The sequence below is a fragment of the Sorangium sp. So ce124 genome, from assembly GCF_051525235.1.
GTDB lineage: Bacteria > Myxococcota_A > Polyangia > Polyangiales > Polyangiaceae > Sorangium > Sorangium atrum.
This window is the reverse complement of the sequence record NZ_CP150312.1, coordinates 2,877,133-2,933,179: the sequence shown is the minus strand read 5'-3', so window position 1 is coordinate 2,933,179 and position 56,047 is coordinate 2,877,133. Positions and strand designations below refer to the sequence as shown.

Here is a 56,047-nt window from a genome sequence, read left to right as displayed (position 1 = left end):
GCCATCGTTCTGTCAAGCGCTTTCAATGCGAACACAGGCCTGCAAGATCCGGAGTTTCTCCGATCGCGGTGAGGGCAGCCTGATCCTGAGCGCGGCTCGCCGGACAGAGAACCTACACCGCCCGCCACCGGGTATTCCGCATTTTTTCCTCGGGCGCTCGCGCAGGCGGCGGAGCTGCGGATAGCGTGGAAGGATGAAGAACCATCTGCAATTTCCCCTGATGATCGCGATGTTCCTCGCCGCCTGCGACTCCACGTCGGGCTCCGGCGGCGACGGCGGCTCAGGGCTGGACGCGCCCTCGCCGCACGCCGGCGGCGGCGGCGGCGGGACGAGCCATGGCGGAGGGGGCGGCGGAACGAACGATGGCGGCGGGGGCGGCGGCGACACGTCGCCGTCCGGCACGCTGAGCGAGCGCTACCCGGACGACGAGGGGATCGCTGAGGACCCCGCCGTGCTCTTCCACGACGACTTCGAGCAGGGCTGGGGGCGCTGGGACGGGCCCACCGCCGACACGCGCTATCTGCACATCGAGGCCGACGCGGCGACCGCCCACGCCGGGCAGGGCTACCTGCGCTCGACCGTGACGACCGCCGATCTGGCGGAGGAGACGTACATCTCTTCGTCCACGTGGGTCACCCACGAGCGCGTCGACGAGATCTACTGGCGCTTCCACGTGCGCTTCCCCGAGCTCGCCCCGAACCCGCACCACTGGGTGCGCATGGCGGCTGGCACCGAGAGCTGGGACAGCAGCGGCCTCGCGAACACGGTGCCGCCCGGAGACGGGGGCTTCTGGTTCGACTTCGACACGAACACAGACGACGTCTTCAACTTCTACGTCTACTGGTACAAGATGCGCTCCGGTCGCTGCAACGACGGGACAGCGACGCCCGGCTGCGCGGGCGATCAAGGCACGACGTACCACTACGGAAACGGCTTCCAGCCGCCGGGGCAGGCGCCTTTCCCGCGGGACCGCTGGTTCTGCGTCGAGATGCACGCGCGCGCCAACACGATCGGCCAGAGCGACGGCGCGCTGGCGTTCTGGATCGACGGCGTGCCGATCGGCGACTACCGCCCCGGTTACCCCGACGGCACCTGGCTCCGCGACCAGTTCCACACGGGAGGGTGCGACTTCAGCGCGTGCACGCCCCCCGAGCCGTTCGGTGGCTTCGACTTCCGATCGAGCGATGACGTGCGCTTCAAGAGCTTCATGCTCGACGCCTATTACGAGCGCGACTCCAACGCTCGCCGGCGGGCGGAGATGGAAGAGCTCGGCATGACCGTCTCCGACGCACACACCATCCTGTACGACGACGTCGTCGTGGCGACCGAGCGCATCGGCTGCCGTCGCTGAAGCGCGCGCCTCGCGCCCTCCCCGTGGTACTCTCCCGCGCATGGGTACCGCGAACGCCCCCGCTCCCCGACGGCGCTCGGCCCTGCGCTGCGCCGCATGCGCGGCCCTCCTGCTGGCCGGGTGCGGCCCCGCGCCGACGCTGGCCGAGCCGCGCGCGCCGGAGCCGCCGCCCGCCGCCGAGACGATCTACATCGTCCTCCAGGATCCGCCCCCGGCGCCGGCGATGACGGCGGCCGACGGCTGGGTGCCGGACGAATTCCCCGGTGACAACCCGTTCGAGCGGACGCGGACCTGGATCGGCGATTACGACTGCCCGCAGGGCACGACCGAGATGACGTTCCGGATCCTGGAGGTCAAGGGCGACAGGATCAAGGCCGTGTTCGGCTTTCATCATGCCGAGTCCGGCGCCGCCGGCAAATACCTCATGAGCGGCCGCTACGACGCCGAGACGCGGACCGCATCGTTCTCGCCCGGCGCCTGGCTCGAGCGCCCGCCCAACTACGTCACCGTGGGCATGAAGGGTGACCTCGCGTTCGACGGCTCGCTCTTCGCCGGGCGCATCGAGCACCCCGACTGCGGCGCGTTCCGGCTCCGGCCGGCGGGGTAGCGCCGCCCTCGCGCTGCTCGTCGCCAGGCCGCGCCAAGGGACGAGCAGCGCCTCCATCATGATGGCAGTCGCGCGAGCGATGGGCGTGGCGCGACGCTCAGGGCGTGCTCGACGGGTCTGCCGGGTCGCTGCCCTCGTCTTCCTCGTCGCCGTCGCGGAATCCGTCGCCGTCGCGATCCAGCCCGATCCGCTCCCCCGAGCCAGGCGGCGCGCACGTGTACGTCAGCTCGCCCCGGTTGCGAGAGGCCCGGTGCCGCAGCGCCGCGTCGCGGATCGGCGCGTCGCAGATCCGGTCGCCGACGAACAGGCCCGCGCCGACGTAGAGGAACCCCGCCGTCTCGTGGTCGTCCGATCCCTTGACCACGAGATCGCACTCCCCTGCATCGGCCCGCGCGCGGAGCAGATCGATCCTCGGCCCGACCACGGCGGCATTGTTCCGGGTGAGCGTCACCTGCTGCCCGACGATCGGCGCCAGGTTGCTGTCGAACGCGAGCAGGAACTGCTCCACCTGGCGCCGCATCACGTCGCCCTCCGGCCCCGGCGGGAACCCGCCCGGGGTGAGCGGCGACTGGTTGAACCCCATGTCGGGGGTCGCCGAGCTCACGAAGCGGAAGAGCGTCGGGACGCCCCCTTCGTTGTTGAAGCCGAACCCGCGGACCTGGTCGCCCAGGAACGCGTCGCTGCCCGGGAAGAGATCGTTGTTCGCCATCCCGAACATGCCGACCTTCTGGTACAGATTGCGGAAGTGCGGCGACTTGAAGGCCTCGGTCTCCAGGTCGAACGTGTACCGGCCATCCCCCCCGAAGAAGCCCGGCGCATCGACGCCGAACTCCTCGTTCGCGTGGCGGTCGAGCACATGGCACGAGACACAGGTGCCCTCCTCGCTGAAATCGGACACGTTGTTGAAGAAGAAGCTGCGCCCGGCCTGCTGCGCCGGCGTGAGCGAGTTGTCCAGCGCCCGGATCGGGTTGGGCGGATACGTGACCTGCAGGATGAAATCGGCGAACGCCTGCATGTCGGCCTCGGGGATGAACTCGCTCCTCCCCACGAGATCCGTGAACCCGGCCTGGAACTCAAGGAACGCCGCCACCTCGTCGAACGTCCCGCTGTCCGGATGCGCGCTCGGCTCGTCGCGGCCCCCGGTGCGATCGCCGCGCCAGTGCATCGGCCCGTGGTTCGCCATGCCGCGGAGGCTCTGCGTCGTCATCGGCCCCTTCATCGGGTGGTGGGTGTCGGGTATCCCGAAGTCCAGCGGGTGTGACTCGAACGGCCCCGGGATGTCCAGGACCACCTCGTCCGGATTCCCGAGGTCCCACGCCAGGCTGTCGAAGTCACCGTAGACATGGCAGCTCGCGCACGACGAGTCGCCGTGGCTCGACGCGAACGACGCGTCGTAGAGGAACCGGCGGCCGGCGACCACGCTCGGCGGCTCCGGGTTGTGCATCGGCACGTGCGCGATCTCGGCCCTGGTCGTCGTGCTGAGGATCGAGATCGCGTTGTCGAACCGCGTGATCGTGTACAGGCGCCGCCGCGCCTCGTCGAGCAGGAGCCCCGTCGGGCCGCCGCCGGGCACCGGGATCTGCTTGGAGGTGCTCGGCGTGAAGGTGTTGTTCTCCAGGGCGGCGGTGCTGAACACCCCGATCTTGGACGACCCGATCGTCGCCACGTACAGCGTCTTGCCGTCGCCCGTGACGGCCATCTGCTGCGGGAGCGCGAGGCTCTTCTGGTTCTCGGCGTTCGGCACCGGGGCGCAGCAAGCATCGTAATCGATGTGTTTGTTGAGGTGCCTCGGCGTGACGCTGCCCGCCGGGCCGAGGACGGTGATCCTGCTCTCGTGCAGGTGGCCTCGTATCGTGTGGCCGGCGAAGATCCCGGGCCCCTCGAAGCGCTTCTCGTTCCCCGCCTCGGTGTTCGACACGTACACCTTCCCGCTGACCGGGTTGACCACCATGTTGTAGAGGATGGTGCCGACGCCGGTGTAGAACCCCGCCGCGCCGGGCAGCTGCCTCGGCGGGCTCGCGTTCGCGTCGATGACGAACACGTCCTTGTCGGGCAGCGAGAGCCGGACGGAGCTGTCCCAGACGCGGTTCAGCTCATCGACCCAGTGGACACCATTGAACTTGAGGATGAGCCCCGTCTCCGGGTGCGGGATCCCCTCCGCGTTGGTGGCCGGCCCCGGCACGCCCCCCGCCGCCTCTCCGCCGTTCGGGATCAGGCCCTCGTGGAGCGAGGTGGTGCGGTTCCCGGAGTGGAAGGCCGCCGCATACACCTTGCTGCCGTCCGGCGTCACCGCCAGCGCCCGCGGGGTATCGCTGAACAGCGTGACGATCGTGAGCGGCGTGCCGGCGAGCGTCGTGCCGAGGTGATTGGCGTCGAAGACCCATACGTCCGCCCGGCCCACGCCGGGGGTCGTGAGCTGGGGGTCGAACGGGATGTTCTGTCCGCGATGCGCCGTCGTGATGAACGCGCGGCGCTTTCCTGGGCCTGCGAACACGATGTCCCGCGGCTCGTCGCCCACGAGCAGCGTCCGCACGACCCGGCCCGAGCTCGCCCCCTGGGACAGCTCGACGACGCTCACGCTGTCCGACAGGTGGTTGACGACCCAGACCTCGGTATCGCTCCGCGCCGCCACCGCCACCGGCTCGAGGCCGACGGGGATGGAGGCGCGGTGCTCGATACCCTGATCCTTGACCCGATACACCTCGAGGTGGTTGTCGGGTGTGTTCACGGCGAATAGCAGCTTTCCGTCGGGCGAGAGCGCGAGCGGACGCACATGGCCGCTCTCGAAGAGGGTGAAAGACGACGCCGCCTCGGCGGATCGGCCGGCCGCGAGGCCCACGAGCAGCGCCGACGCCGCGACGAGACGGGAGAGGACGTCGCGCACGACAAAGTACGAGGCCATGAGTCACCTCCGATGAGTGGGGTTCTCCTCACATGATTTCGAATGGCAAGCAGACGATAAGTCGCGAAGGTTATTGAAAGGTAGTCGTGGCCGGCTCGCATTGCAATATCGCAATGGTTTTGCTTCAGCAATCGATCCCTTCGGCACACCTGCGCCGAGCAACCTACCGAGGGGCCGCGACGGTGCGAGGCAGTCCTGTCGGGCAGACGGCGTCGGCGCTCCTCGAGACAGCCCCGGGATCGCCGTGATCCGGTCGCCGGACATCGCGGCGCTGCGGCGGTTCATGGTAGGCTGCGCAACATGCAGGGGGGCCTCGCAGTCGGGCCGTCGTCTCGGCGCCGGGATCACGGCGCGCGGCGGGAGCCCGTCGCGCGCCCGTTCGACACGCGCCCTGCACGCCCCGGGAAGGAGCCCCGACCATGAAGACATCGGCTGTGCGACGCACCCTCGGCTGGCTCACGGTCACCGCGCTGTCCGTCCTCGCCTCGGCGTGCCAGCCGGATCCCTCGCCCGGCGATCGGGGCAAGGAGGCGCGGCCGCCGCTCCGCTTCAGCCACGGCTACTGGCTCGGGTACTTCCCGCTGTCGATCGCCGAGGAGAAGGGCTTCTTCGACCAGCAGGGCGTCGACGTGGATCTCGTCTTCAACCCGGATCTCTACGGCATGATCTCCGATTTCACGGCGGGCAAGGTCGACGGCTTGCCGTGGACCATGGAGGTCGTCGTGCGCATCCTCGCGAGGGAGCCCGATGCGCGGGTCGTCCTCTACTCCGGCCAGACGGCGGGCGCCGACGTCATCATGGCGCGGCCGGAGATCCAGACGATCTCCGATCTCAAGGGGAAGAAGATCGCGGCCAAGACCGGCGCCATGGGCGAGATGCTCGTCAGCGAGATGCTGGAGAGGAACGGGCTCGCCATCGACGACGTGACGCTGGTCAACGTGAGCGAGACGGACGTCGCTCCGTTCCTGGCGAACAATACGATCCAGGCCGGGCACACCTGGGAGCCCTATGTCACGCAGGCGGCGAAGTCCGGCGCCAAGGCGATCTTCTCGAGCAAGGAGACGCCCGGGCTGTTCGCCGACTTCACGCTCTTCCGCAGCACGGTGCTGCGCGACAGGCCCGACGATGTCCGCGCCTTCATCCGGGCCTGGTTCCAGGCCGTCGAGTTCTGGAAGGCCCACCCGCAGGAGGGCAACGAGATCATCGCGAAGGCGCTCAAGATCCCGGCCTCGGACATCAGCACGGACGGATACGAGCTCTTCTCGCTGGAGGAGGTCCGACGAAGGTTCGCCCCGAACAACGACCCCACGTCGCTGGCCCCCCTCGTCAACAAGCACATCGATTTCCTTGTCCAGGACGGGCAGCTGGGGCGCCGCCCGGATCTCGACAACATCTTCGATTCGTCGTTCCTGCCGCCCGCCACGAACCGGGAGTGATCGCCGCGGCCCGCGGAGCACCTGGACAGCATCGCCACGGAGGTTCGACGAACGCCATGAGTCGCGCAATGCAGCAGCAGGCCCCGCTCATCACCCTCCGCATGAAGCTGATCGTGGCGCTCTTGACGGTCGCGCTCGCGCCGCTCTCGATCCTCACGCTCCTGAACAAGCGGACCAACGAGACGGTGCTGACCGAGAGCGCCAACCAGGCGCTCGCCGCGGCCGCGTCGCAGGCCGCGACGAGCGTCGACGATTTCGTCGAGAGCAACCTGGACGCGGTCCGCGTCGAGGCCCGCCTGCCCGGCCTGACCAGCTACCTGAGCCTCGACGACGAGGACCGGCGGAGCGGGAGCGAGGCGCATGCGTTCGCGTCGAGGACGCTGCACGGGCTCATCCGGAAGGACACGATCAACATCCTCTCCTATGCGCTGCTCGACGAGCGCGGGCACAACGTCCTCGACACGGTGCAGACGCCCGCGGAGAGGGACGAATCCAGGAGGGACTACTTCGTCCGCGCGATGGAGACGGGCCTGCCCTACGCGTCGTCGGTCGTGTTCGCCGGCGAGGTGCCCCAGCTCGTCTTCAGCAGCCCAGTCCGCGACGCGCTGAACAAGAAGAAGACGATCGGCGTGCTCCGGTGCACCTACAACCTGTCCGCCGTCCAGCGGATCATCCTCTCCCAGACGCAGCTCCTGAAGGCGTCGGACGCGTTCGCGATCCTCCTCGACGAGCACCACGTCCGACTGGCGCACGGCCGCTCGCCGGAGCTCGTGTTCAAGTCGCTCGTGCCGCTGGCCCCGGACCTCGAAGGCCGGCTCAAGGCGGAGCGGCGGCTGCCGGACAAGCCGGCCGCGGAGCTGTCGACCGACGTGCAGGCCTTCGACGAGGGGCTGCGCCGGTTCGAGACCGAGCAGGACCCGACCTCGGCGGCGAGCCGCTTCCTGCGGGCCCGCATGGCCGCGAGGGACGCCCCCATGAGCGCGGTGGCCCTCGCGCGCGTGAGCGCCTTCGACGGCATGAAGAAGCCGCCGTGGACCGTGGCGTTCGTGCGGCCGGAGGCGGCGTTCCTCGAGCCCATCGAGGAAAAGACGACGCGCGACGCGCTGCTGCTCGCCTCGCTGATCGCCGCGATCGTCACGGCGGCCGCCGTCCTGATGGCGCAGGTCCTGACGAGGCCGATCACCCGCCTCGCCCAGGCGGCGTCGCAGCTGGCGAGCGGGAGGCTCGACACAGCGGTCGAGGTGCGATCCCACGACGAGATGGGCACCCTGGCGGAGGCGTTCAACCAGATGGCGCGCCAGATCCAGGGGTCGTTCGAGGAGCTCGAGCACCGCGTCGAGCAGCGCACGGCCGAGCTGAAGGAGGCGAAGATCGCCGCGGACTCCGCCAACAAGGCGAAGAGCGACTTCCTCGCCAACATGAGCCACGAGCTCAGGACGCCGCTCAACGGCATCCTCGGCTACGCGCAGATCCTCCGGCGCTCGCGGGGGCTGGGCGAGCAGGACCTGCGCGGCATCGACATCATCCATCGCTCCGGCGCCCACCTGCTCACGCTGATCAACGACGTCCTCGATCTGGCGAAGATCGAGGCGCAGGCGATGGAGGCCCACGCGAACGATTTCCACCTGCCCTCGTTCCTGCGATCGACGGCCGAGATCTGCCGCATCCGCGCCGAGGAGAAGGGCATCGCGCTCGTGTATACGCCCGATCCCGAGCTCCCAACCGACGTGGTCGCCGACGAGCGGCGGCTGCGGCAGGTGCTGATCAACCTGCTCGGCAACGCCGTGAAGTTCACCGAGAAGGGCCGCGTCTCCTTCACGATCAAGCGGCTGGGCGACGGGCCGCGCCCGCCGCACGCCTCCGCGCCGGACTCCGCCGCGATCCAGAGCGCGCCGCTCAGGACGCACCGGGTGCGCTTCGAGATCGAGGACACAGGGACGGGCATCAGCCCGGATCAGCTCGACCAGATCTTCCTGCCGTTCAAGCAAGCCAGCGACGGCAAGCGCCGCGTCGACGGGACGGGGCTCGGGCTCGCGATCAGCCAGCGGATCATGAAGCTGCTCGGCAGCTCCATCGAGGTGAGGAGCGAGCCCGGCAAGGGGAGCGTGTTCTGGATGGACGTGATCCTGGCCGAGTCGCCCCGGCGAACCCAGCCCACGGCGCTCCGGCCCGCGTCGGCGATCGTCGATTACGAGGGCAGGCGGCGGCAGGTCCTCGTGGTCGACGACAAGCCCGAGAACCGCGCGGTGCTCGTGAAGATGCTGCAGTCCGTCGGGTTCGAGACGTCCGAGGCCACGGACGGCAAGGAGGGCCTCGCGGCGGCGTCCGAGCGCGAGTTCGACCTGGTGGTCACGGACCTCGCGATGCCGGAGCTCGACGGCTGGGAGATGATCCGGCTGCTCCGGAAGGCGCCGGATCGAGCAGGATTGAAGATCTTCGCGTCGTCCGCGAGCGTCTTCCTGTCCGATCAGGACAAGAGCCTGGCCGCGGGCGCCGACGATTTCCTCCCGAAGCCGCTGCAGCTGGAGGAGCTCTTCGACAAGATCCAGCGGCACCTCGGGGTCTCGTGGATCTACGAGCAGCAGGGCGATCCCGGCGCGATGGGCGAGGCGCCCGCCGGCGCCCACCGCGACCCGAGCTCACCCGAGCTCGCCGGCGGCGCAGATCTCCCGGTGACCGCCCCCGCCGCCGAGGATCTGCGAAATCTCTTCGATCTCGCGCACAGGGGGCTCTTCCACCAGCTCCAGAAGCACCTCGACAGGCTCGATCGCGCCGATCCGAAGCTCGCGCCGTTTTGCAGGCACCTGCGCCGCCTGATGCAGGATTTCAAGATGGAAGCCGTTGAAGATTTCATCAAGATGCACCTACGCGATTGACGTCGCTTGGACGGCGCGCGCCTTGGTTGCGGCGATGGGAGCGCGCGCTTCCTGTTCCTGGAGGGTAGAAGGATGGATGCCAGTGAAGCCGGGACGATACTCATCGTGGACGACAACCCGAGGAACCTCGGTCTCTTGTCCGATACCCTGACGGGCTCAGGCTTCGAGGTCGCGGTGGCGGTGGACGGCGCGCGCGCCCTCCGGCTCGCGAGGGAGGGGATGCCGGATCTCATCCTGCTCGACGTGAAGATGGATGGGATGGATGGATTCGAGACGTGCCGCCAGCTGAAGGGCGACCCGGCCACGGCGGCGATCCCCGTCATCTTCATGACGGCGAGCACGGACCTGTCCGCGGACCGGGTGAAGGGCCTGAACCTCGGGGCCGTCGATTACCTCGCCAAGCCGTTCCTGGACGAGGAGCTGCTCGCGCGCGTCCGGGTGCACACGAAGCTCAGGAGGCTGACGATGCACCTGGCCGCGCAGGTGGACGAGCGGATCGCGGCGGAGGCGGCCCTGCAGCGGCTCACGCAGGAGCTGGAGAGGCGCGTGGGAGAGCGCACGGTCGCGCTGGAGAGCGCGCTCGCGGGGCTCACGCAGGCGCAGGCGCAGATGGCGACGGTCATCCGCGCGGCGCAGGCGGTCTCGGGCGAGATCGTCCTCGACGACGTGCTCGACCGGCTGATGCGGCTCACGCTGGAGCACGCCGGCGCGCGGAAGTGCGTCCTCGTCCTCTCGCGCGAGTCCGGGCTGGTGATCGAGGCGTCGATCACGAGCGATCCGGACACGGTGGTGCTCGGGCTCTCGACGCCGGTGGGCCCGGGGGTCGATCTCGCTGTGTCGCTCGTGGAGGAGGTCGCGAGGGCCCGGCAATCGATCTTCGTCTGGGACACGAGCCGCGACGCCCGCCCGGCGGACGCGCGGTACCTCGCGGAGAAGGGGCCGAGGTCGATCCTCTGCCTGGCCATGATGTGCCAGGGAGAGCTGATCGGCGTCCTCTACATCGAGGGCGACGCGGCGCCGGAGCCGCTGCTCGCGGCGCAGCTGGAGACGCTCGGGCTCCTGGCCTCCCAGGCGGCGGTGGCCGTGAAGAACGCCCTGCTTTATGGGCACCTGGCGGAGATGACGTCCGAGCTCCGCCGCTCGAACGAGCGCCTGGAGACCGAGGTCGCGTGCCAGACGGAGGAGCTCCGCCAGACGAACGAGCGCCTGCAGCTGGAGCTCGTCGAGCGCGCCCGGGCCGAGGGGGAGCGCGCCCGGGCCGAGGAGGAGCGCGCGGCGCTCCAGGCGGAGGTCATCGAGGCGCAGAGCGCCCGGCTCGCGGAGCTCTCGACGCCGCTCATCCCGATCACCGATCACATCATGGTGATGCCGCTCATCGGGACGATCGACTCCACGCGAGCGCAGCAGGCGCTCGAGGTGGCGCTGAACGGCGTCCAGGCGAACCGGGCGAAGGTCGTCATCATCGACGTCACCGGGGTGACGGTGCTCGACTCGGCGGTCGCGAGCACGCTGATGAGCACGGCGACGGCGCTGCGGCTGCTCGGATCGAAGACGGTGATCACCGGCATCCGCGCGGAGCTGGCGCAGACGCTCATCGATCTGGGCGTCGATCTCGGCGCCGTGGTGACCAAGGGGACGCTCCAGAGCGGCATCGGCTATGCGCTCCAGCAAGCCGGCGACGGCAGGGCGGGCCTGCACGTCAACGGCACGCACGCCCGCAACGGCCCCGCGCCCGGACGCAGAAACGGCCATTAGAGCGACGGTCACCCGCACAGGAGACGGGCCCAGATCGGCGTTTTCGGCGCGCAAGCGCACTCCGGTGCGCTGAGCACCGAAAACGTCGAGGTGGGCCCGTATCCGAAGCGGGTGACCGTCGCTCTAGGGACCGCCAGACAGCTGCCATTCGCTCGCCGCGCCGGGGAGCGCCGCCCGGTACCCCAGGTAGCGCCCGAACGCGCGCATGGCCTGGTTCCAGTGCTTGGGCTCCTTCACCAGCATCTCCTTCACGCCGACGTCGGCCAGCGCGTCGCCGACCTCGATCCACCGCGGATCGCGCGTCAGCGCGTAGGCGGCGCCGAACACGGGCACGATGAGCAGGTTGAGGTCGGCGGTCCCGCTGTCGTCGTACGCGTCGGTCTCGCAGCCCCACAGGTACCGGAACGCGCGCCTGTCCGAGGTGATGGCGCGCTCGGCGAGCCAATCTGCCGCGCGCGCGACCACGTCGCGGACCCGCGGGTCGCCGGTGAGCGCGTGGTAGTCCATGAGCGCGTCGACGAGCAGCGCGGTCATGAACGGGGAGCCGCCGCGCGGGCCGCGCTCGCACTCCGACGGGTCGGCGCGGGTCAGGTCGTGCTCGAACGCGCCCGACGCGCCCTGCTGCTGCCACGCGACGGTGCGATCCGCGAGCCCGCGCAGCGCCGACAGGAGCTCCGGCCGCGGGTCGAGCGCGTAGTAGCTCGACAGGGTCATCATCACCCAGGCCATGTTGCGCTCGGTCACGCGCAGCACGTCTTCCCTTCCGCCCGTGAGCGCGGCCTGGTTCTGCCGGAGGGCCTCGCCCATGGCGAGGACGGCCTCCCTGGCCGCCGGATCGCCGGTGAGCAGGTAGTCGTCGACCATGCCCTGGCCGAGCATGCGCCGGAGGACTTGCCAGGAGAGGGGCGCCGCCGGGGTCCAGTCCTCCCGCTCGCAGACGTGGACCGCGAGGCGGCGATCGGGCGAGAACCTGAGCTCGTGCTGCCGGTACCAGACGGCCTCGGCGCGCGCGCGCCGGTAGCGCGCGGCGTCGCCGTTGCGGAGGAAGCGCTGGTAGAGCGCGTGCGGGCCGTCGTAGTACGTGCGGTACGGGGCCGAGCAGGTGACGCCGTACGCGTCGTAGGCGGGCGTCATGCGGGCGAGCGCGCCCTCGATGCCGGTCTCGAACCCGGGGAAGCGGCGATCGTCCATCGCCGGCAGCTGCGGCCCGGACACCAGGCTCGCCGCGTACCACGACGGCGGCAGCACCGCCGCGATCGGCCCGTCCGGGTTCGGCAGGAGCGCCTCGTCGAGCACGGCGCCCTGCGCGGTCTCTGCGGCCTGGGTGGCCGGCGCGCCGGCGCGCTGCGGGGGAGCTCCCGGCGGAGGGGCGCCGTAGTCGAGGGTGTAGATCGCCCGCCCTCCTGTCGGGGGCGCGGCGCGGAAAGCGACGAGCGCGCTGCGGATCGAGCGGTCCTGGGGCCAGACCGCGAGCGGCTTCGCGCGGAGCGGGACCGCCGCGCCGCGGTCGTCGTGCAGGCGGAGGAGCTCTACGTCGCGCAGCGCGCCCGGCGCGAACGGCACGGCCGCCGACACGGCGACCTCGGCCGGCGGCGCCGCCGCTCCCTGCGGGCCCTTCTCGGGCGCGGGCGCGCTCCCCGCGGCGTCGGCGACGAGCAGCAGCGGGACTTTTCGCTCGCGCGGAGGCGCCGGATGCGCGGCGGCGATGTGGGCCTGCAGGACGGCGCGGACCTGCGGCTCCACCCGGCGCGCGGGGGGCGACCGGGCGGACAGCCGGCTGCAGCCCGCCGAGAGCAGCGACGCGGCGAGGAGCAGCGCCGCAGCGACGCGGCAGAGCTCGGCCGGCGCCGTGCGCCGTGCGTTCGGAGGAGGCGTGGCCATACAACCTCCGATGACCCGGCGCCCGCGCGCGTCGCCGTTGGCCGCCGCGGCAGCTCGTGGGCGACCACGCCGGGCTGCCCGATCCGGTAGAGATCGATCTGGTCGACGAGGACACCCGTGCCGTCCACGATCTCGAGCATCGGGATCTTGTCGGTGTCGTTCTCGTTCGCTCGGAAGCCCGTGACATAGAGTCTGTCGCCGGGTCCGAAGACGAGGGCGTTCGGGCGGTATAGATCGCCCCCGCACGGGTCAGCGACGTTTGCGCCGTTGTTGCCATCGACAACGACGCCGAGGAACGCGCCGGTGTCGACATGAGCCCGCTCGCCGGTATAGCCTCCCACACTGGAGGATCTCATGAGCAAACCCAAGACATCGAAGTCCCCGAAAGCCCCGAAGGAAACGAAGGCCGAGCGCACCGAGGCCGAGGCGCTCGCGCCGCTCGACAAAGCGCTGGACGACGCCAGTCCGACGGAGCTCGACGCCGAGACGACGGCCTTCCTCGCCCGCGTCCACACCTTGCTCTTCAACATCCCCCGGTACCTCGAGCGTGCGAGGCGCCACGGATACACGCAGAAGGAGCACGATCTCGGCTGGGAGCTGTACACCACGGCTTCCGGCAAGAACCGCCGCTTCGAGCACTGGCTGGCTGAGGGCGATCAACGCGAGGTCACGGCCGGCGGCTCCGTGGAGCGGATGCGCTTGCTCCAGGAGATCGACGACTTCGAGAACCTCTGGTTCCCGCGGATGCGGATGATCATCCCCCGGGTGATCCCGCGCGAGAACGCCGCCCGGTTCACCGCCGCGTTCTTCAAGAACCTCTCGCAGCAGCCGCTCAGCCCCGCGGTTGTGGACTCGGTGAAGACGTTCCTGAACCGCGTCGACGAGCTCGCGTCGAGCGCCGAGCCCGGCGCGCGGGAGCTCTACCGGACGCTCGGCGAGCGCGGGCTCACGCCGAAGAAGATCGAGTCGATGCGCCGGCTGATCGCCGCCGCGGAGGAGCACCGGACTCCCGACAGGACCGCGCCCGCGGTGAGCCCGGCGGAGATCGCGAAGGCCAAGGAGGCGCAGCTCGCCGCGCTCCAGTCGCTCCGCCTGTGGTACAACGACTGGGCCACGACGTTCCGCGGCATCTTCAATACGCGCGAGCAGATCACGCTCGGGCTGACGGCGCTCAAGCGACGGAAGAAGGAGGCCGAGCCCGAGGATGCGGAGGCCGAGCCCGAGGATGCGGAGGCCGAGGCCGAGGACGAGGACGAGGACGACGCAGAAGACGAGGATGACGCGGGAGACGACGAGGAGGACGACGGCGCCGCCGACCAGTAACTGCGCCGGCGCCTATTCCTCGCCCAGAAGCGCGCGCGTCTTGTCGAGCAGCTCTCGCCTGACCCGCTCCCGGTTCAGATCCTCCTCGTAACCGGCTCCGATAGGCGACACCTTGATGACGCCTTTGACCATCATAAGAGCTTCGATCGTTCGCTCCGCCTCATGGTCATCCAAGTCGCGCCGGAAGTGGACAACCAGGCCCTTGACGCTCATTGCAACCCCACTCCCTGCGTGGAGATATCGCTGGCTTCCCGAAGCATAATGATGTCGCGCAGCGCGCCGATGGCCCTCGTGCGCCGCTTGTAAAGCGTGGAGAGAGGCAACCCAGCGTCTTGGGCTATCTGGGCCATCGAAACGCCGTCCAGGTCGTGTGCCACGAGAACGAATCGCAGTTCCGGCTCGAGCTCATTCATCGCGTCCATGGTGCTGGCCCTGGTGTTGTCGGACTCCATCACAGCAGCAGCATCCGGCGCTGGATCGAACACCTCGATCAAATCAACCAGCTCCTCTCTGCAGTGTCGCGCACGCTCGTGGTAGTGCGAGGCAACGTGTACGGTGATCGCGTTCACCCAGCGCTCGGGCCGGCCGAGCTTCGGATCGAACCTGTGCCAGCTCTCGCAGACGTTGACCCAGACTTGGCCCGCGACGTCGCCACGATGGCACCGTGGGACTCCCAGCCTCTCCAACCAGCGCAGCACGGCACGAACCAACATCGGGCAGAACAAGCGCGCGTACGCAGCAGCGCGCTTGCCGTCATTCGGACGATCCATGGCTTTACCCCCCTTGGGCAATATCGCCTTATGATGATAGCTCCACCCATGCCAGCGGAAGCGTTGAGCGGCTATCCACGGCCGCGCTCACCCATGGCTCCCTATTCCCGGAAGGGTAATGTTCAGCGGCGAGCGCTCTACGTCCTCCCAATCGGGAGCGTTCGCGGCACCCCGCCCGCCTTCGTCACGCTGTAGCGGGAAGCTCGTCAGGGTCCCAGCGCGACGGGCGAGCTCTGCCCCCGTGGCGGCGCGGACAGGCAGCGGCGACCGAAGCCGCGGCTGTGGAGGCGGCGGGAGCTTCGCCCGCGGGCTCTTGGCCGTAAGCTCGGGAGACGGCACCACGGGCGGAGGAACGTCGAGCGCGCGAGGAGGTATCGCGCGCGGAGTCGGCGGCACGGAGCTCGGCGCCGGTGACGACGCGGGGCGCGCCGCGCTCTCGCGCCTGGTGACGGGCTCGCCGACCTGGATCACCACGGTCTCCTCTGCGTCCGTCCGGTAGTCGTCGTGCAGCCGCCACAGACGCTCCCAGTACCGAGCCGGAGCGCCGGTGAAAGCTTCCAGCTGCCGCGCGAGGCCGGGCGTCATAGGGAGGTCGCTCCTCAGCAGCCGCTCCACCTCCCGTGGTTCCAGCCCCGTGCTCTCGGCCAGCTTTCGCCTCCACGAAGGCATCGTCGCGCAAAACGATTCGAGGACCCTTCCTGGCCACGGGATCGGGCGCGCCCGGCCGTCGGCCATCGCCGCGAGCGCCGCGTCGACATGACAGTCCAGAAGGCGCCGGCATCGGTCCCGCTCTTTCGCTGCCTTCTCCTTCGCATCGGTGAGGGCGGACTCCTCGTCCTCGTGCGCGTGCTCGCGCGCCTCGCGAAGCCCGCGTTCGCGTCCCAGCGCTTCGCGCGCCGTGACGGCGAAACCGATCGCGACGCAGGCTATCATCGCGAGCCCGAGCGGCGAGATTAGCCACATCGCACCCAGCATGTCCTCCATGATCTTTCGCCTCCTAGACGTGAGCGTTCGTGTCCGACGCAAGGCGGAGCTCGGCCTTGTGCTGTCCGAAGACAGCACCGTCATCCCCGCCTGCTTAGCTGTTGATGGCGAGTCGATGCTTCAGCGAAGCTGCCTGAGCATCTCTTCGCGCTCAGCGGCGAGCCGACCTCGCGGGAACTCCTCCGCATGGGCCTCGAGCAACCGGTGCGCCTCGAGGTCCGCCTCTGGGCTGCGGGCCTCGATGGCCTTCCGGGCTTGGTGGATCAGGCTCGTCTCGCGCGCGCTGATCGCCGGCTGCGCGGGCATCGTCGAGGACGAGGCGCGAGGACCAGTCGCCACCGACGGAGCGGGCGCCGTGCTCGCTTCTGCGCCGGCCTGTCCGGCGCGGCTCTCCGCCGGGAGCGCAGGGGCCTGCTCTGCGGCCGATGCGGATGACGTCCCGGCCGGCCCGGCGCGGCGCTCCGCGGGCAGCGGCGCAGCTGCCTGGCCCGTCAGCTCGGTCCAACGGCCATCGAGAGCCGACCGGACCCACGACTGCAGCCTGGACGAGGAGGTCACGGCAGTGACGATGGCGCCCATGAGCACGACGGTCGCACCCTGCAACAGAAACCTCCAACTCCAGCGGAGCAGGGAGCCGATCCACCCCTGGCGGGGATCGAGCCCGAACGGAACGACGCACGCGGCCTCGTCCAATCCGCGCGAGCGTCGCTTCGCCCTCCAGCGTTCCGCCGCCTCCTCCAGCTGCTCGCGGGCTCGACGGTGCTGCGTCTTCACGGCGTCAGGGTGAAGCCCCAGCTCCGCGGCGATCTGGGGCAGCGGGATCTCCTCGAGATCATGCTTGATCAACACGTCGCGGTACTTCGGGTCGACACCGGCGATGAGTTCGCGCAGCACGGCTTCCCGCTGGCGCCACATGAGCAATTCTTCCGGCGTGGCGTGCTCGTCGCGGAGCTCGGGGTCGCCCGACGGCGTCAGCACCTCTCGCCGGCGGCGCGCGCTTCGAACGTGGTCACGCGCCTGGTTGGCCGCGATCGTGACGCGGTAAGGCGCCGGGTCCCCGCCTGCCTCGATCCGTCCGTCCGCGTCCAGCCCCCGCAGCAGCGAGTCCTGCGCGACGTCCTCGGCATCGCGCGCCGGGACCCCGAAGCGCCTCGCCAGGCGCCGGAAGAGCTCGAAGCTGCTGAAGATGCCCGCTGGCTTGCCCATGCCGGTAGCACGTCTGAGCGGACCTCCCGGGGTCAGAAAAGTGAACGGCCCGGTCCATTTTGGTAGGACAATGTGTCCCCATGCGCCATCTGCGCACTCGCACAGCATTCGGCGCCGACGAGAGATGGAAGCATTGCTGGATCGCGCTGAAATTTCTCATGACAAAGGCGAGCGCATGGCGATTTCACACGCCATTGACGCCGAGCAGTTGACGCAACTACCGTCATGACATGCGTTGCGCTCCACAGTTCCTCTCGATTCTCCTTGCGGTCGGGGCATCGACATGCCTTACGAGCGCAGCGCGCGCCCAGGGCGGCTCATCGACGACAAGGTCGAGAGAGCACTCGACGGTGAAGGACCATGTTCGCCGTGGCCAGAGGGCGCGCGCGACGGGGCAATGGACCGAGGCACACGCCGCCTACAAGGCGGCATTCGACGCCGCAGACCCGGAGTCCACCACGGAGCGTGAGCGCGCGGAGATTGCCGGGGAGCTCGGCCTCTGCGAGCTCGCTTTGGGCAAATACCGCGATGCGGCCGAACACCTGGCCTGGAGCCTTGAGCAGCGCGAGGCGCTGCCGGCTGCGCTGCAGAAGCGATTCGAGGAAGGGCAGCGCAAGGCAACACCGCACGTCGCGAAGCTCCGTCTCTCCGTCGACCCGCCGGACGCCGAGGTGATCATCGACACCAAATCCATCGGCCGCATCGCACGCGTCTACACGCTGTTCGTCGAGCCCGGCCTGCACACGGTGCGAGCCCGAGCACCGGGCCGCGAAGATGCGTTCCACACCTTGCGCACCGTGGCGAAGGCGGAGCACGAGATCTCGCTTCATTGTCCGCGCGCGTCGGTGAGCAGCGCCAGAGAGGACGCGCCGGGTTCATCGAGCGAAACGCCGGGAGCCATGAGCTCTCCGGCAGCTGCGCAGGCACGGCCTCCCAGCCCATGGGCTTCCTGGCCGGGGACGGCGCGGATAGGCGGCATCGTCGTGACGACGGCAACAGCGGCGGCCGGCGCGGTCTTTCTCCTGCGCGCTCACGTCGTCCACGGCGATCTGCGCGAGCGAGACGTCACGCTTCGCGCACAGGGGTGGACGTCACATACGTGCCGGGAAGCGACGCCGCCCGCGGCGTGCGCCGGCATTCGTGACCAGGTGAACCAGCGCGATCTGTTCGCGACCCTCGGCAAGGTGTCGCTGGCGACGAGCGCCGTGTTCGGCGTGGCGACGGCGGCCTCGTTCTTCACGGAGGTTGCCTTCTTCGGTGGTGGGTCCAAAGCCGCTGGCCTTCGCATCGTGCCGGTGACGACGAGCGAACGAGCGGGTGTGCTCGTCGGGGGAGCGTGGTGAGGGGGAGGCGAGGTCATGCGTTCTAGATCGATGGGTCGCAGTCGAGAGGTCCTCCGTTCGCTGGCGTCCGTCGCGTTCGGTCTGGCAGGCGCCGCCGGGAATACGGGGTGCTACTCCGACAGCTGTGCGGACAGCTACTGGTGCGAGGTTCCGCCGCCGGAGCCGTCTCCTTGTGATGGGGATCCGAAGACGGCGACGGCGCTCGACATGTGCGGCGTGTTCGTCAGCGAGGAGGGAGACGACAGCAGCCCCGGAATGAAGGCCGCGCCGGTGAGGACGTTGCAGCACGCGATCGGGCTCGCCGCGCACGTTCGACGCGACGGCCAGGTGCCGACCCGGCGCGTGTACGCGTGCGGCGGGTTGTTCGAGGAGGCCATCTCGCTCCCCCAGGGGGTCGACGTCTGGGGCGGCCGTCTGTGTGCCGGCGGCGACTGGTCCTATGGAGGGCCGCTCGACGAGCAGCACGCGTTGACCGTCATCGCGCCGCCCGTGGGGATCCCGGTGCGGGTCCTCGGGGGGGACGACGGTGCGGTCATCGCGGAGGAGGATGCGACGTCGGTGATCTTCGGCGTGCGCGTCGAGGCGGCCGACGCCTCCGCGAGCGACCACAAGTCGTCGATCGCGATGATCCTGGAGCATGGGGCCAGGGCGATCGTGCAGTCGAGTGTGATCCTCGCAGGCGACGGCAAGGATGGAGAGCCGGGCGAGGACGCGCCGAGCTTCCGTGCGAATGCCGGCGTGGTTGGGAACGACGGCGCGGACGCCTGCACCGCGAACGTGGCGCCGGGCGCCCTTCCGGTCGTGACCGTATGCGACGACGGCATCGAGTCGAGGGGTGGCGAGGGGGGAGATGGAGGCCCCGAGATGGGCGGCGACGGGACCTCAGGACTGCCGGAACCGGTCAGGAATTCGGACGAGCAGGGCTTGGGCGGCTCCGGCACGTCCAGCATGCCGTGCAAGCCGGGAGAGGACGGAGGACGCGGCGACGATGCAGAGCGCGCTGCTGGAGCGGCGGGCGCCGGCCTCCTTGGCATCGACGGATGGGTCGGCGTCCGCGGTAAAGACGGGGAGAAGGGCCGCGTCGGCCAGGGTGGTGGCGGAGGTGGCGGCGGCAAAGGGCGCGACGCCACGGTGGCGTGTCCGGCAGGTCGCGCCCAGGCCGGTGCGGCCGGCGGATCGGGGGGCAGTGGCGGCTGCGGGGGCAAAGGGGGCCAGGGGGGCGACTACGGCGGCGCGAGCATCGGGATCGTGGCACTCCAGAGGAGCGAGCTCACGGTCAAGGACAGCAAGGTCTGCGGGGCCAAGGGCGGCGATGGCGGGGTCGGCGGAACGGGCCAGTGGGGAGGCTCTGGCGTTTCCGGCGGCCTCGGTGGGAAGCACCCTTTGAACCGGACCTGGAACGCGTGCCGCGGTGGAAGCGGCGGCGACGGCGGTCGCGGGGGCGATGCCGGCGGCGGGCTCGGGGGCCACTCGCTCGGCATCGGCTCCATGGGCGCCTCCGTGGCCATCCTGGAGACGTCGACGGTCTCGCCCGGACAAGCCGGCACCGGTGGGCGCGGCGGCAGTGCAATCCCGGAAAGTGAGCTCGGCCAGGGGCGAAGCGGGACCGCGGCGTTCTGGTACCGGTTCGATGCGCCAGACCCGGAGCCGCCTCAATGAACCGCCCTGTGCTGGCGTCCCCCCTCAGGAGACGTTCATGAGAAAGAGCACCGCTGCTACCTTCGTCCTTCTGTTGTCGCCGTGGGCGGCCGGCTGCGGAACCGCTCCCGGCGTGAACGACCCTGGCGTCACGCCTTGTGAAGGCACCTCGTGCGAGGACGAGCCGCCCCCGGAGTCGGTCTGCGTCGAGCACGTCGCCGCCGGTGTCCTCGACGACGGCTGCGGCGTGTTCGTCGCCGGAGCCTACGGTTTTGGCGACGACAGGAACCCTGGCACGAAGGCGAAGCCGGTGTTCACCGTCGAGCACGCCGTCGAGCTCGCGCGCGCTGGACGAGGACGCGTGTTCCTTTGCAACGATGGATTCGTCGTGGAGCAGATCAGGGTGCCCTCCGGCGTGGATCTCCTCGGGGGCTTCCACTGCCGGAAATGGGAGCGCGACCCCCTGCGCCCGTTCACCCTGTTCAATCCCGAGCGGGTCTTCGGTCCCATGGTGATCGTCGAGCCCTCGGCCCCCGGGGACACGGGGGCCGCGGACGGGGTCTCGACGCTCGCCGATCTCCACGTCCCGAGCTGGGGCCCGGTCGGTGTGCTCGCTCAGTCCAACACCGCGGTGGAGATCCTGCGGAGCGAGATCTCCGCCAACGGAGGGGGTGGAAACAGACACGGCGAGAGGTGGCCGACCAAGCAACCGGACGGGCCGGATGGCATGTTCGGTGGGGACGCATGCTCGGCGGCCGTCGTCGCCGGCGGGCCTGCGCCCGTGAACCAGTGCGAGAGCGGGCTCACGAGCGTCGGCGGCAAGGGAGGGGACGGGCTGCCCGACAGCGCCGAGGATGGAGCCGACGGGGAGCCCGCCGATGCTCCGCCCTCGGGACGCGGTGGTACCGCAGAGCAGGACAACGTCAGCAGTTGCTATCCCGGATCCCAGGGGGGCCCGGGGGCTCCGGGAACACAGGGCGCACCGGGCAAGGGCATCGGGCGCCTCACCGAGACAGGATGGGAAGGCGACACGGGGGGCGAGGGGACGTGGGGCACGCCGGGCCAGGGCGGCGGCGGGGGCGGCGGTCGTCGGGGCGGGCTCGCCCGGTGCGGCGCGGCCTCCAAGGGAGGCCCAGCAGGAGGCTCGGGAGGGGCCGGCGGTTGCGGGGGCCGAGGAGGCCGCGGGGGAGGGAACGGTCAGCCGTCCATCGGCGTCCTCGCGCTCCACGCCCGGGTGACCGTGAGCGACACCAAGATCACGGCGGACTTTGGCGGCAAAGGCGGCGATGGCGGGCCACCCCAGGACGGCGGCCGAGGCGGTCGAGGCGCACCGGGCGGAACGCTCGGGAATGAACTCGCCGCCTGTTTCGGCGGCGAAGGCGGCGAAGGCGGCGAAGGCGGCTACGGCGGCCCGGGGCGCGGCGGCGACTCGATCGGCATCGCCTACCTCGACGAGGATCAGCTCACGCTGGAGGGCGTGACCATCGAGACCGGACAGCCGGGCAAGGGCGGCACCAGCTGGAACCACGATGGCAGCACGACGGTGGGAGAGAGCGGCGAGGCTCACCAGACGCTTCGGTTTCCCGAATAGTCGCAACACGTCCCGGGAGGACGATGGCACGGACCTCCATGACGGCTACGATAGTCCATGCGGTTTACGACCAGGTCAACCGCGGCGCGCCGCCCTCGACCAGGTGGACATCGACGTTGCCGAGCTCGCCGGCATCCACCTCGACCCCGCGGCCGCTCCCCCGCCAGGCGCCTCCCCAAGCGAGCGGCGCCGCCTTACGGGGTACAGCTGCCCTACCACGTCAGCGACGGCGCCGGATGCCGAGGACGACCGCGGCGCCCATGCCGACGAGAACGAACACGGCCACGCTGACCCACGCCCAATCCCAGGGATCCGAGCTAAAGGAGACGGCCACCGCGCCGCACCCGGGAGACCACGCTCTTCTTTTCATCGGGCAGCCGATCCCCTCATAAACCGCTCCCTTCAGTCCGCCGGAAGGTGCGGACCCCGCCGCGGTGCTCCTCGACGCCGCGGCCCCGCTATCTGCTCGGGCGCCGTGTACGTTCGCGCGGTCTCGAGGTTGCCGGCGTCCGCCGCGACGTGGCCGAGATCGACCAGTTCGACGGCCATAGCCCCCGAGCTCGGCGACGTGCGCCTCGACATCCGCGCCCGCGCCGCCGCGGGGCGAAGCCGCCGCGCTCGCCTCGAGCTCCTCGCCAGCGGCGCGGCACGAGCTCGGCCAGGTCGACGGCGGACGCCTAGGGGAAAGGGCTACACCGGATCTACGAAAGTCCATGCGACCGAGAAGAGGCATATGTTGATCGTCGCCTTGCCCATAGACGCCCCGTCCATCGCCACATCCGGTACCACCTGGTTCCCGAGCTCCGACGGGATCGGTCGGTAGCCGGGATAGGTGTCCTCGATTTCCCGAGCGATCTCGCGCGCTACCGGCCTCTCCTCGGGGATGCCGGGCAGGTGGATCCCATAGTACGGCCCGAGCAAGGACACATGGAAGCTGAGCGCCGTTTGGTCGGTGAGCCAAACGCGGGCCGAGTACGCCGGGTCGGCCCCCCCGGACAACAGGTGGAGCGACTCGTTTTGAAGGCCATATCGATCCCCCAGGCGGCGGATCATCGCTTTCCACGTTGGGTACTCCGCTCGCCCGCGGCTTGCGGCTTCCACCAGGCGGCAGTGCTCCTCCGTGTCGTCGTAGAAGGGCTCGTTGGGCGGTACGTGGATACGTGCAAAATTTTGCACGCCCCGCGGGTAGAAACAGTAAACGACGCCGAGCAGCTCCGAGCGAGTTATCACCATTATTTCGTCACCCTGGCACCGAGCCGCGGATATTTGGATTTGAACGTCGCCAGCATCTCGTCGATCAATCTATCGCAGAAGGCCGCCTGCGGCAGGTAGTAGTCCATGCGGTTTGCGACGTCCTCTGCGATCTCCTCGCTGAGGCTGGCTGCGCGGCTTGCATCGATTGGCCCCATCAACTCGGTCCGGAGCGGCATTTGGATGGTGAGAGGGCAGCTCCAGCTCTCGATCTTGCGCGGGCTCGTCAGTCTCTTGAAGTTCAGCTTCGCCCTGGCCTCTTGCCACCCTCCGCCCTTGCCCTCGCCATCGTCCTCGACAATGGTGACAAACTTGAACTCCGACGGCTTAAAATCTACGTATACCCATGGGGCCATCCCAGGTGGCGGGCACTTCGAGCTGCACGCTTCGCTACAGCTAAAGAAGGTCGCGCCGTCTCCGGCTATGTCGCCGACTCCGGGGCACGGATCTGGCGGGCTCTCCGGGCTATCTGTCGGCCTCTCCGAGCTGTCGCTCGGGCTCTCCTCGTCGTCTTCGTCGTCCGTTTTGTTGCACTGGAGCTTGCGCTCGCTACCGTACTGCGATCCGCTCGGCGGCGCATCCCCGAAGTCACCCGATGCGACGGAGGTGATGACGGGAACAGACGGCCCGACTGGTCCACCTGCACCCGCACCCCTCTCCCACTCCTCGCGGGGATAGCAGTCTCCTACCGTCCAGTTGCACGCCGCTAGCACGCAGATGAGGACGGCCACAATTGGCAGCAGAATTCTATTTGTGTTCATTTTACACTCCATCGAAGCACGGGACCGGCGACAACAAGCACCGACACATAACCTGGAAGCACAAGACTGCTCCCGCCGACCCAATCCACGTTCGCGCTCACCGACACGCCGAGCGGTCCGGCAACGTACGCGTTGGTTTGCGCATGGGCGCCTGCCGCCATCCCGGCAACGCGCCCACACATTGTACGTCCGCAAGCCGGCATGAAGTAGACCGCGACCGATGGCCCCGCACTCAAGTCGCCATTCTCCCAACTATATCCGAGGGCAACGATGGTGCTGTTGTAGACACCAGCTCCACCTATCTGGATTGGGGGCACGACACTGAACAGGTCGCGAAGACTAAACAAGAGATCGCCCTTGATGCGCCACGATATTCCCGCATGCGGGCTCACCGCGAGGCGCGTCGCGGTGCCAGCCTGGAGCCACCCGAAGTTAATTCCGGCGCTCACCTCGGATGCGTCTGCCTGCATCGGGACGACACTGAGGACGAGAGCGATCCCTGTCGCCGAGTAGACCTGCCGGCCTGTCGTGCTCATCGTCTTCTTCCCTGTCTTCCGAAATATGCGAGCAACGTGGCGACGCGGGCCATTCTTCTGATCACAGGATCGGCGTCAAACGGAATCTAGACGAGAACACCACACGGACCAGGGGTCGCACCGTCCAGAGCGTACTCCAGTGCGCAGCTGCCTGCGCGGCTCGCGTGCTCGTCAACCTGCCGGCACCGGAAGCCCGTCCACGTCGCGTCAGAGCGCACGGACGGCCTTGCGGCCTTGCGCCCCGGGGTTGCACGACGTCGCCCGCGTGCCACGGCCACGACCCACCGCGACACCCTGGGCAGGCCGCCGCCGCGGTTGACGGTGCGATGGAGCCGGGCCAACGCGGCGGCGGGGAGGCGGGCGTTGCGGCGGCCTCGCCGTGTGCGGCGTGGCCTCCAAGGGAGGCGCTGGCGGCGGCTCGGGCGGCACAGGGGGCTGCAGCGGTCGAGGCGGCGCAGGGGGCTGCGGCGGTGGAGGCGGCCGAGGCGGCAGGAACGGCCAGCCCAGCATCGGGATCGCCGTGCTTCACGCCAAGCTGACGGTGCGCGACAGCCTGCTCAAGACGCTCGACGCCGGGTCGGGTGGGGACGGCGGGGAGCCGGAGGAAGGCGGCGACGGCGGCCGAGGCGCACCGGGCGGGGCCGTGGGGGACGGCACCTGGTCGTGTGGCGGCGGCGAGGGAGGCCGAGGAGGCGACGGCGGCTACGGCGGCCCGGGGCGCGGCGGCGACTCGATCGGCATCGCCTACCTCGACGAGAACCAGCTCACGCTGGAGGGCGTCACCTACGATCTCGGACCGCCGGGCAAGGGCGGCGTGAGCTGGGATTGGTCTGGCGAAGAGATCCGAGGGGAGGACGGCACCCGGGTCGAGACGCTGCGGCTCCCTGAATAGGAGCGGCGCAATCAGCATATCGCTCAGGGAGCCTCGTGTCGCTACTCATCCGGCCGTGCGCGCCGCTCGCGAACGGCTCGCTCGCGGGCGCGGCCCTCGGCGATGCAGAGCTGGCCGAAGACGACAATCACGACCGGGAGGAGAGCGAACATCACATCAATCGATTTGCTCATCTGAGGATGCGGACCACGGAAACAAAGCCAAGCGGGCAGGACGATTAGCACCATGCAAACGATGATACCGAACACTCGCAACGGCTTGTAGGCATCCATCGATGCGCACCCATCAAAACGGCACCATGCAAAGGACGCCAATGGCGATGGTACCCCAAATGCCCACATCCTCGCAATTCCTCCGGGCTCGTTCCGTTCTCCCTCGGGGACACAGAGCGTAACGCGTGAAGAGTGTGGTTCCAATGCCGGCGATGCCACATGCCAGCGTGCTGATGGGACCGATTCTCTGCTGAGCCTCCCCGATCGGCCCGTCGATCTCGTCGGCGACCAGCGCGGTACGGGCCTCCGCCGTCGTGCTGTCGTCCCCGAGCACCGAGGCGCAAGACACGTCGGCGTATTCTTCCGAGGCGAGCGGGTTGAGGATTCGCACCGAAGCGGCGGGCTTGGCCTCGCACGCGGCGGCTAGCTGCTCGTGGCCGGCGGCCAGGATCTGCGGGATCACGTTCTCTACAGTCGTCGCTCGGTCCAATTGAACCGTGAAGAGTTGAGGGGCGCTGCCCGCCTCGTCGGTGCTGTAGGGGGCTCCTATTTCGCCTGTTTCGTCTGCTCCTCCACAACCCGCTACGACCACGGCCAAAATGGCGCCTACGGTAGCGATGTTTCTGTTCATACGGCCACCCCCCGCGCTCCGTGATCCCCACGCTCAAACCACGCATGGCGAGATCCACGCCACGCGCCATGCGTCCGTTGCGCACACTGCCACAACGGACGAATGGACTCGAGGGGCGTACAGCACCCCGAGCGCCCTCCGCCCCTGTCCATCTTCATCGCCTACATCGACGAGGACCAGCTCACGCTCGAGGACGTCACCTACAAGCTGGGGCCGCCAGGCAAGGGCGGCGTGAGCTGGGATTGGTCTGGCGAAGAGATCATCGGGGAGGGCGGCATCACCATCGAGACGCTTCGGTTTCCTGAATAGCTGGATTTCGCGTGCGCAGCGAGCGAGCCCTCCGTGCGATCGAGCACGCGCGCCCGCCAGCGAAAGCCGGGCCGGCGAGCAGCGTCACGCGGGTCTGGTGGGTCGACGCACACGCAGGGGCAGGGAGCCCGCGTGGGACGGATGATCGCCTTAATAGGACTGCTCCCCTCTTGAGCTCGCCTGATGTGATGCCCGGGGGAGCCGCGGAACGGCCGCGAGATGGGCGTTTCCGGCAGGTCATGGGGGCTCCTCGGCGGGCACGTCTAGGGGGCCAGCAGGGGGCGGCAATGGCCAGGGAGCGGGGGCCGATAGGCCAGCTTGGGACACAACCTGTCATGCTCGCTCGTTTCGGTGCTCGCGAGCTGAGCCCGGAGGGACCCTTGGCGCGGCGAGCGCTGCGCGTGCAGTGGTGGCCCGGTGGGTCAGGCGGGCGGGCTCTTCGTGGGTGTCTCCTACCGACCTCGGCGCCGCTTCGATTCAAGTTCTCTTCTTGCGGATCGTCTTGTGGGCCTCCTTTGCCTTGCGCGCAGTGTCGAGATCGAGCGCAATCTGGCCGACCATATCCACGGCCATGTCGTAGATGCCCTCCATAAGACGCTGGAATCGAAGCAGCCCGTAAGCCGGGTCGATGCTGCGTGGCAGCCCGATGTCCCCTATCTCTCCGAGCCACTTGATCGGCAACTTGGACGCGTCCAGCTCATGCCGAGCTCGCTTCATTGCCAACTGAAGCGCTTGAATCGCATCGATCCCTGGAACGTAATGAAAGAACTCCTTGTCAGAAAGCCCTGAGATTAAGAGCGGGCAAGACCATTCGTCGGCCGGGGGCTTTGGAGGGATCGGCTTCCCGATGACGAGGACGATCTCGCGATCTGGCTCGCCGTCCACGGTATAACGACGAACAGCAATCGGATAGCTTATCTTCTTGGGCACGTTGGTTAGTCCGGAAACAGGCTGTGTCGCTCTCGTTGCCTTGGTCCTCAGTCGCCACGGCACACGAAAAACACGAGAACGAGAGCAGTGAACCGGCAATCAGCTTGGATATTGTGGTGCCCATGTGCCGAGATTTATGCGATTTGTAGACCAACGTAAGTGCGCACGGGGGATGCACCCTGTTTTCCGCGGTCCATACAGGACATATATCAGCCTAGTACTATAGTTGCACTTGCTCCGGGCCGCCCGTCTCATCCATGCGATTCCGCGCGAATTTAGCGCGAGCTGCAGAGCCCGCGTGCCCACCGTCCCTCCGAGCCCGACGTCGGACTTGGCGGCCCCATCGAAGCAGCGCCCGCTCGTCAACGACGTCCAGCCAGATGACCAGTCTACCAAGGTCCCGGGTAGTGGCCGGTTTTGACTGAAACTGGCTGGATCCGGCCAGTCTGACGATCTCGTGCGCTAGTTTCGGCGCAAGGAAGTGCTGCCCGCGTGCGTTGGCGCGCACCGGGCAGCGTGGCCGAACCCCGAACCACGAGGTCCGACATGCTGACCGTAGTCCGTTCGCCTTCGGGCGAGCAAGAAGGCGAAGGTGCGCCTGCGCGCCGCCGACGCCTCTGCGTCACCCGTTCCCTCTCCGACGTCGAGCGCATGCGGCTCCGCGCCGCCCTCCGCAACCTGCGCGCGCTGTACGGCACCTGGGCCTGCTTGGCCGAGGTGATGGGCATGCGCTCCCGCACGCTCCGCGCGATCGCGTCGGGCAAGTACGCCGGGTCGCCCGGTACCGCCATGCGCGCCGCACGTGCGGCTGGAACCACCGTGGAGCGCTTGCTCGGTCGGCCCATCGCGGCCGACCGCTGCCCGACGTGCGGTCGGGGTGCCCCATGAGCCCGTGGGGCCCGCACGCTGGCCCCGCTCGCGTCCTGACCATCACCGAGATCGCCGCGCAGGAGCCGCTCATCCGCAGCGCCTTGCGCGGTCTCGGTGTGCGAGCCGTCGACCTCGACGACGTGGTTCAGGACGTGGTGCTCGGGGCGTGGATGAGCTCCCAAGCCGGGCGCTACAGGCCCGACCGAACGCGCGAGCCTCTGGACGCGCTGAAGCGCTGGCTGTTCGGGGTGTGCCGGTTCCACTGCACGCACTACCACGAGCGCGCGTTCCGACGTCGTGAGGTGCCCGTCTTCGATCCGTGGGCCGCCACGGGCGAGGAGCGCGTCGACCCCGGACACGTCGGCGAGCGCATCGACGCCGGTTCGGCGCTCATGGCGATCGCGGGGATGCCGCTCTGGGCTCGCGAGGTACTGGTCCTCGCCGCTCTCGGGCACGGCGGCACCGAGATCGCCAGCATCCTCCGCATCCCGCTCGGCACGGCGGGCAGCCGCCTGCGGCTCGCGCGGGCTCGCCTCGCTCGGAAGCTCAGACGGCGCCGATAATCGGCCGCGGGCGGCTCTCCCCCATTTCACACGTGTAAAACCGCGTGATTTTCGCAGCGAGACCGGCTTGACTGCAGGCCGAGCCACGTTCCATAAACGAAAGGCCAGGGTTGCAGCCCCGGCCTTTCTAGACCGATCCATCGGGCGGACCGGGAACGGCTCTCACCGTACGCGGGGTATACTGCCCCGTCCCGCGCCGCTCGTCAAGATGCTGACGACGCGGAGTTTCCCATTGAAAAAGGAAGACGATAAGAAGTCGCTTGAAAGCGTCCTTGGGCGAATCGCCAAAGCAGCCGCAGACACGCAGGAGGCGGAGTCCAAGAAGCGCGCGGACGCGAAGAGCCGGAACGACGACGTGGTCGCGAAGAAGGCGGCACTGAAAGAACTGGTGACCAAGCACGTGCGCCCTGTAGTCGACAGCATTGTCCTTTCCCTAAAGGAAAGCAATCTATCCCCTAATCTGACCACCACGCGCGAGGAACCCATTCAGGCCGCGGGGAAGGACAGTATCGCGTACGGGGTCGAGCCGTCAATCATGGTTACATTCAAACACCCTCTTGTGCCCGGACACACCAGCACCATTGCAGTCGGCGAGCATGTTGGGCGCTGGGCCGGATTCTTGAACATCTGCGCGCACAACGGTCAAACGCGAATCAACACCGAGAAGAAGTTCCGATGCGTAAAACGCCTAAATGGCGACGACATAGCCTCTCTCCTTGAGGCTTCCGCAGAGAACGCCAGGGAGTCCATCAAAGACTACTTGGCGCAAGCGCTTGATCATGCGTCTTCGCAGTAGCTACCACCCTCCATAATAGTCGTCCGCGCGCTCTCGCGCTTCGATGAGCAGAGTCATTGCTTGCTTGAATCTACCGAGCAATGCAAACAGCGGCAACTGGCAGTTAGTGCTGCATAGTGCCGTAGAAGCCGTCAGAATATCCATTCTGAAGTATTGGAAAATTGGGTCATCTGTCGCGCGCGTGTCATCGGAGAGCGACCGCTCCAGAGTCATCCCGCTGAGGGCGCCGCACTCGGCGATCCACCTTCGTCCGAAGGCAACTTCATCGTCCACGGTCGCCCCCGCAACGGCGCCCGTCGGCTGTGACATACCCCGTCCCGCCGGCATCTCTCCCGCGCGGTTCCGAGCGGTTTCCCCGCTGAAAAGTCGTATAATCAGAGGACCTTAGACGAAAACGCCCCGCCTCCGGCTGGAACCCGAAGGCAGGGCGGCAGAAGCCGAGCGGTGCGACCCGTCCGACGTCCTGGCAGACCGGATCGTGGGCCCTCCGCCGGGGAAAGGCAAGGGTCCCGTGGCGAACGTGCTCCCGGCGGAGAAGCGCCTGCGTGTGCTCGCGGCGCTCCTGGACGGCAACAGCGAGCGCGCCGTCGAGCGCATGACCGAGGTCAACAGGGAGACCGTGGGGCGGCTCTCGCTGGCCTTCGGGCGCGGCGCTGAGCGCCTGCATGACCGGCTGGTGCGCGACCTGCGCACGCCGCTGATCCAGGTCGACGAGATCTTCGGGTACGTGCAGAAGAAGCCCGCGCGCGTGACCGAGAAGGACGCAGACGGCGTCGGCGAGGCGTACACCTTCGTTGCGATGGACACGCTGTCTCGGCTGGTCATCGCGTGGCGCGTCGGTCGCAGAGACCAGGAGACGACAGACGCCTTCATGGCTGATGTCCGCTCCAGACTGCTGGTGATGCCGCAGATCACGAGCGACGGATTCGCCCCGTACATCAGCGCTGTAGGCAAGGAATTCGGGACGAGCGTTGACTTCATGCAGACTGTTAAGAACTACCGCTCTGGCTCCTACCGCGGTCCGGACCATCGGTATGAGCCGCCCCGGGACCCCTTCATCACGAAGCACACCGTCTATGGTGCTCCGGATGCGAAGAAGGCGTCGACCGCGTACGTCGAGCGGCAGAACGCCACCCACCGGCACCAGAACGGCCGCATGAGGAGGCTCTGCTACGCGTTCTCCAGGAAGCTGGAGAACCACCGCGCCGCGGCGTCGCTGCACTACGTCGCGTACAACCTGTGCTGGGTGGTCAAGACGCTGCGCGTGACTCCGGCGATGCAGGCCGGGCTGACCGACCACGTGTGGTCCGTGGACGAGCTCCTGGAGGCGCTCATGACCGAGCCGGCAGGCGAGGCCCCGCTGGCGCAGGCGCTCACTCATCGCGAGCCCTCCGCGCCAGCGCGCAAGCTGCCGTCGGGCCGGGGCTGGTTGCGCCTCGTGACGGAGCCGACGCCCGGGTTGAAGCGTCCGCACCGCGCTCCGGAGCCACCTCCGGCATCGCCCCCGGTGCAGGCTGCTCCCCCTCCGCCGCCCGATCCGCCCCGCGGTCCGGTCCAGCTGGACTTGTTCTCCTTCCTGAAGGACCCGTCGGACACGCCGGAGGGGTAGGACCCAAATCCAGCCAGTCCAGCCCCGTGGCCGGATCCGGCCACCACCAGGTCCCGGTCGTTCAAAGGAGGGCACAGTCCCGGGGGGTCTCGAGCACAGTCCCGGGGGGTCTCGAGCACAGTCCGGAGGGGTCTCGAGCACAGTCCCGGGGGGTCTCGAGCACAGTCCGGAGGGGTCTCGAGCACAGTCCCCGGGGGTCTCGAGTACAGTCCGGAGGGGTCTCGAGCACAGTCCCGGAGGGTCTCGAGTACAGTCTGGAGCGGGCTCCGCCACGATCCGAGCGCCCGTGACGGCAGGTCGCACCGCTCCTCAACCCCACCAGACCCCCAGGGACTCCACACGGGACCGCCCACATCGCGGTCGAGCCCGCCGCGAGCGTCCGAAGCCTGACCCGCCGCCAACTCCAGCGCCCGCAGCCGCGCGCTGCCAGGCCACCCGCCCCTGGCGCCGCAGTCGGGCGACGGCAGCGATCGTGCGCCCCAGGCGTCGTGATGAGCATCGCCGCACCATGCAGGCGCCCGATACCGATGCCCCCGCGCCCCCGGCTCCGCTCCAGGACAGCGCTCTCCCGACCGCGGAAGCCCCCCGCGCGCGCCGCCCGCGCCGCCTCCCCGCCCCCGCCGGCCCGCCGCTGGGCCGTCGGCGTGCTCAGCGCCCTGCACGCCCCCGTCTTCGCCTGGGCCGCGCTTTCCCTCCCCTTCCGGCCGTGGACGCTCTCCGCCGTGGTCACCGCCGCGCTCACGCACCTCCACGCCGCCACGCCGTCCTCTCGCTCCTCCCCTACCCGCTCGCGCCGCGCGCCTTCCGCGCGGCGTCCTTACCGCGACGATCGGGCCGTCCGGATTCGGCAGGTGCGCTTCGTCGAGCGCGGCGGCCTGGGTAGCCATCGAGCGCGCCGCCGCAGCGAGGCGGGCTGTTCGGCACGGCACGCTCGCCCGGTCGCACCCGCCGCCGCCGTCGGAGACCTCTGGCACGGCGGGCAGGCCCGCCGCGGCCGGCGAGCCTCGCCAGGGCGCGCGCCGGCCCGCGCTGCGCTCGACGGCGGCGGAGCGGCAGAGGGGCGCGCTGCAGCGCGTCGAGCCCGCCCGGTAGGCCGCAGGCTCGAACGCCTCGGACCCTCGCCGGCATCGAAGGGGAACCTGCCGCGATGCTGTGGGCTGTCCTGAGCGTGTTCGTCGGAGCGCTGCTGGCGCCGGCCCTCTACCGCGGGCTCGGGCGCCCGGCCGGCTGGCTCTTCGCGGCGCTCCCGCTCCAGGTGCTCGTGTTCGCGACGGGGTTCGTCGCCCAGGCCCGTCACGCGTCGCTCCCGTGGATCCCGTCGCTCGGCGTGGAGCTCGCGGTGAGGCTGGATGGGCTCTCGCTCGTGTTCCTCGGGCTCATCTGCGGCATCGGGGCGCTGATCTTCGTGTACGCGAGCGGATACCTGCATTCGCACCCGCGGCTCGGGCGGTTTTACGCCTATCTGCTCCTGTTCACGGGGTCCATGGCGGGCCTCGTGCTCGCCGACGACGTCATTCTCCTCTTCGTGTGCTGGGAGCTCACGAGCGTGAGCTCGTATCTCCTCATCGGGTGGGACCACGAGCGGCCGGAGGCGCGCAAAGCCGCCTTGACGGCGCTCCTCGTGACGGGCGGCGGCGGGCTCGCCATGCTCGCGGGCCTCGTCCTCCTCGTCGTGGTCACGGGAGAGACGCAGATCTCGCGGTTCTCGGGGGATGTCGTCCGCGAAAGCCCCCTCTACCTGCCGATCCTGCTCCTCGTGCTCGCGGGAGCGTTCACGAAATCAGCGCAGGTGCCCTTTCATTTCTGGCTCCCTCGGGCGATGGAGGCGCCCACGCCGGTCAGCGCCTACCTGCATTCTGCCACGATGGTGAAGGCCGGCGTCTATCTGCTCGCGCGCCTGCATCCCACGCTGGGCGCGACGCGCGAATGGTACCTCGTCGTGACGGGCTTCGGCGCCGCCACGATGGTGGTGGGCGCGGCGCTCTCGGTCACGCAGGAGGATCTCAAGCGGATCCTCGCCTATTCGACGGTGAGCGTGCTCGGCCTCCTCACGATGCTCCTCGGCATCGGGACCCGGGCGGCCGTCTCCGCGGCGGTTGTCTATCTGGTCGCGCATTCGCTGTACAAGGGCGCGCTCTTCATGACCGCGGGGACCCTGGACCACGAGACCGGGACCCGCGACGTCACCCGTTTGCGGGGCCTCGCGCGGCGGATGCCGATCACCGCGACGGCGGCCGTGCTGGCGGCGATCTCGAGCGCGGGGGCGCCGCCCCTCCTCGGTTTCCTGTCGAAAGAGCTCTTCTACGAGGCCGTCCTCGCGCCGCCCTCGCTGACGGCGGCCCTCACCGGGGCCGCGGTCGTATCGAGCGCCCTCCTGGTCGTGGTGAGCCTGGTCGTCGCTTATCGTCCCTTCTTCGGCGGCTCCCCGGCGGCGCCCACGCTCCCCCACGAAGCGCCGCCGTCCTTGTGGCTCGGGCCTGCCACGCTCGCGGCGGCGAGCCTCGTCTTCGGGGTGGCGCCGCGGCTCCTCGGCGACCTCCCGAGCGCGGCGGCGACCGCGATCCTCGGCCGGCCTGCGCCGCTCGAATTGCACCTGTGGCACGGCCTGACCCCCGTGCTCGGGCTCAGCGCCGCGACCCTCGTCGCCGGCCTCGGGCTCTTCCGCGTCCTCTCCGGCCGCGAAGGGCGCCTCTTCGACGCCGCCGCGCGCCTTGGAGCCTGGGGCCCTGCGCGCGTGTACGACGCTGCCTTCGAGGGGCTCCTCCGGTTCGCGGAGTGGCTGACCGGGCGGCTCCAGACGGGGCATCTGCGCCGTTATCTGCTCGTCACGGTCCTGACGACGGTCGTGCTCGTCGGGACGCCCCTGCTCCGGAGCCTCCCTTTCACGATCCCGTCGCTCACGGTGGCGCTCCCGGAGCTCGTGCTCGCGGGCGTGATCCTCGCGTCCGCGGCCATGGCGACGCGCACGCAATCGCGCCTCGCCGTCGTCGCCGCGCTCGGCGCGATCGGCCTCTGCGTCATGCTCGTCTACGTGATCTTCAGCGCGCTCGATCTCGCGCTCACGCAGATCATGGTCGAGGTGCTGACGGTCGTCATCTTCGTCCTCGTCCTGCACCACCTGCCGCGCTTCGTGCCCCGATCTTCCGCGCGCGTGTGGATCCCGGACGCGATCGTCTCCGCGATCTTCGGGGTCACGGTGACCCTGTTGATCCTCATGTCGTCGACGCTCTCCCCCGAGCCGATCCTGCGCGAGTTCTTCGTGGCGAAGGGATACCCGGAGGCCCACGGGCGGGACATCGTCAACGTGATCCTCGTCGATTTCCGGGCGATGGACACGCTGAGCGAGTCCACGGTCCTCTGCGTGGCCGGGATCGGGGTCTATGCGCTGCTCGCGACCCGCACGCGGAAGGGGGCCTGAGCCATGCCCTCCGTCATCCTGCGCGCCGCCACGCCGGTCTTGATGGTGCTCCTGATCATCGTCTCGATCTACGCGCTCCTCCGCGGCCACGACGAGCCAGGGGGCGGGTTCCTCGGCGGGCTCCTCATTGCATCGGCGTTCTCGCTCCACATCCTCGCGTACGACGTCCCCTCGACGCGGCAGCTGCTCCGCGTCGCGCCCCAGACGCTCATGGGGCTCGGTCTCTCGACGATCGTGCTCTCGGGCGTCGTCGGGCTCGTCGCCGGCGGCTCCTTCCTGCAAGGCGTGTGGGCGACCGTCCCCGTGCCGGGGCTCGGCGACGTCGCGGTGGGGACGCCGGTCCTGTTCGACGTCGGCGTGTATGCCGCCGTGATGGGCATGGTGCTCATGATCCTCCTCATGGCCGCGGAGATGAGCTCATGACGGTCCTCCTCGCGATCGTCGTCGGCGGGCTCTATGCGTCGGGGCTGTTTCTCATGCTCCGGCGCAGCATCGTGAAGCTCGCCTTCGGCCTCGTGCTGCTCGGTCACGGCACGAACCTCCTCATCCTCACGGCAGCCGGCGTCGTCCGCGGCCGTCCCCCGCTGATTCCCAAGGGGGAAGGGGCCTTCCACGCGCCGCCGGCCGATCCCGTGGCCCAGGCGCTGATCCTGACGGCAATCGTCATCAGCTTCGCTGTCGTCGCGTTCACCGTCGTCCTCCTTCACCGCGTTCATCGGACCATGGGCAGCGACGATATCGACTCTCTCGAATCGACCCGCCCATGAAGGTGCTCCTCGTCCTGCCCGTCCTCGTCCCCCTGACCACGGCGGCCCTCTCGCTCCTCTCCTTCCGGCGCGCGGGGAGGCAGCGCGCGCTCGGGCTCGTCGGGAGCGTCCTTCAGCTCGCCGTCGGTGTCGCCTTGCTCCGCGCCGTGCACCGGGGAGGCATTCAATCGACCCAGCTCGGAGGCTGGCCCGCGCCGTACGGCATCACCTTCGTGGTCGACCTCTTCTCGGCGCTGATGGTCCTGCTCTCGGGCATCATCGCGGTCGTCACGTCGATCTACTCCCTGTCGGACATCGACGGCGAACGGCGGGAGCACGGGTTCTACCCGCTCATGCACGCGCTCCTCATGGGGACGAACGGGGTCTTCGTCACAGGCGACCTCTTCAATCTTTACGTCTGGTTCGAGGTGACGCTGATCGCGTCGTTCGTCCTCCTGGTGCTCGGCAACGAGCGGCCGCAGATGCAGGGCGCGATCAAGTACGTCGCGATGAACCTGATCTCGAGCGCCCTGTTCCTCACCGGCCTCGGCATCCTCTACGGATCCGTGCACGCCCTCAACATGGCCGATCTCTCCCTCAAGCTGCCGAGCCTCGCGCCGCCGATCCGGTTCACCCTCGCGATGATCTTCCTCGTCGCGTTCGGCATCAAGGCCGCTGTCTTCCCCCTCTTCTTCTGGCTGCCGGACTCGTATCACACGCCCCCCGTGACGGTCACCGCGCTGTTCGCGGGGCTCTTGACGAAGGTGGGTGTCTACGCCCTCGTGCGCAGCTTCACCCTCCTTTTCGTGAGCGACGGGGAGACCACGCACGCGCTCCTCCTCGGGATCGCGGCCTTCACCATGGCCGTCGGCGTGCTCGGCGCGGTGTCCCACCGGGAGGTCCGGCGGATCCTCGCGTTCCACAGCGTGAGCCAGGTCGGCTACATGGTCATGGGCCTCGGCCTGTTCACGCTGTCGTCCCTCTCGGGGGCGATCTTCTTCGTCCTGCACCACGCCATCATCAAGTCGAACCTCTTCCTCATCAGCGGGATCATGCAATCCGGGGGGAAAGACGCCCGCCTCGACCTTCAGGGCGGGCTCCTCGCGCGGAGCCCCGGGCTCTCCGCCTGCTTCCTCGTCACGGCCCTCTCCCTCGCCGGCATGCCGCCGTTGTCGGGGTTCTGGGCCAAGCTCATCTTGGTGCGATCGGGGCTCGAGGTCGGCTCGCGAGGGGCCGCGGCCGTCGTCGCCACGAGCCTCGCCGTCGGCCTCGTCACCCTCATTTCGATGACGAAGATATGGAACGAGGCCTTCTGGAAGCCCGCGCCCGCCGGGGCCGATCTCGCCCCGCGCGACAGCGGGGCGCGGCGTAGCGCGCTCCTGTACCTGCCGGTCGTCCTCTTGACCGCGCTGGGCGTCACGCTCGGGATGGCGCCCGAGCCGCTCCTCGCCGTCGTCCGGCGGGCCGCCGCGCAGCTCGCCGATCCGACCGACTACGTGCGCGCCGTGCTGGGGGAGGGTCGCCCATGAGAGCCCTCGTTCTCAATCTGTTCCTGGCGATCGTCTGGGTGGGCCTGACCGGCCGCGCCACCGCGGGGGGCCTCGTCTTCGGCTTCCTCCTCGGGTACCTCTTGCTCCTCTGGCTCCGGCGCCTGATCGGCCCCACGACCTATTTCGAGAAGCTGCCAGGGGTGCTGTCGTTCATGCTCTTTTATGCGAGAGAGATGGTGCGGGCGAACCTCAGGGTCGCCCGCGACGTCATTTCGATCAGGCGAAAGAGCCGCCCCGGCATCGTCGCGGTCCCCCTGGATCTGACGACCGATCTCGAGATCACCGTGCTGACGATCCTCCTCGCCCTGACGCCCGGCACCTTTGGCCTCGACGTCTCGGGCGACCGCACGGTCCTCTTCGTCCATGCGATGTTCGTGGACAGCGCCGACGCGCTGCGCGCGACCATCAAGAGCGACCTCGAGCGCCGCGTGAAGGAGCTCTTCCGGTGACCCCGCTCTTGCTCGTCGCGATCGCCGTCGTCACGGTGGCGTTCGTCGTCGCGTTCATCCGCCTCCTGATCGGGCCGAGCCTCCCCGACCGCGTTGTCGCCATGGACCTCATGGCGACGGTGGGCAGCGGGGGCATCGCCCTCTACGCGATGGTGACCGACCACGGCGTCCTCCTCGATGCGGTGATGGTGCTGTCGCTCATCTTCTTCCTCGGCACCATCGCGTTCGCGTACTACCTCGAGCGACAGGGGGAGACGTCGTGATCCTCGAGTTCGTCGAGGGCGCGCTCCTCGTCATCGGATGCGTCTTCATGCTGCTCGCGGCCGTGGGCATCCTGCGCATGCCGGACCTGTTCACGCGCCTCCAGGTGACATCGAAGGCCTCGGTGTTGGGGATGACGTGCATCATCTCGGCCTCCGCCCTTCATTTCTACGATCCGGCCGTCACCACCCGGGCCATCGTCATCATCGCGTTCGTTGCGCTGACGATGCCCGTGGCGACGCACTTGCTCGCTCGCGCCGGTTACACGACCAACACGCCCCTCTCGCCGGAGACCGTGGTGAACGAGCTCGCGGCGCATTACGATCCGACGACCCACACCCTCGCCGGCACAGAGCCGAGGACCCGCACGTTCGAGCTCGTGCCCGGGGCCGCCGTCGTCGGCAAGCGCATCGCCGAGCTCGGCCTGCCTGCCGGCGTGCTCATTCGCGCCGTTCACCGGGAGGGCGGGACGGTCGTGCCCCGGGGCCAGACGATCCTCGAGGTCGGGGATAGGCTCGAAGTGCTCGTGGAGCCGGCAGAGCTCGGCCGCGTGCGCGAGATCTTCGAGGCCTAGCGCCACAGCCGCGCCCCGACGCCCCCGGCGGTCGGCGAGCAGGCGTGTTTGCCAGTCTCGCCAACCTCTCTTATCCTATGCGGTTCGTCCGCTTGCGCCGCTTCCATGCGGCGAGCCGGGACGAAGGGGGGTTGTAATGAACAGAAAGATGCTGGTCGCTGGGTCGCTCCTCGCGCTCACGGGGTGTGCCGGGAACGTGGACGCTCCCGGCGCAGGCGGAGCCGACGACCCGGACGAGCTCGAGACAGCGCCCGGTCCGCTCCGGGCGGGTGACGTCATCGCGTACGCGGCCGAGACGTCCCACCCGTACGCGGGTGGCTGGAAACAGGCGATCACCTCGCCGGGCGCCACGTTCGTGCGCGTGCACTTCAACGATTTCTCGCTCGCGAAGGGTGATTACGTCACCGTCTCGAGCCCCGACGGCACGCAGTCGTTTCGGTACGAAGACCGCGGCCCGAACGGGGACGGCGACGTCTGGGCGTTCGCCGTCGACGGCGAGACGGCGATCGTCGAGCTGCACAGCACCAGCGGCGGTGGCCACGGGTTCTCGATCGCGGACATCGGCCACGGGACGATCGCGCTCGCTCCGGCTTCTTTGACATCGGGCGACGCGACGCCGGGCAGCGCATCCCTCGCGAGGAGGCCCGGCGGAGGCACGCCGGACATCGTGTGCGCCACGGAGGGTCGCGAGAACATCGCGTGTCACCCGGAGCTCGACCTCCAGCAGAGGCCAGTGGCGCGGCTGCTCTTCGCCCGCGGCACCGGCATGTACCTGTGCACGGGGTGGCTGGTCGCAACCGGGGACGACCGCAACACCACGCTCATCACCAACAATCATTGCATCAGCACCCAGGACGAGGCAACCACGCTCGAGACCCGCTTTGGTTACCAGAACACGGCCTGCGGAGGCCCGACGGTGGCGGCAGGCGAGAGCGTCATGGGCGGCTCCCTCCTCAAGACGAACAGCCGGACCCGCACCCGTTCCAGAGGCGGCCTCGACTACACGCTGATAAGGCTGCCGGGCAACCCTCAGACGACCTGGGGCGTGCTCATACCGACAACGAAGGCACCCAGCGTCGGCAACCCCATCAACTTCATTCAGCACCCGGGTGGGCGCCCGAAAGAGATCGGCTTCTGGAGGGATGACGCACATACCCTCCGCTGCCAGATCGACGCGATCGATCAGACCTACTCCGGTACGGTTTCTGGATCGCAGATCGGCTACTCGTGCGACAGCGAAGGGGGATCGAGCGGGTCGCCGATCATCGACGCCGGCACGGGCAGGGCGTTCGGCCTCCACCACCTCGCCGACGTCGCTTGGCTCTCCTGCAGGAACGGGGGAACAGAGATGTCCGCGATCTGCGCGGATGCCGGCGGCCTCATCCGCTGTGCCACCGATTGAGTCGGACGACGTCGTGTCGCGCCCCTGTCGCTCCAGGCCAAGGGCGCCGGCGTCGAGCGCCTTGAGGTCGCCCGCCCCTCGCGCCGCCCTCGAGCGACGGCGGCGATCGTGCGCGCCAGGCGCCGTGTTAAGCGTCGCCGCACCATGCAGGCGCCCGACACCGATCCCCCCGCGCCCTCGGAGCCGCTCGAGGACAGCGCCCCCCCGATCCCCGAATCCCCCACGCTCGCCAGCCGCGGCGCTGCCTCCCCGCGCCCGCCCACGCGCCGCTGGGCCGTCGGGCTGCTCAGCGCCCTGCACGCCCCCGTCTTCGCCTGGGCCGCGCTCTCCCTCCCCTTCCGGCCGTGGACGCTCTTCGCCGTGGTCACCGCCGCGCTCGCCCTGCTCCACGCCGCGACCGCCGTCCTCTCGCTCCTCCCCCACCCGCTCGCGCCGCGCGCCTTCCGGGCGGCGTCCTTCTGCTCGCTCGGTTACCTCGCCTTCCTGAGCTTCGAGCTCCTGTCCTCCGCCGTCTACGTCGCCTCGCTGAACCGCGGCCTCGGCACCGGCATCGCGGCGGCGCTGCTCGCGGTCTGGGCGGTCGTCGCGCTCCTCACGCTGCCGTTCGCGTGCTGGGGCGTCGCCTCGACCGGAGGCCTCCGCCTGCTGCGCCCGAAGCGCCGGCCCGCGCTCGCCGCGCTCGCCGCGCTGATGGTCCTGGCCGCGCTCTCGCTGCTCTTCCGTCACCGGGTCGCCAAGGCCGACGTCGTGCCCGTGCCGGGCGGCGCGCCGTCGCGCACCGGGGCGGCGCTGCGCGAGGCGCTCGCTTCCTTCGACGCGCTCCCTCCGCCGCCGGCCAAGGCGCCCTCGCTCATGACCACGGCGCCGGCCGCGTGCGCCGCGCCCCCGGAGCCCGGCCGCCCCACCCTCGTCGTCACCCACCTCGCCTCCGGCCGCGACCCCGAGCGCGCCGCCGTCGCGACCCGCTGCCTCCAGCCCGCCCCCGGCGAGGACGCCGCGGCGGCGCTGCGCGGCGCGCTGGCCGAGGCCCTGCGCGGTCCGCTCAAGATCGACGTGGTCTCCGCCGCGCAGCCGCTCGCCTCCCCCGGGCCGGGCCTCGACGGGCTGTCGCTGCGCCCGGGGCTCGACGGCCTCTGCCTCGCGGAGCGGTGCCTCATGCCGTGGCAGCTCATCGCGCTCGACGCGTTCAACACGAACGCGCCGCTGGCCGGCGTCCCCGACTTCCGCTTCGGCGTGGATCTCGCGGTCCTGCGCCGCGCCCTCGGCGAGCCCGAGCCGCCCGGCGGCCACGGCGCCGGCGGCGCCGCGCCGCGGGACGGCCTCGTGCGGATCGAGACGCTCAGCTACGCCGTCGACGACGAGGGCGCGCTCCACCTCCTGTCGCGGCTCGGAGAGCCGTCGGTCCCGCTCACCGAGGCGACCGCGCAGCAGGCGGCGGCCGCTGCCCAGCGCTACATCCTCGGGGCGCAGCGGAAGGACGGCATGTTCCGCTACATCGTCGACCCGTTCACCGGGCGCGCCTCGTTCGACGGGTTCTCGATCGCGCGGCAGGCCGGCACGACGCTCGCCCTGTGCGAGCTCGGGGTCGGCGCCGAGGACCCGACAGCGACGCCGGAGCTCGGGAAGGTGGTGCAGCGCTCGCTCGGGCTGCTCGCGAAGCTCGAGCGCAGGGCCGGCGAAGGCAACTCCGTCGGCGCGCTCTTTTACCCCGCGGACAGCCCCGGGACGATCGCGGGCCTCAACCCCACGGCGCTGACCCTCGTCACGTTCCTCACGTGCCGCGACGGCATCCACAACGCGCGCGCACACGACGCGCTCATCGGGCGGCTCGCCCGCATGGTGCTCGCGACGCAGCGGGACGACGGCGGGTTCGCGCCGCAGCTCGACCTCGCGCGCGTCGCGCCCGTCCTCGGCCCGACGCAGCTCTACGAGGGCGGCCAGTCGGTGCTCGCGCTGACGCTGCTCGAGGCGCTCGCCGCCCGCGAGCCGAGCCCCGAGCTCCCGCCCGCGGCCGCCGTGCGCGCGGCCGTCGATCGCGCCATGGACTACTACGCGAACCGCTACTGGGATCATTTCGCCAGTGATTTCGTGTACATGGAGGAGAACTGGCACTGCCTCGCGGCGCGCGCGGCGCTCGGGCACCACCGCCGCGACGACTACGAGCGGTTCTGCCTCGATTACGTGGCGTTCAAGTCGCGGCTCGTGCTCGACGAGGACAGCGGGGTGACGCCCGATCTCGTGGGCGGGTACGGGTTCGGCAACGTGCTGCCGCCGCACAACACGGCGACGGCGGGGTTCGGCGAGGCGCTGGCCGCGGCGATGGCGGTCAAGGAGGCGCGCGGCGAGGACCTCGCGCGGGACCGGGCGTCGATGCGACGGGTGCTCGAGTTCCTCGTGCGGCAGCAGTGGTCGCCTGCGACCTGCTTCGCGTGCAGCCGCGACGTGATCATCGAGGGGGGCTTCAGCGAGAGCATGGCGTCTCCCCGGATCCGCATCGATTACGTGCAGCACGCCTGGGCCGCGCTCGGCCACGGGGGCCGCGTGCTCGGGCTCGTGCCTGGGCGAAGCGCGCCGGCGGCGGGGCCTCTGTGAGCGCAGGCGGCGACGGAGCGGCCGTCGTGAGCGCCGACGCCGGCGGTCGATCGAGCCCGCAGGGCGGCGCCGTGAGCGCCGGCGCCGGCGGTGGACCGAGCCCGCAGGGCGGCGCCGTGAGCGCCGGCGCCGGCGGTGGACCGAGCCCGCGCGGGGCCGCTCGCCTCAGCGAGCGCCGGGCGTACGCGTACGGCGTGACCGCCGCGTTTCTGCTCCTCATGCTCGCCCCGCTGTTCCGCCGCCCTCCGGTGGACAGCTTTCCGCTGTCGACCTACCCGATGTTCTCGTGGGGCCGCCACGACGCACAGACCGCCGTGGAGCGCGCCGTGGGCGTGGATTCCCGGGGCGGGCGGCGGCCGATCCCGCCGCGCCTCGTGGGCAGCGAGGAGGTGCTGCAGGCCAAGGCCACGCTGGCGCAGAGCATCCGGCAGGGCGCCCGCGCGGCCCGCGCGCTCTGCCGCGGCATCGCGTCGCGCGTCGCGGCGCAGGACGGCTACGCGGATCTCGTCGCGGTCGAGATCCGGACCGACACCTTCGATGCCGTCGCGTTCTTCGAGGGGCAGGAGGCCCCTGTCGACTCGAAGCTCCACGCGACGTGCAAGGTGGGCGCGCGATGAGGCGGCTCTTTGCGCGGTTCGACCGCGCCTTCTTCGCGGAGGCGCCCGCCGAGCGGCTCGCGCTCTTGCGGCTCCTGGTCGGCGGCTTCGCCCTCGTGTACCTCTGCGTCCGCGCGGTGCACTTCCAGCGGGTGGGCCACCTGCCTGCGGAGAGCTTCAGGCCCGTCGGCGTGGTCTCGGTGCTGTCCGCGCCGCTCCCCCTCTGGGCGGTGCGCAGCCTCCTTGGCGCGGCGATCGCCGCCGGCGCGGCGTTCGTGGCGGGCTACCGGTTCCGCGTCGCCGGGCCGGTCTTCGGCGCGCTCCTGCTCTGGGTGCTGAGCTACCGGAACTCCTGGGGCATGGTGTTCCACACCGAGAACCTCCTCGCGCTCCACGTCATCGCGCTCGGCCTCGGGGCCGCGGCGGACGCGCACTCGCTCGACGCGCGCGCGGCGCGCCGCGCCGGCACCCCCGCGCCGGCGCCGGACGGCCGCTATGGCTGGCCGATCCGGCTGCTCTGCGCGATCACGGTGATGTCGTATTTCATCGCCGGGATCACGAAGCTCCGGAACAGCGGCCTCGAGTGGGCGACGAGCGACATCCTCCGCAACTACATCGCTTACGACAACGTCCGGAAGATCGCGCTCGGCGACACGCACTCCCCGCTCGGCGGCGCGCTCGTCCGCTACCGGTTCCTGTTCCCGCCCCTCGCGCTCGCCAGCCTGGCGATGGAGCTCGGCGCGCCGCTCGCCCTGTTCAGCCGGCGCGTCGCGCTCGTCTTCTGCAGCGCCTCCTGGCTCTTCCACCTCGGCGTGCTGCTCACGATGGCGATCCTGTTCCCGTACCCGCTGCTCGGCGTGGCGTTCGCGGGGTTCTTCGAGCTGGAGAAGCTGCGCGATCTGAGGCGCCCACGGCCGAGGCCAGGGGCGAGGCTCCGCTGAGCCGGCGGGTAGGAGTGAGCGGCCCGCGTCCAGCCCTCACGCTGCTCTTCAATCGCCGCGAAGCCCCAACGCGACAGAAGCTCGGGCTGCTGCAGGGTCAGCTCCGGGCGAGATCGGGTCGTGTCCCGGCGTCCTTGGCCATGTGGTCGAGAAGACTGTTCGCCTTAACTACGAGTTGCTCGTTGCCATCGGCATGCGCGACATCGACGGCCTCAAGGAGCGCCTTCCGCGATTGCTCCGTCTGATCCGCGAGAAACAACGCCATACCGAGCAAATGGAGCGCGTTGCTCAAACCAGCGCGATCGCCGGCCTCCCGGAAGCGGGAGACGGCCAGCTCATACCAGGCGATGACACTGGGCCAATCCCTGGAATCGACCTTGATATTACCGAGCTCCATCAGCGCGCGTCCCGAGGCACAGCGATCTCCTGTTTGCTCGTAGAGACGCGCTGCTTCTTCGTACTCTCGCAAAGCGCCCTCATGATCGCCGCCCTGACGGCGCACCCCTGCGCATTTGACGAGCAGGGCCGCTTCCCATGAAGGATTTCTCAGCTCCCGCGCAAGCTCCAGCGCTGCCTGGTAAGCGTCTCGCGCAAGCGCTACGTCATTCATCGATGCGCACGCATCGCCGAGTCCCTCGATTGCCCTCGCCTCCCCGGCTCGGTCGGCGAGGGAGTGATAGATCGGGGCGGCCTCTTCGTAAGCTTCCCGAGCCCGGCGCGGCTCGCTCCGGCGCAGCGAAAGCTCCCCGAGCGCTTCATGCGCAACGGCCTCGTAGAACCGGCTCTTATGCTCTCTGGCGAGCGAGAGGGCTTCCTCGAAATCCTGACGAGCATTCTTGACGTTGCCGTCGAGCTGCAACAATCGCCCACGGGAGAGGAGCGTGACAGCGCGCCCGATCGCGTCCCCGGCGTCGTTGACAGCGGCGAGCGCCCGCTCATATGCAGCCCGTGCTTGTTCGAGCTCATGGATCTGGATCCTGGCATCTCCGAGCGCCCTCAACGCGAAACCTTCCTCGCTCCGCAGGTCGAGGCGGTGGAAGAGCCGCACGGACTCTTCCGCGTCCTCGATCGCCTCCTGCGCGCGCCCCGCCCAGAGCTTCAGGTGGGACAAGCGGCTCATACAGACGGCGAGGCCCTCCCAATCTCCGGCAGCCGCCGCAAGCCTGCGTCCGCGCTCGAACAGCGCCGAGGCGCCATCCCACCGATGGAGCGTCGCGCAGGCGAGCCCCGCGCTGAAGAGAGCCGTTACGCCCATCTTGGGCATAGCGCCGGAGCGCTCCAGCCAATCGCCCGCCGTCTCATAGAGCGCCGAGATCCGCTCGATGGTCGCGGCATCCCTGTTCTCCCCGCGCCGCTCGTCCTCGTCCGCCGCCACCCCATACAGCGTCAGCCCCGCGACCTGCAGATCATCGTTCGACCAGGCGCTGTCGTCGCGTTGCTGGCGAGCTCGGAGCAAGAGCCGAGCGCCCGACTCGGCGTCACCATCCTCGATAAGCTTCAGCGCCATGCGGACAGCCATGCTCTGGGGCTCGGGCAAGCTGGGCGAGCGCGCCTCGATGAGGCTCGGCACCTGGGTAGACACAATGTCCCTGCCAGCCTGTGTCGGCGCCGCCCGCCCCTCCGCTTCGGGAAACAGCCCGGGGGCCAGCTCCGCGATCGATCCCTCGAGCCGCCGCAGCGCGGCGACTTGCAGCAGCGTCCGCCGGAGGACCTCCTCGTCGCGCAGCAGGTCGAGAATTGGCAGCACCCCTCCCGTGTCCGCGAACCCCGCCTTGCGCAGCGCCTCGCGTCCCTCAGCGCCGAGCGTCTTGCCCCTGCCGACCGCAACGAGGACGCGCAGGGCGGTGTCCGCTGGCCCACCCGCGAATCGCGCGGCGACGATGCGTCCGATCGCCTCCGCCTTCGCCGCGTCAAGCCCCTCGCCCTGCGCCTCGACCTCGACCATGGCCTCGGTCGCATCGACGAGGTCGATCGGACTGATCAGCTTTGCCGAAAGCTCCCGGACCGCATCCGCGATCTCCTCGTACGTCCTCACCGGCCGCTCGTCGAGCAGCCGATCCTGGATGCGATGGAGTACCCCGATCTTCAGCGGCCCGAGCCACGCCTCCGCTGGCAGGCTGACCTCCTGATCGAAGTCGTACAGCGCGAGCCCTGGGGTCATCTTGCTGCCATCGATGACAACCGCCTGCGGGTCCACTACCGGCACCGCATCGATGCGCCACCACACGAGCACCGAGCTCGGGAGCATGATCCTGCCGGCAAGCAATGCGTGCCGCTCCGCCCAGCGGAGCTGGACCAGTCTCAGATCCGGCTCGAGCGCGCGGAGCGCCTGCGCGAGCAGCAGCGCGAGGCGATCGCGGTGCGCGCGCGGAAGCCCGAGCGGCATCACCCACGGTCGCGGCAGATCACCGCTCTGGACGGCAAGGCGCGGGAAGTGATCGCCGGCGAACAGGCGCACGCGGTCTCCTCAGGGAACCTGACCGGCGGCGTGCTCGCAGAGAAAGTGGAGCCCGGGCGAGAGCATGTAACGATCAGGGCTGAGCAGCCAGTCGGGAACCAGGGCGCCATAGCGGAGCGCGCGCTCGCGGAGCTCCTGCGTCACACCATGCGTGTCGAGCTCGACGCCTGTGAGGAACTGGTGCGGGGCGTGCTTGAACGCCGCCGCGACCCGGCGGATTTCCTCGCCGCGCAGCCCAGCGAAGCGATTCTCCGCGATCCGGAGCAAGGCCTCGCGCAGGCGATCCCCGTCGTCGGGCGCGAAGTCGATGCGCTCGTAGTCGAGATCGGCGAGCCACGAGAGATACCCCCAGGCGTTGGTCGTCCACGAGGCGAGCTTCGCTGCCAGCTTCTCGAAGCCGGCTTCCTTGAGGGCCAGGCGCTTGTCCGGGCCTGCCGTGCCCATCCGTGTCTTCGCGATCCGGAGGAGTTCCTCGGGCTCCAGACCTTTCACGACGACCTCGTTCGAGTACAGCTTGCGCAGATCCGCAGATACGAACTCGGTCCGGAGGTTCGCGACGACCACGCAGTCCCGGAAGCCGAGGATCGCCTTCGCCAGGTCGGTGACCCGACGCACGTCCTCCTCGATCTCGGCGTAGCCGACCTGATCGAGGTTGTCGACGAAGAGGACCACGTGCTCCCCGGCGGCGCGGCAATCGCTGAGGAAGTCCTGCACCTTCTCCCTGAGGAAATCCGCGTCGATCGCGCGCTCGTACGACTCCTCGACGGACCGGACCCGGCTGGCGGCGCCGCTGATGCCAAACTCGACCTGCACGCTCTCGACGAGCTTGGACTTCACCGCAACGCCGAGCTGGAGGTTGCGCGACCACTGCCGAACCTCCTTGACGCTGACCTTCGTGAGCGCGGCGAAGCGCTGGAGCAGCTCCGCGCCCTTCTGCAGCGCCGGATCGTTCGCGTTTTCCGTGGCCTCGCGGCCGAGGTCGGCTGCGATGCGCTTGAGAACGGCGTCAGGACCGTGTCCTGTCTGGGCGCCGTCCACGATGACCCGGAACGCTCCGGGCGACGAGATGACTGTGTCGAGCGCCTTGCGGGTCAGGATCGATTTTCCGACCCCGCGATGCCCACGAACCAGGATCCTCGCCTGCCCCGGCCCCCCAGGCCCCAGGACACTCTTCAGCCTCTCCACCAAGTCGCTGAGGAGCTCCTCCCGGTTCGTGAACAGCGCCAGATCGACGTAGTTGTCCGGTTGGAAACAGGCCGAGCGGGTGGGCTTGGGGCGAGGGGTCATCGAGACGCTCTCCGGACGCCGTCGTGGCTCTCCAGGCTTTCGCACGTCCCCGGCCGGCGTTCAAGGCGCGCCGCGCCCCGTCCGCCCGCCTCCCAGCGCTCGCGCCGCTATGCTCCGTCGACGGGCGCGTCGTCGAACGGCTCGCAGACGAGATAGACCTTCTTCCCGCTCGGATGGATCGCGAGCGTCGCGTAGCGCGGGCAAGCGAAGCACTCCCGCGCGTCCACCGTCACCGCCCGCCGCGGGCAGCGCACCGTCCGTGGCTCGGTGCCACCCCCCTCGACCTCGATCCACACCAGCTTGTCCGATTCCTCCAGATGACAGGCCATGGCAACCTCCTCCCGCGGCCATCTGCCGATGAAAGGCGGTTTGCAATCATCGAGCCGGAAGACATCGACCCGCGGCGCCGCCATGGCGAGCCGCCAGGACCGCACCTGGATCGCGCCTGTTGCCGTCGACTCCCATGCTTCTTCACCGCTCCGCACCTCATCTCTCAGCGGCGGAGCGGGCTGCTGCTCCGCACCCCGGGTTCCTGGGCGCACGCCCTGCGCCGAGAGGCGCGCCGAATGCGTCTGCGATGAAACGAGGCGTGGGCCCTGCCGCGCCGGCTGGGCCCACGCCTCGGCGCAGCGCCTGGCGCACCCCTTGCTGCGTCGTCTGTGCTGCGGTGGGCGCCGCAGCGCTCTTCACAGGGGGTCGCGATGGCAGACTGGCTCGTCGTGCTGCTGGCGGCTGCGGGCGCCGTCGTGGCGTTGATCGTCGGGGCGAGACGCCTCCTCGCCCGGCGGCATTACCACACCTCGGAGGCCACCCTGGTCTGTCCACGGACCGGGGCTCCCGTGCGGTGTCGGCTTGTCGTCGACGGCCGCTCCGAGGAGCCCGTCGAGGTCGCACACTGCTCGCTTCTCCCCGGCGGGCGGCCCACGTGCGAGCAGGACTGTGTGAAGCTCATGAACCTGGGCATCCGGCTCGCGCCCGTCGAGCCAGCGCGTCCACCACGAACGCACGAGCGCCCTGACGCGGGCGAGCCCGGCGCCGGCGAGGAGCCCGGCCCGCCCTCGCCCTGACGCGACCGATGGATCGTGGCGCGCAAGGCGTGCGCCGCCCCGCACTCCCTGCATCGCGCAGCGCGCCGGCCGGCCCGTCGCCGCCCGGGAGCCGTGATGGCACATCGCGTGCTGCCAGCGCCGGAACCATGGCTTTCCAGATACCGAAGATGACGACCCGCTCCTCGGCCAACCTGCCGATCGCGCTGGTCCTCCTGGGGACTGGCTCCCTGCTGTGGATCCGCGCCGCGCTGCGCGCGCCGGGCGCGCTGGACATGACCCCCAGCGTCGACGGCGGCCTGACCGTGGGGATCGTCGGCGTGCTGCTCGCGCTGCTGCACGGCGTCGCCTACCCGACAGCGCTCCTGGCGGTGGCGGCGCCGCTAGCCCTCGTCCAGCTCCTCGCCGCGGGGCTCTCGGGGCCCGCTTTCCTGCCCGTGCTCGGGATCGAGCTCACCGTCCTCGGCCTCTTCGGCCTGCCGCTCTCCCGGCTGCCTCGCCGCCGCCCTGCTGTGGCGGCGCCGGCGCGCTCGCTGACCGCGGCGCACCCGTCGCCCTCGTGAGCAGCCAGCCCGTGGGTCGATCGACGCGCCACGGTGTCGCGGCGGCGAGGTTCGACAGGCGTCGCTCCGGCCCCGCGCGAGCGGGGCCTTCGCTTTCGCCGCGGATCAGAACTCGAACTTGTCGAACGAGTTCAGGTCCTTGCACGCATCGACGAGGCGCGCCGCAACGCCCTTCTCGCCGAGGTGGAGCCAGCCGCGCGGGTCGATGTACTTCTTGTTGGGCTTGTCCTCGCCCTCGGGGTTGCCGAGCTGCGACTTCAGGTAGGCGCCCTTGTCGTCCATGTACTTCTTGATGGGCTGCGTGAAGGCCCACTGCGTGTCCGTGTCGATGTTCATCTTGATGACGCCGTAGGACACCGCCTCGCGGATCTCCTCGCGCGACGAGCCGGAGCCGCCGTGGAACACGAAGTCGACCGGCTTCGCGCCCGTCTTGCGCTCCTTCTGGATCGCGTCCTGGGAGTTCTTCAGGATGGGCGGCCGGAGCTGCACGTTGCCCGGCTTGTAGACGCCGTGCGTGTTGCCGAACGACGCGGCGACCGTGAAGTTGCCGATCGGCTTCAGCGCGTCGTACGCGGCGAGCACCTCCGCGGGCTGGGTGTACAGCTTGGCGTTGTCGATGCCGCTGTTGTCGACGCCGTCCTCCTCGCCGCCCGTGACGCCGAGCTCGATCTCGAGCGTCATGTTGAGCGCCGCCATCTGCCGCAGGTACTTCTGGCAGATCTCGAGGTTCTCGTGGAGCGGCTCCTCGGACAGATCGAGCATGTGAGAGGAGAACAGGGGCTCTCCGTTCTTCTCGAAGAACTTCTTGCCGTGCTCCAGCAGGCCGTCGATCCACGGCAGGAGCTTCTTCGCGGCGTGATCGGTGTGCAGGATGACCGGCACGCCGTAGGCCTCGGCCAGGTTCCGCACGTAGTGCGCGCCCGCGACGGCGCCGGCGATGGCGGCCTTCTCACCCTTGTTGTCCAGGAACTTGCCGCCGAAGAAGTGGGCGCCGCCGTTCGAGAACTGGATGATGATGGGGCACTTGGCCTCCCGAGCCGCCTGGAGCGCGGCCGTCGTGCTGTGCGAGCCGATCACGTTCACGGCCGGCAGGGCACACTCGACGCTCTTCATGTACTCGAACAGCTCCTGAAGAGCGGAGCCAGTGATCACGCCGGGCTTGAGCTTCATCTTGGACATGGCACCTTGAATCCTTGTTCCTTGCTCGGGTCTCGCCCGAGCATGCAACGCGGCGAAGGAAAGCGGAAGGGTGGATCGGATCCGCAGGGCGGGCGCGGTCCCGGTACCATCGCCAAAGCCCAGGGAGCAAGCGGATTCTCCGCTGGCTTCTCGGTGGAATGATCACCCCACGGCGAGCCCGCCCTCGCCGAGCAGCCGCCCGGAGATCCACATGCAGGCCTCATCCATCTCGCCCGAAGAGCTCCTCGCATCCCTCGCGGAGGCCGCGCAGGGCCTGCTGTTCCCCAGCGAGTCCGATCACGAGCTGCGCCCGTTCCGCGCGCGCGGGGACGCGTCCTCGCCGGCCGCGCTGCTCGCGGCCGAGGGCCTCGGCGCGGCGACGCCGGTCGAGGTCACGACGGCGAGCGACCTCTTCGCGCCGGTGATCGACGTGCCGGAGGACGCCGGCGACGCGGCGCTGGCCGAGGCGGGGCGATACCGGCGGCTCATGGACCTGCTCGAGCGCCACCTCACCGACGTCCGGGTCTACCGCGTCGGGCACGTCGCGATCGACGTCTACGTCGTCGGCCGCCATCCGTCGGGCGCGTGGCTCGGCCTCGTGACGAAGGTCGTCGAGACCTGAGCGCGCCGCTCAGCGGCCGCCGGCGGGCCCGTCGTCGACGCGCGCCTCCAGCGTCCGCTGCACGGCCTCGGGGAGGGCGGTCATGAGGTCGTAGCCCGCGCGCCGCTCGATCTCGTCCACCGTCGTCCGGTACTGCCCCCAGCCCTGATCGAGGATGCCCGTCTCGTTCGGCATCACCACCGCGATGACCCGCGTCGCCGGGCCGATGTCGTCGGGCCCCTGCCCCGGCTCGAGGACCACGGCGACCTTGAAGAACGCGTCGGGCACGGCGACGTCCTTGCCGATGGTGGCGGCCGGGCGCTCGCGCTCGTCGTAGAGGCCGCCGGCGATCAGGAACAGCACCCGGCGCTCCTTCTGCGCGAGCCCCTGGCACGCCTCCTCGAGCCTCAGCCACGGACCGGCGTTGAGCTCGTGCCGCTGCGGCAGGATGTTCGTGAGGAGGAACGTCGCCTTGTTGTCGTCGGGGGTCCGCGTCCGCTCCTCGGAGCGGACCATGTGGCCTCGATCGAAGCCGGAGCCTGTGTAGTCGTCGTGCTGCACGCGGTACCAGCCGTCCGGCAGCGCGGTGTCGGCCAGGAACTTGCCCCGATAGCGGGGCGCGTCCCCGAACGAGGCGGCGTCGAGCATCCAGCTGACCCAGTTCGCCACGTTCCTGGAGCGGTTGTACGAGAGGGCGTACTGGGGCTTGATCATCAGGTGATCGTCGGACGCGTCGGCCCGCGCGGCGCGCGCTCCCGTGCGGGCCGGGACGCCGAGCTCGAGGTGGGGGCTCGGCGCGGGCGGGCGCGAGGACGGCGCGTCCTTCGGCGGCGACCCCTTCGGCGGAGCGGCCTTCGGCGGCGAGGCGCTGCCGGATCGGCCGGGCGTCGGCGATGGCCTGGAGGTGCGGCCACCGCCGAGGTCGAGGCCGAGCCCGTCGAGCCCGCGCTCGAGGCCACACTTGACCCCCACCGCGCTGAGCCCGGTCACGAGGAGCGCGACGAGCACGCGCAACCCCGAGGACTTCTGTTGTCGCTTCCTGTTCGAGCCCACGTCAGCGCTGCCAGCTATCTACGGCAGGGACGGCGCAGGCGTCCAGCGCGACCTCGGCGAGGCGCGCGCCGCTCGGCCCGCCAGGCGCGCCGGTAGGTTTTGCTTGACGAGCGCTCGCTCCTGCGCGGATGCGAGCCGGAGACGCTCGGACCCATCATCATACCCTACCGAGCATCGGCGCCGAAGCGGCCTTCTGAGCGGCATTGACGTCACCGCGCCGCGGGCAGCGCTCACCAGGAGCGCCGCGGCTGCGCGCCCGCGCCGCGCCGCGCCGAGGGCCGAGGATCGCCGGGAATCGTCCGCGGGGGATCCGTCACCCGTGGACCCGTGAGCACAATGCAGCGGAGCCACAAAAATCGCACACCAGTTCATCAAACGATGTCCGGGCCGCGATGGCGTCTTCTGGCCATGACGTCCGGCAGGAGCCGTAAAGCCTGGGGAGATTTGTTCGCCAGCACAGAAGCCGTCATGATGAGGCCTTCCCTGGCACATGTGCCGGCACCGGCAGCCGGCGTCACCCACCCACCCGTGCAAATCATTGCGGTATCGCGCAAAGACCCGTGCAGCGTCCATTCTTCACGACGGACCGCGAGGGTCCGGCGAGCCCGCGGGCGTCGCGCCGGAGACCAACAACGCTCCGAAATGCTGCCGAGCGGCGGCGCGGGCGGAGATCGTGCGCTATCCTGTTGACAGAGGTGCTTTCTGGTCCAATGTTTGCGAACACGGCGTGGCGGCGCTGGAGCTGAGAGACCACGGGATATCGCACCGCGATAGACGTTGCCTCACCTCCAATCACCTGCCGCAACCATGAGGGTCAATTCATGAACTTGTACTATCGCGCACTCAGCACGGCACTCTTCTCGGCGGCGCTCGCGGTCGCCGGGCTCTCTTCGGGCAATGCCGAGGCGTCGTCGTCGAGGCAGCCCACCAAGGTGGAGCGCCTCGTGTTCCCGGTGACCCTCTCCGACGGCAACACCTACGACGTCGTCGGCTACCTCTACTATCAGGGTCACGCCAAGTACCGCCCCCTCCAGGTGCTCGTCCACGGCCTGACCTACACGCACGAGTACTGGGATCTCCCGTCGTTCGGCGGACACGATTACTCCTATGCCCAGCACATGGCGAAGGAGGGATACGCCGTCCTGGCGCTCGACATGCTCGGGGCCGGAGAGAGCAGCCGGCCCGACGGCGACTTCGTCGACCTGGCCGAGACCGCCGACAGCGTCCATCAGATCATCACCGAGATGCGCACGCCGGGCGGCGTCTACAAAACGCCTTTCACGCGCGTCGCGCTCGTCGGCCACTCGAACGGCGCCATCATCAACACGTTCGTTCAGAGCACCTACAATGACGCGGACGTCCTCGTGAACACCGGCCTGGCCTTCACGCCGCACCCGATCCCGGTCCCGTCGGAGGCGATCTCCGCGCTGCTGCAGACGCCCTATATCGCGATCCCGCCGGAGATGCGCACCGCCATCTTCTACGACACCACGAACGCGAACCCGGCGCTCATCGATTTTGACAATACCACCATTGCCGACACGTTCACGCGCGGGCAGTTCCTGAGCCTCCTCGCCGTCTCCGAGGACCCCACGCTCGCCGGCATCGACGAGGTGACGAGCCCGGTGCTGATCCAGTTCGGGGAGACGGACGCGCTGCAGCCGGCGTCGTACGCGGACTCCGACGCGGCGCTCTATGCCAGCGCCGAGTTCGTCACGACCGCGATCGTCCCCGACACGGGCCACATCCTGAACGGCCATCGCAAGGCGCGGGTCGGCTGGGAGCAGATCGACTGCTGGGTTCACCATAACATGGGCTGGTAGGGCTCGATCGGAGCCTCCGGCCGCGCCGCCTGCCCGGAGCGCCGCGGCCGGCAGCCGCCGCCCTCCCTCGCCCGGGCAGCGGATCGCCGGCTTGGCGGCCGCTGCCCGGGATCTATGCTGCCCCCATGCGCGAACAGCTCGCCAAGACGCTCGGGGAGGTCTTCTGGACCGATCTCCGCGCCCACACAGTGCGCGATGCGGTCATCGTCGTCGCCGCCGATCTCGATCTCCTGGACGTGGGCGAGGCCATGGCCGCGAACGACACGGCCGCGGTGGAGGCCTGGATCGCGGCCGGCAAGCTGACCAAGCCGACGGCCGCCGATCTCGTGCGCTGGCCGCAGCAGCACGATCTGCGCTTCCTGTCGCTCGTTGTCGCGCCGTTCGTGCTGGTCCGCCAGCCGGCCTCGCCGCTGCCGTCGTGAGGCGCGCCGCCGGCGCGGCGTGATATCGTCGCCCGCATGCGCCGGTTCGAGTTCGTGCAGGGGACGAGCGCCAAGTTCTGGATGGCCGACGTGGACGACACGACGTTCATCGTCGTCTACGGGCGGCTGGGGACCGCCGGGCAACGCAAGGAGAAGGCGTTCCCCACGGCGGAGGCCGCGCAGCGCGAGTGCGACAAGAAGGTCGCGGAGAAGCTCAGGGAGGGCTACCAGGAAGTGGCCGCCGCCGGGGGCGGCGCGCCCGCCGGCGGCGCCCCCGCTGCCACCGCCGGAGCGGCCGCGCCCCCGCCGCCGAAGCTCGATCTGCCGCCGCGCGTCCAGCCCGGCGAGGCCACCGAGGCGCGGCGCAAGGCCGCCGTCCACGCGCTCGCCGCGGTCTCGGCCGCGCGCGGCCGGCGGAGCTGGGTGCTCGGGCGCGCCGTCCGACGCGCCCGCCGCGCGCTCGAGTCGCTCGGCGGGCTCGATCCCGCGACCGACGGGGCGCTGTCCGCCGCGCTGGACGCGCTCCTGGCCCGCGTGGTCGCGCCGAGCGCGCGCGATCGCCTGCCGCTCGTGCGCGCGATCGAGCTGCTCTCGGAGCTCGACGCAGCGGCGTTCGCGCGCGCCGTGCGCGACACCTGGAAGGCCCCGCCAGCGACCTCTCCGGCCGCCGGAGCGCTCGCCCTCCTGAAGCGACAGCTCGAGGAGCTCGACGATCCCGAGCTCGGCCTCCGGCTCGGCGCCCTGCTCGTCGATCGGCCGCACCACGGCGCGATGAGCGCCGAGGCGGGGTGGGCGCGGCGCTGGAAGGCGCTCTCGCCGCACCTCGAGGCGCACCTCGCCCACCGCGGGCGCTCGCTGAAGGAGCTCCTCGCGGGCATCGACGCGGGCGGCGACCCGCACGTCGAGGAGCGGGTCGCGCGGATGCGCGCGGCGTGAGTCGCGCGGATGCGCGCGGCGTGAGTCGCGCGGATGCGCGCGGCGTGAGCTGCGCGGCCTGAGCTGCGCGCCCGGCGCGCGCCTCGAGGCGATGCGCCGGGCGGCTCCGGGCCCCGCGGGGCACCCCGGCATCCGCGAACACGCCCCACCCACAGGCGCACACCACGCGGAGGCGATGACGCTTCCGTCAACGTCAGATCGACTCTGGCTTGACCTGCACCACGGGGCTCGCGATTCTCCCAGGCCATCCCGCAAGGGGAGGGCGCCTTGACGAGCTCACCGAACCCGATCGACATCGCGAACGTCAAGCAGCTCGCCACGAGCGGCTCGCCCACCCTGGCCGAGGTCGTCGAGGCGTACCTCGGCCAGCCGGATCCCAAACCGGACGCGCCGCCGCGCGAGGGGGCGCTCACCTTCACGGCGTTCCTGCAGGCGCTCTCGCGCGCGCAGGGCATGCGCTCCCCCGAGCAGCGGCGAGAGCAGTCGACCGACGCGTGGAAGCGCTTCCTCGCCCAGGTCGACGCCGCGCCGCCGCCGCGGCTCGAGCTCGCGGACCTGCTCGTGCGCATCTACGAGGAGGGCACGGACGCAGGGCGCGGCGCGCTGCGCGACATCGCCACGAGCGCGCCGCTGGTCTTCGGCGCGTGGGGCGGGCTCAAGCGCATCTACAAGCTGGCCGAGGCGCGGCTCGACGCGGAGCTCTTCGGCGCGCTCGCCTTCCGCTTCGACGTCGAGCTCTCCCGCACCCGGCGGCGCGAGGTCTCCAAGGGGACGTTGATCTACATGCGCCGCCGCGCGTGGCGCTTCCTGCGCGAGCTCGGCCGGAGCACGCCGGAGCTCTACCCGCAGTTCGCGGTCGAGGTCCTCCGCCACTACGCGCCGGGCACGAGCTTCGGCGACCTCTGGGTCGCGAACCACGTCTGGGCGCACGGCACGGGCAAGTACGACGGGCGCTCGTTCCACGGCAACGTCCCGCCGAACGACATGGTGAAGCACCGCGCCTTCGACGAGGCGTGGAAGCGATCGCCCGATCCGCTGATGCTCCTGCTCTCGACCTGCCAGTCCGATCCGCCGGCCAAGTTCGCGATCCAGGGGCTCAAGAAGGACTTCGCCGACACCCTGCGGAG

The 56,047-nt window shown here is 69.7% G+C and carries 50 protein-coding genes and 1 pseudogene (1 of these 51 cut by a window edge); 34 read left to right on the top strand and 17 right to left on the bottom strand.

Annotated elements, in window-relative coordinates; genetic code table 11:
• The first annotated feature begins 193 nt into the window (after window positions 1-193).
• Window positions 194-1,351 carry a hypothetical protein gene (locus tag WMF19_RS11215; protein WP_437899075.1) on the top strand — a complete coding sequence of 386 codons (1,158 nt, stop codon included), beginning with the start codon at window positions 194-196 and terminating at the stop codon, window positions 1,349-1,351.
• 40 nt (window positions 1,352-1,391) lie between these two features.
• Complete coding sequence (locus WMF19_RS11210; RefSeq protein WP_437899074.1) at window positions 1,392-1,958, top strand: hypothetical protein; 567 nt, start codon at window positions 1,392-1,394, stop codon at window positions 1,956-1,958.
• A gap of 97 nt (window positions 1,959-2,055) precedes the next feature.
• On the opposite strand, the gene WMF19_RS11205 is transcribed toward WMF19_RS11210, so the two are convergent.
• Entirely contained in the window at window positions 2,056-4,860 is a 2,805-nt protein-coding gene (locus tag WMF19_RS11205) for a hypothetical protein (protein ID WP_437899073.1), read from the bottom strand.
• 419 nt (window positions 4,861-5,279) lie between these two features.
• Here WMF19_RS11205 and WMF19_RS11200 point away from each other — a divergent pair, with 419 nt between their 5' ends.
• From WMF19_RS11200 to WMF19_RS11190, 3 genes are all read left to right on the top strand, one after another.
• Window positions 5,280-6,296 (top strand): ABC transporter substrate-binding protein, encoded by a 1,017-nt coding sequence (locus WMF19_RS11200; RefSeq protein ID WP_437899072.1) that lies wholly within the window; start codon window positions 5,280-5,282, stop codon window positions 6,294-6,296.
• 56 nt (window positions 6,297-6,352) lie between these two features.
• Entirely contained in the window at window positions 6,353-9,172 is a 2,820-nt protein-coding gene (locus WMF19_RS11195) for an ATP-binding protein (RefSeq protein WP_437899071.1), read from the top strand.
• 72 nt (window positions 9,173-9,244) lie between these two features.
• Window positions 9,245-10,927 carry a response regulator gene (locus WMF19_RS11190; RefSeq protein ID WP_437899070.1) on the top strand — a complete coding sequence of 561 codons (1,683 nt, stop codon included), beginning with the start codon at window positions 9,245-9,247 and terminating at the stop codon, window positions 10,925-10,927.
• A gap of 123 nt (window positions 10,928-11,050) precedes the next feature.
• Here the strand turns inward: WMF19_RS11190 and WMF19_RS11185 are convergent, their stop codons facing one another.
• Window positions 11,051-12,808, bottom strand: coding sequence for a hypothetical protein (locus tag WMF19_RS11185; protein ID WP_437899069.1), 1,758 nt, complete (start codon window positions 12,806-12,808; stop codon window positions 11,051-11,053).
• 354 nt (window positions 12,809-13,162) lie between these two features.
• On the opposite strand from WMF19_RS11185, the gene WMF19_RS11180 reads away from it, so the two are divergent.
• Window positions 13,163-14,131, top strand: coding sequence for a hypothetical protein (locus WMF19_RS11180; RefSeq protein ID WP_437899068.1), 969 nt, complete (start codon window positions 13,163-13,165; stop codon window positions 14,129-14,131).
• A gap of 12 nt (window positions 14,132-14,143) precedes the next feature.
• Here the strand turns inward: WMF19_RS11180 and WMF19_RS11175 are convergent, their stop codons facing one another.
• Together WMF19_RS11175 and WMF19_RS11170 are read right to left on the bottom strand one after the other, a co-directional pair.
• Window positions 14,144-14,344 carry a hypothetical protein gene (locus WMF19_RS11175; protein WP_437899067.1) on the bottom strand — a complete coding sequence of 67 codons (201 nt, stop codon included), beginning with the start codon at window positions 14,342-14,344 and terminating at the stop codon, window positions 14,144-14,146.
• The gene (locus WMF19_RS11170; RefSeq protein WP_437899066.1) at window positions 14,341-14,901 is read right to left on the bottom strand and encodes a sigma-70 family RNA polymerase sigma factor; all 561 of its coding nucleotides are present in this window, start codon (window positions 14,899-14,901) and stop codon (window positions 14,341-14,343) included. Before WMF19_RS11170 ends, WMF19_RS11175 begins: the two co-directional genes overlap by 4 nt.
• 756 nt (window positions 14,902-15,657) lie before the next feature.
• On the opposite strand from WMF19_RS11170, the gene WMF19_RS11165 reads away from it, so the two are divergent.
• Window positions 15,658-15,858 carry a hypothetical protein gene (locus tag WMF19_RS11165; RefSeq protein ID WP_437899065.1) on the top strand — a complete coding sequence of 67 codons (201 nt, stop codon included), beginning with the start codon at window positions 15,658-15,660 and terminating at the stop codon, window positions 15,856-15,858.
• 147 nt (window positions 15,859-16,005) lie between these two features.
• Here the strand turns inward: WMF19_RS11165 and WMF19_RS11160 are convergent, their stop codons facing one another.
• Window positions 16,006-17,091, bottom strand: a complete 1,086-nt coding sequence (locus WMF19_RS11160; protein WP_437899064.1) for a sigma-70 family RNA polymerase sigma factor — start codon at window positions 17,089-17,091, stop codon at window positions 16,006-16,008.
• 350 nt (window positions 17,092-17,441) lie between these two features.
• Between WMF19_RS11160 and WMF19_RS11155 the strand changes: the two genes are divergently transcribed.
• The 3 genes from WMF19_RS11155 to WMF19_RS11145 are packed head-to-tail and all read left to right on the top strand — an operon-like array spanning window position 17,442 to window position 21,663.
• A complete protein-coding gene (locus tag WMF19_RS11155) occupies window positions 17,442-18,434 on the top strand; it encodes a hypothetical protein (RefSeq protein WP_437899063.1) in 993 nt (330 codons plus the stop codon).
• Window positions 18,435-18,464: 30 nt separating this feature from the next.
• Window positions 18,465-20,093, top strand: a complete 1,629-nt coding sequence (locus tag WMF19_RS11150; protein ID WP_437899062.1) for a hypothetical protein — start codon at window positions 18,465-18,467, stop codon at window positions 20,091-20,093.
• 37 nt (window positions 20,094-20,130) lie between these two features.
• Window positions 20,131-21,663, top strand: coding sequence for a hypothetical protein (locus tag WMF19_RS11145; RefSeq protein ID WP_437899061.1), 1,533 nt, complete (start codon window positions 20,131-20,133; stop codon window positions 21,661-21,663).
• Window positions 21,664-21,883: 220 nt separating this feature from the next.
• Here WMF19_RS11145 and WMF19_RS11140 read toward each other — a convergent pair whose 3' ends face one another.
• The 4 genes from WMF19_RS11140 to WMF19_RS11125 form a co-directional block, all read right to left on the bottom strand.
• Window positions 21,884-22,033, bottom strand: coding sequence for a hypothetical protein (locus WMF19_RS11140; protein WP_437899060.1), 150 nt, complete (start codon window positions 22,031-22,033; stop codon window positions 21,884-21,886).
• Between the two features lie 320 nt (window positions 22,034-22,353).
• Entirely contained in the window at window positions 22,354-22,896 is a 543-nt protein-coding gene (locus WMF19_RS11135; RefSeq protein WP_437899059.1) for a hypothetical protein, read from the bottom strand.
• A complete protein-coding gene (locus WMF19_RS11130) occupies window positions 22,896-23,675 on the bottom strand; it encodes a hypothetical protein (RefSeq protein ID WP_437899058.1) in 780 nt (259 codons plus the stop codon). Before WMF19_RS11130 ends, WMF19_RS11135 begins: the two co-directional genes overlap by 1 nt.
• Window positions 23,672-24,211, bottom strand: coding sequence for a hypothetical protein (locus tag WMF19_RS11125; RefSeq protein WP_437899057.1), 540 nt, complete (start codon window positions 24,209-24,211; stop codon window positions 23,672-23,674). The genes WMF19_RS11130 and WMF19_RS11125 overlap by 4 nt, the downstream gene beginning before the upstream one ends.
• Before the next feature lie 329 nt (window positions 24,212-24,540).
• On the opposite strand from WMF19_RS11125, the pseudogene WMF19_RS11120 reads away from it, so the two are divergent.
• Window positions 24,541-25,103 (top strand): annotated as a pseudogene (locus tag WMF19_RS11120) (hypothetical protein); the annotation flags it as partial.
• Window positions 25,104-25,144: 41 nt separating this feature from the next.
• Here the strand turns inward: WMF19_RS11120 and WMF19_RS11115 are convergent.
• Together WMF19_RS11115 and WMF19_RS11110 are read right to left on the bottom strand one after the other, a co-directional pair.
• Entirely contained in the window at window positions 25,145-25,375 is a 231-nt protein-coding gene (locus WMF19_RS11115; RefSeq protein ID WP_437899056.1) for a hypothetical protein, read from the bottom strand.
• A 13-nt stretch (window positions 25,376-25,388) separates the two neighbouring features.
• Window positions 25,389-25,946: a hypothetical protein gene (locus WMF19_RS11110; RefSeq protein ID WP_437899055.1), complete on the bottom strand. Its 558-nt coding sequence runs from the start codon at window positions 25,944-25,946 to the stop codon at window positions 25,389-25,391.
• A gap of 102 nt (window positions 25,947-26,048) precedes the next feature.
• Here WMF19_RS11110 and WMF19_RS11105 point away from each other — a divergent pair, with 102 nt between their 5' ends.
• Entirely contained in the window at window positions 26,049-26,255 is a 207-nt protein-coding gene (locus WMF19_RS11105; protein ID WP_437899054.1) for a hypothetical protein, read from the top strand.
• A gap of 477 nt (window positions 26,256-26,732) precedes the next feature.
• Here WMF19_RS11105 and WMF19_RS11100 read toward each other — a convergent pair whose 3' ends face one another.
• Window positions 26,733-27,185: a DUF6968 family protein gene (locus WMF19_RS11100; protein ID WP_437899053.1), complete on the bottom strand. Its 453-nt coding sequence runs from the start codon at window positions 27,183-27,185 to the stop codon at window positions 26,733-26,735.
• Between the two features lie 546 nt (window positions 27,186-27,731).
• Here WMF19_RS11100 and WMF19_RS11095 point away from each other — a divergent pair.
• The 15 genes from WMF19_RS11095 to WMF19_RS11025 all read left to right on the top strand — a co-directional run bounded on the left by WMF19_RS11095 (window position 27,732) and on the right by WMF19_RS11025 (window position 43,552).
• Complete coding sequence (locus WMF19_RS11095) at window positions 27,732-28,073, top strand: transcriptional regulator (protein WP_437899052.1); 342 nt, start codon at window positions 27,732-27,734, stop codon at window positions 28,071-28,073.
• Window positions 28,070-28,618 carry an RNA polymerase sigma factor gene (locus WMF19_RS11090; protein WP_437899051.1) on the top strand — a complete coding sequence of 183 codons (549 nt, stop codon included), beginning with the start codon at window positions 28,070-28,072 and terminating at the stop codon, window positions 28,616-28,618. The genes WMF19_RS11095 and WMF19_RS11090 overlap by 4 nt, the downstream gene beginning before the upstream one ends.
• Window positions 28,619-28,850: 232 nt before the next feature.
• Window positions 28,851-29,414 (top strand): hypothetical protein, encoded by a 564-nt coding sequence (locus WMF19_RS11085; protein WP_437899050.1) that lies wholly within the window; start codon window positions 28,851-28,853, stop codon window positions 29,412-29,414.
• A gap of 511 nt (window positions 29,415-29,925) precedes the next feature.
• On the top strand, window positions 29,926-31,023 hold the full coding sequence (locus tag WMF19_RS11080) for a transposase (protein WP_437899049.1): 1,098 nt from the start codon (window positions 29,926-29,928) through the stop codon (window positions 31,021-31,023).
• 1,147 nt (window positions 31,024-32,170) lie between these two features.
• Window positions 32,171-34,441: a putative monovalent cation/H+ antiporter subunit A gene (locus WMF19_RS11075; protein ID WP_437899048.1), complete on the top strand. Its 2,271-nt coding sequence runs from the start codon at window positions 32,171-32,173 to the stop codon at window positions 34,439-34,441.
• Window positions 34,442-34,444: 3 nt separating this feature from the next.
• Window positions 34,445-34,864: a Na+/H+ antiporter subunit B gene (locus tag WMF19_RS11070; RefSeq protein WP_437899047.1), complete on the top strand. Its 420-nt coding sequence runs from the start codon at window positions 34,445-34,447 to the stop codon at window positions 34,862-34,864.
• Window positions 34,861-35,208, top strand: a complete 348-nt coding sequence (locus WMF19_RS11065) for a Na+/H+ antiporter subunit C (RefSeq protein WP_437328667.1) — start codon at window positions 34,861-34,863, stop codon at window positions 35,206-35,208. The genes WMF19_RS11070 and WMF19_RS11065 overlap by 4 nt, the downstream gene beginning before the upstream one ends.
• Window positions 35,205-36,716 carry a proton-conducting transporter transmembrane domain-containing protein gene (locus WMF19_RS11060; RefSeq protein ID WP_437899046.1) on the top strand — a complete coding sequence of 504 codons (1,512 nt, stop codon included), beginning with the start codon at window positions 35,205-35,207 and terminating at the stop codon, window positions 36,714-36,716. Before WMF19_RS11065 ends, WMF19_RS11060 begins: the two co-directional genes overlap by 4 nt.
• The gene (locus WMF19_RS11055) at window positions 36,713-37,186 is read left to right on the top strand and encodes a Na+/H+ antiporter subunit E (protein WP_272101617.1); all 474 of its coding nucleotides are present in this window, start codon (window positions 36,713-36,715) and stop codon (window positions 37,184-37,186) included. Before WMF19_RS11060 ends, WMF19_RS11055 begins: the two co-directional genes overlap by 4 nt.
• Entirely contained in the window at window positions 37,183-37,449 is a 267-nt protein-coding gene (locus tag WMF19_RS11050; protein ID WP_437899045.1) for a monovalent cation/H+ antiporter complex subunit F, read from the top strand. Before WMF19_RS11055 ends, WMF19_RS11050 begins: the two co-directional genes overlap by 4 nt.
• Window positions 37,446-38,021: a monovalent cation/H(+) antiporter subunit G gene (gene mnhG / locus WMF19_RS11045; RefSeq protein WP_437899044.1), complete on the top strand. Its 576-nt coding sequence runs from the start codon at window positions 37,446-37,448 to the stop codon at window positions 38,019-38,021. Before WMF19_RS11050 ends, mnhG begins: the two co-directional genes overlap by 4 nt.
• Window positions 38,022-38,157: 136 nt before the next feature.
• Window positions 38,158-39,423 carry a trypsin-like serine peptidase gene (locus WMF19_RS11040; protein WP_437899043.1) on the top strand — a complete coding sequence of 422 codons (1,266 nt, stop codon included), beginning with the start codon at window positions 38,158-38,160 and terminating at the stop codon, window positions 39,421-39,423.
• A gap of 144 nt (window positions 39,424-39,567) precedes the next feature.
• Window positions 39,568-42,015 carry a hypothetical protein gene (locus WMF19_RS11035; protein WP_437899042.1) on the top strand — a complete coding sequence of 816 codons (2,448 nt, stop codon included), beginning with the start codon at window positions 39,568-39,570 and terminating at the stop codon, window positions 42,013-42,015.
• Window positions 42,016-42,041: 26 nt separating this feature from the next.
• Window positions 42,042-42,632 carry a hypothetical protein gene (locus WMF19_RS11030; protein ID WP_437899041.1) on the top strand — a complete coding sequence of 197 codons (591 nt, stop codon included), beginning with the start codon at window positions 42,042-42,044 and terminating at the stop codon, window positions 42,630-42,632.
• Entirely contained in the window at window positions 42,629-43,552 is a 924-nt protein-coding gene (locus tag WMF19_RS11025) for an HTTM domain-containing protein (protein ID WP_437899040.1), read from the top strand. The genes WMF19_RS11030 and WMF19_RS11025 overlap by 4 nt, the downstream gene beginning before the upstream one ends.
• Before the next feature lie 97 nt (window positions 43,553-43,649).
• Here WMF19_RS11025 and WMF19_RS11020 read toward each other — a convergent pair whose 3' ends face one another.
• The 3 genes from WMF19_RS11020 to WMF19_RS11010 form a co-directional block, all read right to left on the bottom strand.
• Window positions 43,650-46,010, bottom strand: coding sequence for a tetratricopeptide repeat protein (locus WMF19_RS11020; RefSeq protein ID WP_437899039.1), 2,361 nt, complete (start codon window positions 46,008-46,010; stop codon window positions 43,650-43,652).
• 9 nt (window positions 46,011-46,019) lie between these two features.
• Complete coding sequence (locus WMF19_RS11015) at window positions 46,020-47,297, bottom strand: AAA family ATPase (RefSeq protein WP_437899038.1); 1,278 nt, start codon at window positions 47,295-47,297, stop codon at window positions 46,020-46,022.
• Between the two features lie 107 nt (window positions 47,298-47,404).
• Complete coding sequence (locus WMF19_RS11010) at window positions 47,405-47,626, bottom strand: hypothetical protein (protein WP_437899037.1); 222 nt, start codon at window positions 47,624-47,626, stop codon at window positions 47,405-47,407.
• A gap of 372 nt (window positions 47,627-47,998) precedes the next feature.
• Between WMF19_RS11010 and WMF19_RS11005 the strand changes: the two genes are divergently transcribed.
• Together WMF19_RS11005 and WMF19_RS11000 are read left to right on the top strand one after the other, a co-directional pair.
• A complete protein-coding gene (locus WMF19_RS11005; protein WP_437899036.1) occupies window positions 47,999-48,364 on the top strand; it encodes a hypothetical protein in 366 nt (121 codons plus the stop codon).
• Window positions 48,365-48,513: 149 nt separating this feature from the next.
• Window positions 48,514-48,906 carry a hypothetical protein gene (locus WMF19_RS11000; RefSeq protein ID WP_437899035.1) on the top strand — a complete coding sequence of 131 codons (393 nt, stop codon included), beginning with the start codon at window positions 48,514-48,516 and terminating at the stop codon, window positions 48,904-48,906.
• 105 nt (window positions 48,907-49,011) lie between these two features.
• Here the strand turns inward: WMF19_RS11000 and fbaA are convergent, their stop codons facing one another.
• A complete protein-coding gene (gene fbaA, locus WMF19_RS10995) occupies window positions 49,012-50,085 on the bottom strand; it encodes a class II fructose-bisphosphate aldolase (protein WP_437328656.1) in 1,074 nt (357 codons plus the stop codon).
• Window positions 50,086-50,296: 211 nt separating this feature from the next.
• Between fbaA and WMF19_RS10990 the strand changes: the two genes are divergently transcribed.
• Window positions 50,297-50,707, top strand: coding sequence for a nuclease A inhibitor family protein (locus WMF19_RS10990; protein WP_437899034.1), 411 nt, complete (start codon window positions 50,297-50,299; stop codon window positions 50,705-50,707).
• A gap of 9 nt (window positions 50,708-50,716) precedes the next feature.
• On the opposite strand, the gene WMF19_RS10985 is transcribed toward WMF19_RS10990, so the two are convergent.
• Window positions 50,717-51,694: a DNA/RNA non-specific endonuclease gene (locus tag WMF19_RS10985; RefSeq protein ID WP_437901612.1), complete on the bottom strand. Its 978-nt coding sequence runs from the start codon at window positions 51,692-51,694 to the stop codon at window positions 50,717-50,719.
• An 866-nt stretch (window positions 51,695-52,560) separates the two neighbouring features.
• Here WMF19_RS10985 and WMF19_RS10980 point away from each other — a divergent pair.
• The 4 genes from WMF19_RS10980 to WMF19_RS10965 all read left to right on the top strand — a co-directional run.
• Window positions 52,561-53,562: an alpha/beta hydrolase gene (locus WMF19_RS10980; protein ID WP_437899033.1), complete on the top strand. Its 1,002-nt coding sequence runs from the start codon at window positions 52,561-52,563 to the stop codon at window positions 53,560-53,562.
• Window positions 53,563-53,687: 125 nt separating this feature from the next.
• Entirely contained in the window at window positions 53,688-53,984 is a 297-nt protein-coding gene (locus tag WMF19_RS10975) for a DUF2288 domain-containing protein (protein WP_272101604.1), read from the top strand.
• Between the two features lie 36 nt (window positions 53,985-54,020).
• Window positions 54,021-54,920, top strand: a complete 900-nt coding sequence (locus WMF19_RS10970; RefSeq protein ID WP_437899032.1) for a WGR domain-containing protein — start codon at window positions 54,021-54,023, stop codon at window positions 54,918-54,920.
• Window positions 54,921-55,187: 267 nt separating this feature from the next.
• Window positions 55,188-56,047, top strand: the beginning of a protein-coding gene (locus tag WMF19_RS10965; protein ID WP_437899031.1) for a hypothetical protein. It continues 2,005 nt past the right edge of the window; 860 of the gene's 2,865 nt are visible here — the first part of the coding sequence; it begins with the start codon at window positions 55,188-55,190; its stop codon lies beyond the right edge, outside the window.

Excerpts from the sequence above, each read along its gene's own strand:
- WMF19_RS11170 (WP_437899066.1), bottom strand. The coding sequence starts at position 14,901 with ATGGATCGTCCGAATGACGGCAAGCGCGCTGCTGCGTACGCGCGCTTG.
- WMF19_RS11075 (WP_437899048.1), top strand. The coding sequence starts at position 32,171 with ATGCTGTGGGCTGTCCTGAGCGTGTTCGTCGGAGCGCTGCTGGCGCCG.
- WMF19_RS11060 (WP_437899046.1), top strand. The coding sequence starts at position 35,205 with ATGAAGGTGCTCCTCGTCCTGCCCGTCCTCGTCCCCCTGACCACGGCG.
- WMF19_RS10990 (WP_437899034.1), top strand. The coding sequence starts at position 50,297 with ATGCAGGCCTCATCCATCTCGCCCGAAGAGCTCCTCGCATCCCTCGCG.
- WMF19_RS11190 (WP_437899070.1), top strand. The coding sequence starts at position 9,245 with ATGGATGCCAGTGAAGCCGGGACGATACTCATCGTGGACGACAACCCG.
- WMF19_RS11145 (WP_437899061.1), top strand. The coding sequence starts at position 20,131 with ATGAGAAAGAGCACCGCTGCTACCTTCGTCCTTCTGTTGTCGCCGTGG.
- WMF19_RS11185 (WP_437899069.1), bottom strand. The coding sequence starts at position 12,808 with ATGGCCACGCCTCCTCCGAACGCACGGCGCACGGCGCCGGCCGAGCTC.
- WMF19_RS11140 (WP_437899060.1), bottom strand. The coding sequence starts at position 22,033 with ATGAAAAGAAGAGCGTGGTCTCCCGGGTGCGGCGCGGTGGCCGTCTCC.
- WMF19_RS11015 (WP_437899038.1), bottom strand. The coding sequence starts at position 47,297 with ATGACCCCTCGCCCCAAGCCCACCCGCTCGGCCTGTTTCCAACCGGAC.
- WMF19_RS11135 (WP_437899059.1), bottom strand. The coding sequence starts at position 22,896 with ATGGTGATAACTCGCTCGGAGCTGCTCGGCGTCGTTTACTGTTTCTAC.
- WMF19_RS11125 (WP_437899057.1), bottom strand. The coding sequence starts at position 24,211 with ATGAGCACGACAGGCCGGCAGGTCTACTCGGCGACAGGGATCGCTCTC.
- WMF19_RS11040 (WP_437899043.1), top strand. The coding sequence starts at position 38,158 with ATGAACAGAAAGATGCTGGTCGCTGGGTCGCTCCTCGCGCTCACGGGG.
- WMF19_RS11175 (WP_437899067.1), bottom strand. The coding sequence starts at position 14,344 with ATGAGCGTCAAGGGCCTGGTTGTCCACTTCCGGCGCGACTTGGATGAC.
- WMF19_RS11150 (WP_437899062.1), top strand. The coding sequence starts at position 18,465 with ATGGGTCGCAGTCGAGAGGTCCTCCGTTCGCTGGCGTCCGTCGCGTTC.
- WMF19_RS11180 (WP_437899068.1), top strand. The coding sequence starts at position 13,163 with ATGAGCAAACCCAAGACATCGAAGTCCCCGAAAGCCCCGAAGGAAACG.
- WMF19_RS11205 (WP_437899073.1), bottom strand. The coding sequence starts at position 4,860 with ATGGCCTCGTACTTTGTCGTGCGCGACGTCCTCTCCCGTCTCGTCGCG.
- WMF19_RS11005 (WP_437899036.1), top strand. The coding sequence starts at position 47,999 with ATGGCAGACTGGCTCGTCGTGCTGCTGGCGGCTGCGGGCGCCGTCGTG.
- WMF19_RS11010 (WP_437899037.1), bottom strand. The coding sequence starts at position 47,626 with ATGGCCTGTCATCTGGAGGAATCGGACAAGCTGGTGTGGATCGAGGTC.
- WMF19_RS11035 (WP_437899042.1), top strand. The coding sequence starts at position 39,568 with ATGCAGGCGCCCGACACCGATCCCCCCGCGCCCTCGGAGCCGCTCGAG.
- WMF19_RS11215 (WP_437899075.1), top strand. The coding sequence starts at position 194 with ATGAAGAACCATCTGCAATTTCCCCTGATGATCGCGATGTTCCTCGCC.
- WMF19_RS11095 (WP_437899052.1), top strand. The coding sequence starts at position 27,732 with ATGCTGACCGTAGTCCGTTCGCCTTCGGGCGAGCAAGAAGGCGAAGGT.
- WMF19_RS10980 (WP_437899033.1), top strand. The coding sequence starts at position 52,561 with ATGAACTTGTACTATCGCGCACTCAGCACGGCACTCTTCTCGGCGGCG.
- WMF19_RS10975 (WP_272101604.1), top strand. The coding sequence starts at position 53,688 with ATGCGCGAACAGCTCGCCAAGACGCTCGGGGAGGTCTTCTGGACCGAT.
- WMF19_RS10970 (WP_437899032.1), top strand. The coding sequence starts at position 54,021 with ATGCGCCGGTTCGAGTTCGTGCAGGGGACGAGCGCCAAGTTCTGGATG.
- WMF19_RS11210 (WP_437899074.1), top strand. The coding sequence starts at position 1,392 with ATGGGTACCGCGAACGCCCCCGCTCCCCGACGGCGCTCGGCCCTGCGC.
- WMF19_RS11000 (WP_437899035.1), top strand. The coding sequence starts at position 48,514 with ATGACGACCCGCTCCTCGGCCAACCTGCCGATCGCGCTGGTCCTCCTG.
- WMF19_RS11160 (WP_437899064.1), bottom strand. The coding sequence starts at position 17,091 with ATGGGCAAGCCAGCGGGCATCTTCAGCAGCTTCGAGCTCTTCCGGCGC.
- WMF19_RS11165 (WP_437899065.1), top strand. The coding sequence starts at position 15,658 with ATGACAGTCCAGAAGGCGCCGGCATCGGTCCCGCTCTTTCGCTGCCTT.
- fbaA (WP_437328656.1), bottom strand. The coding sequence starts at position 50,085 with ATGTCCAAGATGAAGCTCAAGCCCGGCGTGATCACTGGCTCCGCTCTT.
- WMF19_RS11105 (WP_437899054.1), top strand. The coding sequence starts at position 26,049 with ATGGACTCGAGGGGCGTACAGCACCCCGAGCGCCCTCCGCCCCTGTCC.
- WMF19_RS11195 (WP_437899071.1), top strand. The coding sequence starts at position 6,353 with ATGAGTCGCGCAATGCAGCAGCAGGCCCCGCTCATCACCCTCCGCATG.
- WMF19_RS11070 (WP_437899047.1), top strand. The coding sequence starts at position 34,445 with ATGCCCTCCGTCATCCTGCGCGCCGCCACGCCGGTCTTGATGGTGCTC.
- WMF19_RS11110 (WP_437899055.1), bottom strand. The coding sequence starts at position 25,946 with ATGAACAGAAACATCGCTACCGTAGGCGCCATTTTGGCCGTGGTCGTA.
- WMF19_RS11055 (WP_272101617.1), top strand. The coding sequence starts at position 36,713 with ATGAGAGCCCTCGTTCTCAATCTGTTCCTGGCGATCGTCTGGGTGGGC.
- WMF19_RS11200 (WP_437899072.1), top strand. The coding sequence starts at position 5,280 with ATGAAGACATCGGCTGTGCGACGCACCCTCGGCTGGCTCACGGTCACC.
- WMF19_RS11090 (WP_437899051.1), top strand. The coding sequence starts at position 28,070 with ATGAGCCCGTGGGGCCCGCACGCTGGCCCCGCTCGCGTCCTGACCATC.
- WMF19_RS11130 (WP_437899058.1), bottom strand. The coding sequence starts at position 23,675 with ATGAACACAAATAGAATTCTGCTGCCAATTGTGGCCGTCCTCATCTGC.
- WMF19_RS11115 (WP_437899056.1), bottom strand. The coding sequence starts at position 25,375 with ATGGATGCCTACAAGCCGTTGCGAGTGTTCGGTATCATCGTTTGCATG.
- WMF19_RS11065 (WP_437328667.1), top strand. The coding sequence starts at position 34,861 with ATGACGGTCCTCCTCGCGATCGTCGTCGGCGGGCTCTATGCGTCGGGG.
- WMF19_RS11025 (WP_437899040.1), top strand. The coding sequence starts at position 42,629 with ATGAGGCGGCTCTTTGCGCGGTTCGACCGCGCCTTCTTCGCGGAGGCG.